Source organism: Arthrobacter sp. TJ-178 (assembly GCF_058269275.1).
Window position 1 is genome coordinate 510,918 of the sequence record NZ_JBZCNK010000002.1, and the last position, 55,323, is coordinate 566,240.

Annotated in this window: 53 protein-coding genes (2 of these 53 running past the window's edge); 24 read left to right on the top strand and 29 right to left on the bottom strand. The window is 65.2% G+C overall.

Annotation, left to right across the window (positions count from 1 at the left end; translation table 11 throughout):
- Both AC4D2Q_RS08610 and AC4D2Q_RS08615 read left to right on the top strand, forming a co-directional pair.
- Positions 1-100 carry the 3' end of a VOC family protein gene (locus AC4D2Q_RS08610; RefSeq protein ID WP_490946049.1) on the top strand. Its footprint begins 827 nt before the window's first position, so only the last 100 of its 927 coding nucleotides appear in the window; its start codon lies beyond the left edge, outside the window; its stop codon occupies positions 98-100.
- Between the two features lie 90 nt (positions 101-190).
- Complete coding sequence (locus AC4D2Q_RS08615; RefSeq protein WP_490946050.1) at positions 191-646, top strand: nuclear transport factor 2 family protein; 456 nt, start codon at positions 191-193, stop codon at positions 644-646.
- Between the two features lie 19 nt (positions 647-665).
- Here the strand turns inward: AC4D2Q_RS08615 and AC4D2Q_RS08620 are convergent, their stop codons facing one another.
- Positions 666-1,481 (bottom strand): IclR family transcriptional regulator, encoded by an 816-nt coding sequence (locus AC4D2Q_RS08620; protein WP_490926985.1) that lies wholly within the window; start codon positions 1,479-1,481, stop codon positions 666-668.
- A gap of 256 nt (positions 1,482-1,737) precedes the next feature.
- On the opposite strand from AC4D2Q_RS08620, the gene AC4D2Q_RS08625 reads away from it, so the two are divergent.
- Genes AC4D2Q_RS08625 through AC4D2Q_RS08640 form a run of 4 tightly spaced genes read left to right on the top strand, consistent with a single transcriptional unit; the run spans position 1,738 to position 5,771 of the window.
- Positions 1,738-2,553, top strand: a complete 816-nt coding sequence (locus tag AC4D2Q_RS08625) for a 2-keto-4-pentenoate hydratase (protein WP_490946051.1) — start codon at positions 1,738-1,740, stop codon at positions 2,551-2,553.
- Positions 2,553-3,527: an acetaldehyde dehydrogenase (acetylating) gene (locus AC4D2Q_RS08630; protein WP_490946052.1), complete on the top strand. Its 975-nt coding sequence runs from the start codon at positions 2,553-2,555 to the stop codon at positions 3,525-3,527. The genes AC4D2Q_RS08625 and AC4D2Q_RS08630 overlap by 1 nt, the downstream gene beginning before the upstream one ends.
- Before the next feature lie 2 nt (positions 3,528-3,529).
- On the top strand, positions 3,530-4,537 hold the full coding sequence (gene dmpG, locus AC4D2Q_RS08635) for a 4-hydroxy-2-oxovalerate aldolase (protein ID WP_490926982.1): 1,008 nt from the start codon (positions 3,530-3,532) through the stop codon (positions 4,535-4,537).
- 31 nt (positions 4,538-4,568) lie between these two features.
- Positions 4,569-5,771: a flavin reductase gene (locus AC4D2Q_RS08640; protein WP_490946053.1), complete on the top strand. Its 1,203-nt coding sequence runs from the start codon at positions 4,569-4,571 to the stop codon at positions 5,769-5,771.
- Here the strand turns inward: AC4D2Q_RS08640 and AC4D2Q_RS08645 are convergent.
- The 3 genes from AC4D2Q_RS08645 to AC4D2Q_RS08655 all read right to left on the bottom strand — a co-directional run bounded on the left by AC4D2Q_RS08645 (position 5,768) and on the right by AC4D2Q_RS08655 (position 8,677).
- Positions 5,768-7,057 carry a TetR/AcrR family transcriptional regulator gene (locus AC4D2Q_RS08645; protein ID WP_490946054.1) on the bottom strand — a complete coding sequence of 430 codons (1,290 nt, stop codon included), beginning with the start codon at positions 7,055-7,057 and terminating at the stop codon, positions 5,768-5,770. The two genes, AC4D2Q_RS08640 and AC4D2Q_RS08645, sit on opposite strands and share 4 nt — an antisense overlap.
- Positions 7,058-7,194: 137 nt before the next feature.
- Positions 7,195-7,662, bottom strand: a complete 468-nt coding sequence (locus tag AC4D2Q_RS08650; RefSeq protein ID WP_400927133.1) for an acyl-CoA thioesterase — start codon at positions 7,660-7,662, stop codon at positions 7,195-7,197.
- Between the two features lie 25 nt (positions 7,663-7,687).
- Positions 7,688-8,677 carry an LLM class flavin-dependent oxidoreductase gene (locus tag AC4D2Q_RS08655; RefSeq protein ID WP_490946055.1) on the bottom strand — a complete coding sequence of 330 codons (990 nt, stop codon included), beginning with the start codon at positions 8,675-8,677 and terminating at the stop codon, positions 7,688-7,690.
- Positions 8,678-8,890: 213 nt separating this feature from the next.
- Here AC4D2Q_RS08655 and AC4D2Q_RS08660 point away from each other — a divergent pair, with 213 nt between their 5' ends.
- From AC4D2Q_RS08660 to putP, 3 genes are all read left to right on the top strand, one after another.
- Positions 8,891-9,205 (top strand): DUF3253 domain-containing protein, encoded by a 315-nt coding sequence (locus AC4D2Q_RS08660; protein ID WP_490946056.1) that lies wholly within the window; start codon positions 8,891-8,893, stop codon positions 9,203-9,205.
- Between the two features lie 228 nt (positions 9,206-9,433).
- The gene (locus AC4D2Q_RS08665) at positions 9,434-10,822 is read left to right on the top strand and encodes an aspartate aminotransferase family protein (protein WP_490946057.1); all 1,389 of its coding nucleotides are present in this window, start codon (positions 9,434-9,436) and stop codon (positions 10,820-10,822) included.
- Positions 10,823-10,996: 174 nt separating this feature from the next.
- Positions 10,997-12,508, top strand: a complete 1,512-nt coding sequence (putP, locus tag AC4D2Q_RS08670) for a sodium/proline symporter PutP (RefSeq protein ID WP_490946058.1) — start codon at positions 10,997-10,999, stop codon at positions 12,506-12,508.
- Positions 12,509-12,557: 49 nt separating this feature from the next.
- Here putP and AC4D2Q_RS08675 read toward each other — a convergent pair whose 3' ends face one another.
- Positions 12,558-13,520: an L-lactate dehydrogenase gene (locus AC4D2Q_RS08675; protein ID WP_490946059.1), complete on the bottom strand. Its 963-nt coding sequence runs from the start codon at positions 13,518-13,520 to the stop codon at positions 12,558-12,560.
- Between the two features lie 199 nt (positions 13,521-13,719).
- Here AC4D2Q_RS08675 and AC4D2Q_RS08680 point away from each other — a divergent pair, with 199 nt between their 5' ends.
- Both AC4D2Q_RS08680 and AC4D2Q_RS08685 read left to right on the top strand, forming a co-directional pair.
- Complete coding sequence (locus tag AC4D2Q_RS08680) at positions 13,720-14,157, top strand: hypothetical protein (RefSeq protein WP_490946060.1); 438 nt, start codon at positions 13,720-13,722, stop codon at positions 14,155-14,157.
- Positions 14,154-14,861, top strand: coding sequence for a hypothetical protein (locus AC4D2Q_RS08685; RefSeq protein WP_490946061.1), 708 nt, complete (start codon positions 14,154-14,156; stop codon positions 14,859-14,861). The genes AC4D2Q_RS08680 and AC4D2Q_RS08685 overlap by 4 nt, the downstream gene beginning before the upstream one ends.
- Positions 14,862-14,909: 48 nt before the next feature.
- On the opposite strand, the gene AC4D2Q_RS08690 is transcribed toward AC4D2Q_RS08685, so the two are convergent.
- From AC4D2Q_RS08690 to AC4D2Q_RS08715, 6 genes are read right to left on the bottom strand one after another with little or no spacing between them, the layout of a single operon-like run.
- Positions 14,910-15,626 (bottom strand): GntR family transcriptional regulator, encoded by a 717-nt coding sequence (locus tag AC4D2Q_RS08690; RefSeq protein ID WP_490946062.1) that lies wholly within the window; start codon positions 15,624-15,626, stop codon positions 14,910-14,912.
- Complete coding sequence (locus AC4D2Q_RS08695; protein WP_490946063.1) at positions 15,616-17,271, bottom strand: dipeptide ABC transporter ATP-binding protein; 1,656 nt, start codon at positions 17,269-17,271, stop codon at positions 15,616-15,618. The genes AC4D2Q_RS08690 and AC4D2Q_RS08695 overlap by 11 nt, the downstream gene beginning before the upstream one ends.
- Positions 17,255-19,063 carry a gamma-glutamyltransferase family protein gene (locus AC4D2Q_RS08700; RefSeq protein WP_490946064.1) on the bottom strand — a complete coding sequence of 603 codons (1,809 nt, stop codon included), beginning with the start codon at positions 19,061-19,063 and terminating at the stop codon, positions 17,255-17,257. Before AC4D2Q_RS08700 ends, AC4D2Q_RS08695 begins: the two co-directional genes overlap by 17 nt.
- A 10-nt stretch (positions 19,064-19,073) precedes the next feature.
- Positions 19,074-19,976: an ABC transporter permease gene (locus AC4D2Q_RS08705; protein WP_490946065.1), complete on the bottom strand. Its 903-nt coding sequence runs from the start codon at positions 19,974-19,976 to the stop codon at positions 19,074-19,076.
- Positions 19,976-20,929, bottom strand: a complete 954-nt coding sequence (locus tag AC4D2Q_RS08710; RefSeq protein WP_490946066.1) for an ABC transporter permease — start codon at positions 20,927-20,929, stop codon at positions 19,976-19,978. Before AC4D2Q_RS08710 ends, AC4D2Q_RS08705 begins: the two co-directional genes overlap by 1 nt.
- 2 nt (positions 20,930-20,931) lie before the next feature.
- On the bottom strand, positions 20,932-22,518 hold the full coding sequence (locus AC4D2Q_RS08715; protein WP_490946067.1) for an ABC transporter substrate-binding protein: 1,587 nt from the start codon (positions 22,516-22,518) through the stop codon (positions 20,932-20,934).
- A 199-nt stretch (positions 22,519-22,717) separates the two neighbouring features.
- Here AC4D2Q_RS08715 and AC4D2Q_RS08720 point away from each other — a divergent pair, with 199 nt between their 5' ends.
- The 4 genes from AC4D2Q_RS08720 to AC4D2Q_RS08735 all read left to right on the top strand — a co-directional run bounded on the left by AC4D2Q_RS08720 (position 22,718) and on the right by AC4D2Q_RS08735 (position 27,070).
- Positions 22,718-23,422, top strand: a complete 705-nt coding sequence (locus tag AC4D2Q_RS08720) for a YoaK family protein (RefSeq protein WP_490946068.1) — start codon at positions 22,718-22,720, stop codon at positions 23,420-23,422.
- Positions 23,423-23,475: 53 nt separating this feature from the next.
- On the top strand, positions 23,476-24,033 hold the full coding sequence (locus AC4D2Q_RS08725; RefSeq protein ID WP_490946069.1) for a GNAT family N-acetyltransferase: 558 nt from the start codon (positions 23,476-23,478) through the stop codon (positions 24,031-24,033).
- A gap of 229 nt (positions 24,034-24,262) precedes the next feature.
- Positions 24,263-25,996, top strand: coding sequence for an L-lactate permease (locus AC4D2Q_RS08730; RefSeq protein ID WP_490946070.1), 1,734 nt, complete (start codon positions 24,263-24,265; stop codon positions 25,994-25,996).
- Positions 25,997-26,044: 48 nt separating this feature from the next.
- Positions 26,045-27,070: an alpha/beta hydrolase gene (locus tag AC4D2Q_RS08735; RefSeq protein ID WP_490946071.1), complete on the top strand. Its 1,026-nt coding sequence runs from the start codon at positions 26,045-26,047 to the stop codon at positions 27,068-27,070.
- A 20-nt stretch (positions 27,071-27,090) separates the two neighbouring features.
- On the opposite strand, the gene AC4D2Q_RS08740 is transcribed toward AC4D2Q_RS08735, so the two are convergent.
- The 3 genes from AC4D2Q_RS08740 to AC4D2Q_RS08750 all read right to left on the bottom strand — a co-directional run bounded on the left by AC4D2Q_RS08740 (position 27,091) and on the right by AC4D2Q_RS08750 (position 29,164).
- Complete coding sequence (locus AC4D2Q_RS08740) at positions 27,091-28,083, bottom strand: glycosyltransferase family 2 protein (RefSeq protein WP_490946072.1); 993 nt, start codon at positions 28,081-28,083, stop codon at positions 27,091-27,093.
- A 68-nt stretch (positions 28,084-28,151) separates the two neighbouring features.
- Positions 28,152-28,283 carry a hypothetical protein gene (locus AC4D2Q_RS08745; protein WP_490946073.1) on the bottom strand — a complete coding sequence of 44 codons (132 nt, stop codon included), beginning with the start codon at positions 28,281-28,283 and terminating at the stop codon, positions 28,152-28,154.
- A 164-nt stretch (positions 28,284-28,447) separates the two neighbouring features.
- On the bottom strand, positions 28,448-29,164 hold the full coding sequence (locus AC4D2Q_RS08750) for a TetR/AcrR family transcriptional regulator C-terminal domain-containing protein (protein WP_490946074.1): 717 nt from the start codon (positions 29,162-29,164) through the stop codon (positions 28,448-28,450).
- Positions 29,165-29,309: 145 nt separating this feature from the next.
- Here AC4D2Q_RS08750 and AC4D2Q_RS08755 point away from each other — a divergent pair, with 145 nt between their 5' ends.
- A complete protein-coding gene (locus AC4D2Q_RS08755; protein WP_490946075.1) occupies positions 29,310-29,621 on the top strand; it encodes a primase-like DNA-binding domain-containing protein in 312 nt (103 codons plus the stop codon).
- 146 nt (positions 29,622-29,767) lie between these two features.
- Complete coding sequence (locus tag AC4D2Q_RS08760) at positions 29,768-30,871, top strand: alpha/beta hydrolase (protein ID WP_490946076.1); 1,104 nt, start codon at positions 29,768-29,770, stop codon at positions 30,869-30,871.
- 24 nt (positions 30,872-30,895) lie between these two features.
- On the opposite strand, the gene AC4D2Q_RS08765 is transcribed toward AC4D2Q_RS08760, so the two are convergent.
- The 3 genes from AC4D2Q_RS08765 to AC4D2Q_RS08775 are packed head-to-tail and all read right to left on the bottom strand — an operon-like array spanning position 30,896 to position 33,827.
- Entirely contained in the window at positions 30,896-31,531 is a 636-nt protein-coding gene (locus AC4D2Q_RS08765; protein ID WP_490946077.1) for a LutC/YkgG family protein, read from the bottom strand.
- Entirely contained in the window at positions 31,528-33,030 is a 1,503-nt protein-coding gene (locus tag AC4D2Q_RS08770; protein WP_490946078.1) for a LutB/LldF family L-lactate oxidation iron-sulfur protein, read from the bottom strand. Before AC4D2Q_RS08770 ends, AC4D2Q_RS08765 begins: the two co-directional genes overlap by 4 nt.
- Positions 33,027-33,827 (bottom strand): (Fe-S)-binding protein, encoded by an 801-nt coding sequence (locus AC4D2Q_RS08775; RefSeq protein WP_490946079.1) that lies wholly within the window; start codon positions 33,825-33,827, stop codon positions 33,027-33,029. The genes AC4D2Q_RS08770 and AC4D2Q_RS08775 overlap by 4 nt, the downstream gene beginning before the upstream one ends.
- Before the next feature lie 192 nt (positions 33,828-34,019).
- On the opposite strand from AC4D2Q_RS08775, the gene AC4D2Q_RS08780 reads away from it, so the two are divergent.
- From AC4D2Q_RS08780 to AC4D2Q_RS08795, 4 genes are all read left to right on the top strand, one after another.
- On the top strand, positions 34,020-35,756 hold the full coding sequence (locus AC4D2Q_RS08780; RefSeq protein WP_490946080.1) for an L-lactate permease: 1,737 nt from the start codon (positions 34,020-34,022) through the stop codon (positions 35,754-35,756).
- 167 nt (positions 35,757-35,923) lie between these two features.
- Positions 35,924-36,670 carry a FadR/GntR family transcriptional regulator gene (locus tag AC4D2Q_RS08785; RefSeq protein WP_490946081.1) on the top strand — a complete coding sequence of 249 codons (747 nt, stop codon included), beginning with the start codon at positions 35,924-35,926 and terminating at the stop codon, positions 36,668-36,670.
- Between the two features lie 94 nt (positions 36,671-36,764).
- Positions 36,765-39,584, top strand: coding sequence for an FAD-binding and (Fe-S)-binding domain-containing protein (locus AC4D2Q_RS08790; RefSeq protein ID WP_490946082.1), 2,820 nt, complete (start codon positions 36,765-36,767; stop codon positions 39,582-39,584).
- Positions 39,585-39,664: 80 nt separating this feature from the next.
- The gene (locus AC4D2Q_RS08795) at positions 39,665-40,630 is read left to right on the top strand and encodes an aldo/keto reductase (protein WP_490946083.1); all 966 of its coding nucleotides are present in this window, start codon (positions 39,665-39,667) and stop codon (positions 40,628-40,630) included.
- A gap of 30 nt (positions 40,631-40,660) precedes the next feature.
- On the opposite strand, the gene AC4D2Q_RS08800 is transcribed toward AC4D2Q_RS08795, so the two are convergent.
- Positions 40,661-41,050: a VOC family protein gene (locus AC4D2Q_RS08800; RefSeq protein WP_490926955.1), complete on the bottom strand. Its 390-nt coding sequence runs from the start codon at positions 41,048-41,050 to the stop codon at positions 40,661-40,663.
- 147 nt (positions 41,051-41,197) lie between these two features.
- On the opposite strand from AC4D2Q_RS08800, the gene AC4D2Q_RS08805 reads away from it, so the two are divergent.
- From AC4D2Q_RS08805 to AC4D2Q_RS08815, 3 genes are all read left to right on the top strand, one after another.
- A complete protein-coding gene (locus AC4D2Q_RS08805) occupies positions 41,198-42,064 on the top strand; it encodes an aldo/keto reductase (protein WP_490946222.1) in 867 nt (288 codons plus the stop codon).
- 76 nt (positions 42,065-42,140) lie between these two features.
- A complete protein-coding gene (locus AC4D2Q_RS08810; protein WP_490926954.1) occupies positions 42,141-42,842 on the top strand; it encodes a type 1 glutamine amidotransferase domain-containing protein in 702 nt (233 codons plus the stop codon).
- 6 nt (positions 42,843-42,848) lie between these two features.
- Positions 42,849-43,703 carry an NAD-dependent epimerase/dehydratase family protein gene (locus AC4D2Q_RS08815; protein ID WP_490946084.1) on the top strand — a complete coding sequence of 285 codons (855 nt, stop codon included), beginning with the start codon at positions 42,849-42,851 and terminating at the stop codon, positions 43,701-43,703.
- A 35-nt stretch (positions 43,704-43,738) separates the two neighbouring features.
- Here the strand turns inward: AC4D2Q_RS08815 and AC4D2Q_RS08820 are convergent, their stop codons facing one another.
- From AC4D2Q_RS08820 to AC4D2Q_RS08870, 11 genes are all read right to left on the bottom strand, one after another.
- Positions 43,739-44,530, bottom strand: a complete 792-nt coding sequence (locus AC4D2Q_RS08820) for a glycerophosphodiester phosphodiesterase (protein ID WP_490946085.1) — start codon at positions 44,528-44,530, stop codon at positions 43,739-43,741.
- A 7-nt stretch (positions 44,531-44,537) separates the two neighbouring features.
- Complete coding sequence (locus AC4D2Q_RS08825) at positions 44,538-45,938, bottom strand: ABC transporter substrate-binding protein (protein ID WP_490946086.1); 1,401 nt, start codon at positions 45,936-45,938, stop codon at positions 44,538-44,540.
- A 74-nt stretch (positions 45,939-46,012) separates the two neighbouring features.
- The gene (locus AC4D2Q_RS08830; RefSeq protein WP_490946087.1) at positions 46,013-46,927 is read right to left on the bottom strand and encodes a carbohydrate ABC transporter permease; all 915 of its coding nucleotides are present in this window, start codon (positions 46,925-46,927) and stop codon (positions 46,013-46,015) included.
- The gene (locus AC4D2Q_RS08835) at positions 46,924-47,862 is read right to left on the bottom strand and encodes a carbohydrate ABC transporter permease (RefSeq protein WP_490946088.1); all 939 of its coding nucleotides are present in this window, start codon (positions 47,860-47,862) and stop codon (positions 46,924-46,926) included. The genes AC4D2Q_RS08830 and AC4D2Q_RS08835 overlap by 4 nt, the downstream gene beginning before the upstream one ends.
- Positions 47,863-48,137: 275 nt before the next feature.
- Positions 48,138-48,593, bottom strand: a complete 456-nt coding sequence (locus AC4D2Q_RS08840) for a DUF3817 domain-containing protein (protein ID WP_490926948.1) — start codon at positions 48,591-48,593, stop codon at positions 48,138-48,140.
- Positions 48,594-48,837: 244 nt separating this feature from the next.
- Positions 48,838-49,755, bottom strand: a complete 918-nt coding sequence (gene rbsK, locus AC4D2Q_RS08845) for a ribokinase (protein WP_490946089.1) — start codon at positions 49,753-49,755, stop codon at positions 48,838-48,840.
- A gap of 4 nt (positions 49,756-49,759) precedes the next feature.
- Positions 49,760-50,782, bottom strand: a complete 1,023-nt coding sequence (locus AC4D2Q_RS08850) for an aldose 1-epimerase family protein (protein WP_490946090.1) — start codon at positions 50,780-50,782, stop codon at positions 49,760-49,762.
- Entirely contained in the window at positions 50,769-52,115 is a 1,347-nt protein-coding gene (gene fucP / locus AC4D2Q_RS08855; RefSeq protein WP_490926945.1) for an L-fucose:H+ symporter permease, read from the bottom strand. The genes AC4D2Q_RS08850 and fucP overlap by 14 nt, the downstream gene beginning before the upstream one ends.
- The gene (gene deoC / locus AC4D2Q_RS08860) at positions 52,115-52,771 is read right to left on the bottom strand and encodes a deoxyribose-phosphate aldolase (protein ID WP_490926944.1); all 657 of its coding nucleotides are present in this window, start codon (positions 52,769-52,771) and stop codon (positions 52,115-52,117) included. The genes fucP and deoC overlap by 1 nt, the downstream gene beginning before the upstream one ends.
- A gap of 99 nt (positions 52,772-52,870) precedes the next feature.
- Positions 52,871-53,821 carry a sugar-binding transcriptional regulator gene (locus AC4D2Q_RS08865; RefSeq protein WP_490946091.1) on the bottom strand — a complete coding sequence of 317 codons (951 nt, stop codon included), beginning with the start codon at positions 53,819-53,821 and terminating at the stop codon, positions 52,871-52,873.
- Positions 53,822-53,942: 121 nt separating this feature from the next.
- On the bottom strand, positions 53,943-55,323 hold the 3' portion of the coding sequence (locus AC4D2Q_RS08870; RefSeq protein ID WP_490946092.1) for a tripartite tricarboxylate transporter permease. It continues 158 nt past the right edge of the window; 1,381 of the gene's 1,539 nt are visible here — the last part of the coding sequence; its start codon lies off the right edge, out of view; the stop codon is at positions 53,943-53,945.

Sequence of the window (55,323 nt, forward strand, 5' to 3'; positions counted from 1 at the left end):
GGCTGAGGAAATCACCTCCGAAAGCTATTGGGGCCATGACCATTCCGCCGGTGAGCCCCTGGCCGCCTTCACACCGCCGCAGGCAGTGGCCGCGCTCTAGGAACAGACCTGCAGATCAGGCCGGCGGCGGAGGAGCCCTCAGATGCACCTCCGCCGCCGGCCTCTGCTTCCCTTTCCCGGAAGGAACCCGATGGATACTCTCCCGGCGCAGCCAGCGGCAACCCGCACTGCGGCCACCGACGTCGAACAGCTCCAGAAGCTGATGCACCGGTATTCCGCATGCCTGGACAACGGACGGCTGGATGAGCTGGTCTCCCTGTTCGCGGACGACGGCGTGTGGGACGGCAGTGCATGGGGGCTCGCGGAGATTTCGGGCACGGCAGACCTGCGTGCGTTCTTCCACGCCACCATCAATGCCCACGCGGGTTCGGGCACAGTTCATCTGGTCTTCAACCACATTATTGACGTCGCTTCAGACACCGCCTCCGCCACCGCGTATTTTCAAGCCTTCGGCCTGAACCCGGACGGTACCCGGAAGGACTCCCTCGGCCTGTACACGGACCAGTTTGTGCGCATCGGTTCAGAATGGAAATTCAGCCGCAGATCCGTCCGGGCCGTGCTGAATCCCCCGGCATCCGGGGGCTAGCGCCGGCCGGTGACCGGGATCAGCAGGGGAACAGAGCGGCGGATATCTGGCGGGCGGCGTCGATCACCAGCGGAGCCATCCGCTCCAGAGGGTCCTCGCTGCGGCCCACCAGCGAAATGCTTGCCACGGGCTTACTGCGCCGGCCGCGGATCGCCGCTCCCACGCAGGCAATGCCTTCGTAGCTTTCGCCGGCCTCGTAGGCCAGACCGCCCCGCTGCCGGATGCGGTGAAGTTCGGCGTACAGGCTCTGGGGGTCGCTGATGGTCCGGCCGGTGTGGGGATGGAGCCCGTTCTTGAAGAGCTCATCAAGCTGCTCGGGGGTCATCCAGGCGAGCATGGACTTGCCCAGCGCGGTTGCATGCGCCGGAGCGCTGCCGCCCACGCGGGACGGAACCGCTGCCGCAGCGCGGCCGCCAACCTTGTCCAGGTAATGGATGCTGGGACCTTTAAGGACCGCGAGGTGCACCACCATTCCCGTACGCATGGCCAGGGTGTGCAGCAACGGCGCAGCTTCGGCGCGGATGCGGCTGTGGCCGTCGTCGAGGCCGCAGAACTGCAGCGACCGCCAGCCCATGCCGTACCCCTCCGGCGTGTGCTCAAGCCAGCCCAGCTGAACCAGCTGGTCCAGAATCCGGTGTGTGGTTGACCGGGGCAGGCTGGTCCGGGTGGCAATCTCGTCCAGCAGGAGCCGGACATCGCGCGCATCGAACGCTTCCATGATCAGCGTCATCCGACCCGCCATGGAGGGCGGCAGCCCGCCTTCGGGAACGGGCGCCAGGGTTCCGGCCGCGGAGGGCCAGGCCACGGTCCGCCGGGAACCTGTTGAAATACTCATCGGTCCTCCCCCGGAACCGGACCAGCTGAAAGCGTGTGGGGCATCTGTCGGAACGGATACATGGCTGAGCGACCTCCTTGGCACAACAACCTAAAACGGAACAATGTGGGCTAAACCACATCGCGTGGCTTCACTGTACACATCACTACAGGACTGCGGCAATAGCGGCCGCCGCTCCGTTCCATCCCGCTCTGCGGGACTGTCCGGCCCGGCCTGCAGCCTCCGCGCAATACTGAAGCCTCATTTGGGAGGACTAATGGCTTCACCTATCACCACAGCACCCGCTTCCGCGGGGACGATTGCAGAACTGGGCGCACGCCTGCGCCGCGCCGAATGCGACGGCGTCGCAGTTGACCCGATCAGGGAAGCACTGGAAGACGGCGGAATTGCTGCCGCCTATGCAGTGCAGCGCGCCAATGAAGACGTCTGGATTGCCTCCGGCCGCCGCGTCGTCGGACGCAAGATCGGCCTCACCTCCAAGGCGGTGCAAGCCCAGATGGGTGTCGACCAGCCGGATTTCGGGGTCCTCTTCGCTGACATGTGCCTCGCGGACGGCGAAACCCTGGGAGCCGGGGACGTTCTGCAGCCCCGGGTGGAGGCCGAGGTGGCGCTGGTCCTGAAGAAGGACCTGCCCGAACCGGACACCACCCTGCCCGAACTCATCGCAGCCGTGGATTATCTGCTGCCCGCCATCGAAATTGTCGGCTCCAGGATCCGGGACTGGAACATCTCCATCCTGGACACCATCGCGGACAACGCCTCCAGCGGAAAAATCGTCACCGGAACACGCCCCGTGTCCCCCGCGGCCCTGGATCTGGCGGCCGCCGGCATGGTCATGGAAGTCAACGGAGCGGTGGCCTCCGTGGGCTCCGGCGCCGCGTGCCTGGGCCATCCGTACCGGGCGGCACTGTGGCTGGTTCGGCGCATGGCCGAACTGGAAAGACCCCTGCACGACGGCGACATTCTGATGACCGGAGCCCTTGGGCCCATGGTGAATTTCGGTCCGGGCTCCCACGCAGTTGCACACATCCAGGGACTCGGACAGGTCCGCATCACACATGAGGAGAAATAGTGGAATCCAACAGACGCTGGCCAGTGGCAATCATCGGCTCCGGAAACATCGGCACGGATCTCATGATCAAGGTGCTGCGCGGATCCGGACGGCTGGAAATGGGCGCCATGGTTGGCATTGATCCGGAGTCCGACGGGCTTCGGAGGGCCGCGGGCATGGGCATCCCCACCACCTCCGACGGCATCCAGGGCCTGCTCAACCTGCCGAACTTCAAGGACATCAGGGTGGTGTTTGATGCCACCAGCGCCTCGGCGCACCTGAGCAACTGGGAGCTGCTCAAGGACACCGGCGTCCGGGTCCTGGACCTGACGCCGGCCTCCGTCGGTCCCTACTGCGTGCCGGTGGTCAACCTTGAGGAGCACCTTGAGGAACCCAACCTGAACATGGTCACCTGCGGCGGGCAGGCCACCGTTCCCATGGTGGCCGCCGTCTCGCGGGTGGCGCCGGTACGCTACGCCGAGATCGTGTCCTCCGTGGCCTCACGCTCCGCAGGACCCGGCACCCGGGCGAACATCGACGAGTTCACCGAAACCACATCCCGGGCACTGGTGGAGGTGGGCGGCGCCGCGACAGGCAAAGCCATCATCATCATGAACCCGGCCGAACCGCCGATGCTGATGCGCAACACGGTGTACGCCCTGGTGGAGGGCTCCCCGGACCACGCCGCCATCGAGTCATCCGTCCTGTCCATGGCGGAGCAGGTGCAGAAGTACGTTCCCGGCTACAAGCTCAAGCAGGACGTGCAGTTTGAAACCTTCGGTCCGGAGAACGCACTTCACATCCCCGGCACCGGCCGCTTTGAAGGCACCCGCGTCACGGTGATGCTGGAAGTGACCGGCGCCGCGCACTACCTCCCGGCCTATGCAGGGAACCTGGACATCATGACCTCCGCAGCCATGGCCGTTGCCGACCGCTGGGCAGAACGCGCAGGGTTCCCCGAACAGCCCGTCGCCGCGGCGATGCAGGAGGCATAACCATGAGCAGGCTCTACATTTCCGACGTCACGCTTCGTGACGGCATGCATGCGATCAAGCACCAGTACACCGTGGACCAGGCGGTGGCGATCGCCACCGCCCTGGACGACGCCGGCGTCGCCTCCATCGAGGTTGCGCACGGAGACGGCATCAACGGGTCCTCCTGTGTTTACGGCTTCGGCGCCCATACCGACCTCGAGTGGATTTCCGCCGTGGCCGGCGTGGTGAAGCAGGCGAAGGTTGCCACCCTGGCGCTGCCCGGCATCGCCACCATCCACCATCTCAAGGACGCCCACAGTGCAGGCGCTTCGGTGGTCCGCGTGGCAACGCACTGCACCGAAGCGGACGTTTCAGCGCAGCACATTGGCGCGGCGCGGGAACTGGGCATGGACACCGTGGGCTTCCTGATGATGTCCCACATGAGTCCGGCAGCCGAGCTGGCGCAGCAGGCCAAGCTGATGGAAAGCTACGGGGCCACCTGCGTCTACGTGGTTGATTCCGGCGGCGCACTGACCATGCCGGGTGTGGCTGAGCGGGTGGATGCATTCCGGCAGGTGCTGGATCCCGCCACGGAGATTGGCATCCATGCCCATGAGAACCTGTCGCTGAGCGTCGCCAACTCGCTGACCGCGGTGGAGCACGGCGCCAACCGGGTGGATGCTTCGCTGGCCGGCATGGGTGCCGGAGCAGGCAATGCTCCGTTGGAGGCCTTCATCGCCGCTGCGGACAAGTTCGGAATGGATCACGGCTGCAACCTTCCGGCCCTGATGGATGCCGCCGATGACCTGGTCCGCCCGATCCAGGACCGCCCGGTCCGGGTGGACCGGGAAACCCTCTCCCTCGGCTATGCCGGGGTCTACTCCAGCTTCCTGCGCCATGCCGAAACGGCCAGCAGCCGGTACGGAATCCCCACCACGGACATCCTGATGGAGCTGGGCAAGCGCCGCATGGTCGGCGGCCAGGAAGACATGATCGTGGACGTGGCCCTGGACCTGCTGGCCAGTAAGTAGCCGGACAAACGGCGGATGAAAGGCATAGACGATGAGCGAAATCAGTAACGGTGAACAGCGCACCGCGATCAGCGATCCGCTGGTATTCCGCAACGTGCTGGGCCACTTCCCCACCGGGGTGGTCCTGATCACCGGCATAGCCGACGACGGCGAGCCGGTGGGCATGATCGTGGGTTCCTTCACCTCGGTGTCCCTGGATCCGCCGCTGGTGGCGTTCCTTCCCACCGTCGCCTCGCAGACCTTCAAGCGCCTGCGGACGGCCGGTTCGTTCTGCGTCAATGTGCTGGCGGCGGACCAGGAAGACGTATGCCGGCGGTTTGCGGGGCGGACTGCCAACAAGTTCGACGGCGTCTCCTGGCATCCGTCCCCGCTCGGCGCCCCGGTGCTGGATTCAGTGGTGGCCTACATCGACTGCACCTTTGAGTCCATCAGCGACGCCGGCGATCACCTGATTGTGCTGGGTGCCGTCCAGGAACTGCAGGTGTGCAGTCCGGTGGCTCCGCTGCTGTTCTTCCAGGGCGGCTACGGACGGTTTGCGCCGCTTTCACTCAGCGCACCCTTCGAAGCGGACCTCATCACCGGGGTGCGGCTGGCCGAACGGGGCCGGGAGGAAATGGACCGGCTTGCGGAGCGCTTTGACGCAGAGTGCACTGCAATGGCCGTGATCAGCGATCAGATGGCGGTCAACGTTGCTGTTGCCGGAACGGGTCCCGGGACGGCAGACCGCCTCGGGGAACGAATTCCGCTCATGCCTCCCCTGGGTGAGCTGTGCCTGGCCTGGGAGGATGCGGACACCGTGGACCGGTGGCTGTCCAGGGCCCTGCCCAGCGACGAGTGCACCCCCGAGGAATACCGCGGCCGCCTCGAAGCAGTGCGCAGCCGCGGCTGGTCCATGACGATGCGCGGAGAGTACAAGGACGAGCAAATCTACGAAGCCCTGCGCGAGTACTCCTCCGGGGTTTATACGCCGGCACAGGAACGCGAGATCCGGCAGATCATTTCCCGCACCTCCAGCAGCTATGCTCCGGTGGTCCTGGAACAGGGCCGGCTGTACGACGTCGACTCCCTGCTGGCGCCGGTATTTGATTCAGAGGGCAAGGTCCGCCTGGTCCTGCGCATCGCCAACCTTCCCCGGCAGGCGGATTCTGCCGCCATTCAGGGCTGGGCGGATGAGCTCCAGCGGGCGGCCCGGAAAGTGGGCGCGGACGCTGACATGGTGAAGGTGGATGCCTAGGCGCTGAACGCCGGCGTGTTGCCGTCCTGCATCAGGGCGGCAACACGGTGCAGTGCCGTGCTCGTCAGATCGGCCAGCAGCTCCGGATCCCAGGGCCCCTCATCAATCTGCCTGCTCAGCATCAGGCCGTCCAGGATCCGGAAGAGGCATTCGGACAGGTAGGCGGCCAGCTGGAAGCGCTCTTCCTGCTCCAGCTCCGGAGCCAGCACGCTGCGGAACCATTCATCGGTCATGCTTTGCATGCTTTGCAGCACGGGCTCCAGACGCTGGGTGCCGGCATCGGAACCGCTAACCGTCCGCAGCAACAGCAACAGCCCCAACCTGCGGATCCGGGTCCGGGCCGTAAACCCCTCAAGCGTATTCAGGAGCAGTCCCTTGAGGACAACGGACCAGTCACCGTCGGAAGGGCGCGGCTGCATTTGGGGCTTTGCGTTGTCCCACCCGCGGCAGGCGTTGTCCACCACTGTGGCCATCAATTCGTCTTTGTCCTTGAAGGACCAGTACAGCGAACTGGCCGGCAGGGCTGCCTTTTCGCATACCCGGGCCACCGTGACGCCGTCGTAGCCGAACTCCACAATGGTGTCCTCGGCGGCCCGCAGGAATACATCCCGGGTGCTCTCTTCGCCGTCCTGGGCCGGCGGGGCGGGAGCAGGAGCCTGCCGGTCTGAATCCAGGGGCCGGGCGGAGGCCAGTTCGACGGCCCGGTCCGCTGCAGCATCCAGGCACGCAGCAATCATCCAGGTGACGCGGTCGTCGTCGAGCTCCTGTGTGCCGTGCCGCTGGATGAATTCACTGTCGCGGATAGCAATGGTCAGCCGCCCCAGCAGCAGCGCAGCCGCCCTTCTCTGCTCCAAGCCCGCGGGCAGGGTGCGTTCCCACCACTTCGCCAGCCACTGCGTGCTTTCGCGGCGGATCTGCAGGAATCGGGCCCGTGCGGGCGAATCAACCCGGGGGCGGACCACGGAAATGGAGAGGCCGAAACGCCAGTAGGCCATGGTGTCGTCAATCCGGGGAAACTGCAGGATGTTGCTGTACAAATCAGCTGTCCGGGACTGCCCCGGCGGCGAGTCCAGCCAGTTGGGAATGGACTGCGACTGCACCTCAAAGGCACGTTCCAGCGCGGCGGCGAACAGCTGGTCCTTGTCAGAGAAGTGCCAGTAGATGGAGCTGGCCGAGAGACCTGTGGACTTCCGGATCATGGACAGCTTGGTGCCCTCGTATCCGTGGCGGGCGGCCAAAAGCATGGCTTCCTCAAGAATCCGCGTACGGGTCTGAGCCCCCTGCATATTCTTTCGGTCTGTCTTGCGCTGCGTCACGAACCCACCTGTTGATCTCTGCAGAAGCGTTGTGCGCTCCTGTTGGCCTCCACCCTAGCCAACACGGCGCGGGCGGACTCCGCCAGTCCCGCTGGGCAGGAGAACGGTTAGAAGACGGACGGGCCCAGATACGGGACCATGAGCTGCTTTTGTTCCGGGGAGACCCGCAGCAGCCTGCCGGTTCCGCCGTCGACAAAGGCCAGTGTTGTTTCGGCCTTGGCGCACGGTTCCGCCGTCACCGGATCGCGGATGACGTAGGCAATTGTCAGGCTGGCAGCCTTCAGCGCACTGATCCACACGGCTATGTCAGCGGGAATGTTGCGGTAGGTGAGCGGAGACAGATACTTCACGCGGTGCTCGGCCACCAGCGCCTGGGTGCCTTCAGGCACGTTATTGAAGAGTGCGACGACGGGTTCCCGCCCCGGCCCGCCCGTACCACCGGGCGGGCCGAAGGCGTGGATCCGTGCTTCTTCCAGAATTCGCAGGATCTCCACGTTATTCACGTGGCCGTAGGCGTCCATGTCCCCCCAGCGCATGCCGACGGAACACTGGATGACCTGCGGAGTTTCAATCATGCTTCGTTTCTAGCACAGGCCCGCGTTATGCCCCGGCAAGCTCCGTCACGCCGGCCAGCAGCTCGAACGAGTGCAGCCGTGATTCAAGGGTCGGAGTCTGGGTGGCAACAATCAGTTCATCGGCGTCGGCATGGGTGGCGAACCAGTCCAGGTATTCGCGGACCTCGGCGGGCGTGCCCACCGCCGAGTAACGACCCATCTGCTTGACCTGCTGCCCGCCCGGGGACTCCAGGATGAGGTCGGCTTCCTCGGGGGTGAACGTGCGGTCCCGGCCGAAGAGCTGGGTAACCCGCCGGCGCTGCCCGTCCTCGAACATCTGCCGGGCCTCTTCGGAGGTGTCCGCGGCGATGACGTTGACGCCGGCAATAACGTACGGCTCGGCCAGCTGTTCGGAGGGACGGAAGTCCCGGCGGTAGATGGCCACGGCATCCTGAAGCGCCTGCGGAGCAAAGTGCGAAGCGAAGGAGTACGGCAGTCCGAGGGCGGCCGCGAGCTTCGCACCGAACAGGGAGGAGCCAAGAATGTACAGCGGCACATTAGTGCCCTTGCCCGGCGTCGCGTCGATGCCGGAAATGAGGGTGTTGCCGGTCAGGTAGCCCTGCAGCTCCTGCACATCCTGCGGGAAGCTGTCCGAGGACATGGGATCACGGCGCAGGGCGCGCATGGTCTTCTGGTCACTGCCCGGTGCGCGGCCCAGTCCGAGGTCGATCCGACCCGGGAAAAGTGTTTCCAGGGTGCCGAACTGCTCGGCGATGGTCAGCGGCGCGTGGTTGGGCAACATGACTCCCCCGGCTCCGAGCCGGATGGTTTCAGTGTGCGCGGCGATATACCCAATGAGCACGCTGGTCGCCGAGGAGGCGATGGTGGGCATGTTGTGGTGCTCGGCGTACCAGATACGCCGATAGCCCAGCTTTTCGGCGTGCTGCGCCAGGGCGAGGCTGGAGGCGAAGGAATCGCGCGCGGTTTCGCCCTCGTCAATGATGGCCAGATCGAGGATCGAAAGCGGAACAGTCATGGGTTTTCGGCCTTTCGTTGCACGTTGCGCCCTGTGGCTGTTTACCCGGGCACGGTAGGTGCAACGGCGAAGGACCCTGTGTTATTTCACGCTGCCGCTGTGACGCGGCCAGATAACGGGTGAGCCGGCGGACGAAGGAGTCACTCCTGCGTCATAAGCACCCGGTCCCGCGGCTGGTTCCGGGGCGCCGGTTTCCGCGGCACAATGGCCTGCATGGACAACAGCGCTGCGAACAGCGGCACGGGAACGGATACGGGCGCAGGTGCGGGCGCCCGTCAGGACGACGTCGGCCGGCGCCTGGAAGAAACCATCCTGGCCCTGCTCGCGGCGCGGGCGGACACCTCCACCATCTGCCCCTCCGATGCGGCTCGGGCGGTGGCCCCCGACGACTGGCGCCCGTTAATGGACGGTGCCCGGCAGGCAGCCGCCCGGCTGGTGGAACGCGGCGCCGTGGAAATCACGCAGCATGGTGAAGTGGTGGACCTCGCCGAGGCTAAGGGGCCAATCCGTATCCGCGTCAGGCGGTAACCCAAGGCCTTGCCCCGATGCCTTCCGCAAAGGACCGCCGCGGATTATCGTCTCCCGATATTGTCGATAAACGATATCAGTCTGGACCATGGGAGCCTGCGGCACCGTGCTGGCTATCAGCCCGGCGACGGCGACTCGCACACGCACCGAGGCCCACATTTCCTTCCCCGTGGCAAAGTGGTTCCCACATAACGCTTAGACCCGGACCGGCAAAAGGAGAACAGCACCATGAGCACAGCCACTGAACCCGGCACCACGGACGCCACGGTATCCCCCGAAGAACTGGCCGCAGGCCGCCGCGCTTATGAGCTGGACCGCAAGCACGTCTTCCACTCCTGGTCCGCGCAGAAGCAGATCACTCCCATGACCGTCACCCGTGCAGAAGGCTCCTATGTGTGGGACGGCGAAGGGCGGAAGCTGCTGGATTTCTCCTCGCAGCTGGTCAACACCAACATCGGCCACCAGCACCCGAAGGTGGTGGCCGCCATCCAGGAACAGGCCGCCAAACTCTGCACCGTCGCACCCCAGTACGTCAACGACGCCCGGTCCGAAGCAGCCCGGCTGGTCTCCGAACTGACTCCGGGAAACCTGGACACGGTGTTCTTCACCAACGGCGGCGCAGACGCCATTGAACACGCCGTCCGCATGGCCCGCCTGCACACCGGACGCTACAAGGTCCTCTCCGCCTACCGGTCCTATCACGGCGGCACCGCGCTGGCGGTCAACATCACCGGCGACCCGCGCCGGATCCCGAACGACTACGGCACCGCCGGAACCGTGCACTTCCACGCCCCGTTCCTCTACCGGTCCCAGTTCCACGCCAGCACGGAACAGGAAGAATGCCGGCGGGCCCTGGAGCACCTGGAATCCATCATCCAGCTGGAAGGACCCGCGTCCTTTGCCGCCGTCGTGCTGGAGTCCATTCCCGGCACCGCTGGAATCATGGTCCCGCCGCCGGGCTACCTCGCCGGCGTCCGCGAACTGACCCGCCGCTACGGCATCATGTTCATTGCCGACGAGGTCATGGCCGGCTTCGGCCGCTCCGGCAAGTGGTTCGCCGTCGAACACGGCGGGGACGTGGTTCCGGACCTGATCACCTTCGCCAAGGGCATCAACTCCGGCTACGTGCCCCTGGGCGGTGTGGCGATCTCCGATGAAATTGCCGCCACCTTTGCCGACACGGCCTACCCCGGCGGCCTGACCTATTCCGGACATCCGCTGGCCTGCGCCGCAGCCGTGGCGACCATCGGCGCCATGCGCGAGGAAGGCATGGTGGAGAATGCCGCCCGGCTCGGCGAAAACGTGTTCGGACCCGGGCTGGCGGAACTGGCTGCACGGCACCCCAGCATCGGCGAGGTCCGCGGAACCGGTGTCTTCTGGGCCATCGAGCTCGTCAAGGACCGGGAAACCCGGGAGCCGCTTGCCCCGTACGGCGGCTCCAGCCCGGAGATGAACACGCTGATTGCCGCGTGCAAGGACCGCGGGCTGCTGCCCTTCGCCAACTTCAACCGCCTCCACGTGGTGCCGCCGCTGAACATCACCGATGTCCAGGCCCGCGCGGGACTGGACATCCTGGACGAGGTGCTGGCCATCGCGGACGGCTTCGTCAGCGCCTAGCTGCCGCGTCCGGATCATCCCGGCTGGATGATCCGGACCGGCCCGCGGCCTGCCTTGCCCATCCGGGTCCGGGCAGGGACGCCAATTTCCCGCTCACTGTGACGCTTGGCATACTTGGACGGGCTTCCGGGCCCTGACCGAGATACGTAACCAGAGTGAACGGCTAAAAAAACCATGACTGACCAGACGTACAAGTTAATCGCCATGGCGATTTACATGCTCGCCATGCTCGCGATCGGCTGGTGGGCCTACCGGCGCACCACCGATCTTGACGACTACATGCTGGCCGGCCGGGACCTGAAGCCAGGTGTCGCCGCCCTCAGCGCCGGAGCGTCGGACATGTCCGGCTGGCTGCTGATGGGCCTGCCGGGCGCCATCTACGTTTCCGGACTGGTGGAAGGCTGGATCGCCGTCGGCCTTACCGCCGGCGCCTGGCTGAACTGGAAGTTCGTGGCGCCCCGCCTGCGCTCCTACACCCAGGTTTCCAACAACTCCATCACGGTCCCCAGCTTCCTGGAGAACCGGCTCAAGGACCGCTCCCGGGTTCTGCGGGTGGTTTCGGGCCTCATCATCCTGGTGTTCTTCACCTTCTATGTTTCCTCCGGCATGGTGGCCGGCGGCGTCTTCTTTGAAAGCTCCTTCGGCTCCAGCTACCTGGCCGGGATGCTGATCGTGGCCGGCGTGACCATCGCCTACACCCTTTTCGGCGGCTTCCTCGCCGCCAGCTACACCGACGTCGTCCAGGGCCTGATGATGCTCGCCGCCCTGATCCTCGTTCCGGCGGTCGGGCTGACCCAGGTGGGCGGCCTCGGCGGCATGACCGACTCGCTGCGCGAGATCAACCCGGACATGCTGGACCCCATCGCCGGCGGCACCGCCGTCGGCATCGTCTCTGCGCTGGCCTGGGGCCTGGGCTACTTTGGGCAGCCGCACATCATTGTCCGCTTCATGGCTCTGCGCTCACCCCGGGACGCCGTGGCCGGACGCCGGATCGGCGTGGGCTGGATGCTCCTGACCGTCATCGGCGCCCTGATGACCGCCCTGATCGGGGCGGCATACTTCCAGCAGAACAACCTCACCCTGGCTGATCCCGAGGCCGTGTTCCTGGAGCTCTCGCAGATCTTCTTCCATCCGCTGGTGGCCGGCTTCGTCCTGGCGGCCGTCCTGGCCGCGATCATGAGCACCATTTCCTCACAGCTGATCGTCACGTCCTCGGCCCTGGTGGAGGACCTGTACCGGATTGTACTCAAGCGGAACGCGTCGCCGCGTTCCATGGTGATGCTGGGACGGCTGGCCGTGCTGCTGGTCTCCGTGGTCTCCATCCTGATTGCACTGGACCGCAACGCGAGCATCCTGGACCTGGTCGGCTTTGCCTGGGCGGGCTTCGGTTCAGCCTTTGGCCCCACCATCATCCTGGCCCTCTTCTGGCGCCGGCTCAGCACCGCCGGTGCACTGGCCGGCATGATCGGCGGTGCGGTGACCGCCTATGTCTGGGGAACCGTCGAGCTGCCCGGCATCCTGGGCGACGTGTATGAAATCATCCCGGGCTTCCTCGTCAATCTGGTCCTGACCGTGCTGGTCAGCCGTTTCACTTTCAAGCCCTCAGCTGAGATCGACGCCGAATTCGACGACGCCGTGCGAATTTCCAAGGACGGCGCCGAACCGGCAGTGCCCGTCCGCGCCTAGGTCCGCGCGGCCCGGCCGCCGGGCACACTGTTCCGAACACCCTCACCGGCTACACACCAAGTTTGGTGAGGGTGTTCTGCAGCGTCTCTGCGGAAGCCTGCAGGTGCCGTGTTTCGAGGTCGTCCAAGGGCATCTCCAGCATCCGGTAGACGCCGTTGATCCCCACGATCGACGGAAGGGACAGGGCCACACCGTCAATTCCGTAGGCTCCGTGCATGATCGCCGATACCGGCAGCACCGCATTTTGCGCCTGCATGATGGCCTCCACAATCCGCACGCCGGCCAGGCCGATCGCATAGTTCGTGGCACCCTTTCCTTCGATCACCTTGTACGCCGCGGTCACCACATCCTGCGTGACGGCGTCGAGGTATTCCTGCGTAAACACCTGCCGACCGCTGAGCATCCATTCCCGGATCGGTACCGGTCCAATGGAAGCACTGGACCAGACGGGAAATTCCGAGTCCCCGTGCTCGCCAATGATTGTGGCGTGCACGCTGGTCATCAGCACATGCGCTTCGCGCGCCAGCAGCAGCCGCAGCCGGGACGTATCCAGCACGGTGCCCGAGGAGAAGACCCGGTTCCATGGCAGGCCCGAGGCCTTTTGGGCAGCCACGGTCAGGACATCGCAGGGGTTGGTCACGATCACGTACACCGCGTCCGGCGCCTGCTCCATCAGCTGCGTCATGAGGTTCTGGATAATTCCTACGTTGACCCCCGCCAGTTCCAGCCGCGACTGGCCGGGCTTCTGCCGTGCACCGGCGGTGATAACGATGACGTCCGAGCCCGCGAGTGCCTCAATCCGGCCGCCGCCGGTCACAGTGTTGGCGCCGGTGAACTGCGTGCCGTGGGCCAGATCCAGTCCCTCCGCTTCGGCTCTGGCGGCATCAATGTCATAGATGGCGATTTCGCGGGCGGCGTCACGGATGATGGCTGCGTAGGCGAGGGATGTTCCCACGCTCCCCGCGCCCACGATTCCCAGTTTGGTGACCGGTCGAGTGGTGATGTTGGCCATGGCAGAGCCTCGCTCACATAGGATGAATCCCGCTTTCAGCCCATCGTAGGCGAGGGCCTGCAACCTGTGAACGGGCCGGGACTGGCGGAACGGGTTGGACGGGTAACTGACCCCGCTCACACCGACCGGGCACAGACCGTTTCAAAAAGTTGTCACCAGGGGGTAGACAGGACTTTGGACCGCGCGCACACTCGGAAACATGTTCAGTCACCCCGGGGATGACATCCCCGAACCATCGTGGGACAGGGTCCTGACCCACCGGCCTCCGGCAGAACGGGCAGGCGTTGCCGCCCGCTTCGAGGCTGCAGGGTTGTCAGCACTGGAGGTCCAAGCCGTCCTGGCCGACGGCGGGGACCGGCTGTATGCGGCAGCCCTGGCCGGAGCACCCGGCTGGGCGGACCCCTTTGGCGGCATGCTTGCCGCCGCACTGCTCGCCGGAGAAGTTGGGGCCCTGGCGGCCCAGCTGGGCCGCAGGGCTTCCGGTATCCGATCACTCGCCGCGGCGGATTTGCTGGAGGACTTCAGCGCCGTCACGGTTGCTGAAGAGCTGGGCGTGTCCCGGCAGAAAATCTATGACATCGCCCGGGGCGGCCTGCGCGGCCCGCACCTGGACACGGTCCCCTGGAGGTTTCCGTGAAACAGATCAATGAACGCGTCCAGCTTCCCGACGCCAATGACCAGTATCTGGTCCACCCGCTGGATCTGGCAGCCGCCCGCCGGCCTTTCCTGGTTTCGTGGCTGCTGGGCATCATCGGGTCGCCGCAGGTATTCGCGGCCGTCGCCGCCCTCATGTGGGTGCTGAGCAACAACTTCGTGACGCCGTTCATCGCGGCCGGATCAACCCTGCTTTTCGCCAACCTCGCATCGGCGTGGTTCCGGCGCGAAGCCTGGTCCAACATCCCGGGCAAGCGCCGGGATGCTGAGCGGCGTCTGCTGGGACTAAACCTGCTTGCCGCCGTCGTGCAGGCGCTGGCACTGGCAGCCGCGGTGATGATCCTGATCCTGTGGTTCGCCAACCGCGACGTCTCGCCGGAGGTGGTGGCCTTCGCCACCGGTACGGTGACCGCCTTGACCGTCCTGATGGCAGTTGACGTGGTGGTGACAGCCGTCCGGACCCGCAGCGGAGCGGCAGCCCTGGCGCCGGCCGTGAACCTGCTGGCTGTGGCCGCCGTTTCCTGGTGGGGATTCCTGATCATCGCGGGTCGGACCGGACCGCTGGATATCTCCACTTTCATCATGGGAGCCGTGGTGCTGCTTCTCGTGTGGGGCGCGTGGCTGGCGTGGACCTTCTGGCAGCGCCGGCGCACCGCCGGCGGCGGCACAGCGGTGCCGGCTGCTTAACCGGCCTCCCCGAATAGAAGCTGCTGCTCCCCGCCGGAGCGGCAGCTTCTATTGTGGCGGGGTCGCCGGAGCGAAACGGCTCAGATACCCGGCACGGGACTGCTCCACATGGGAGTACATCAATTCCTGGGCCCGGGCGGCATCTCCGGAGTCCACGGCGGACATGAGTTCACGGTGTTCGCTCCAGGAATCCTTGCCCCGGTTGTCTACGTCGGCGGCGTAGAGCCATTCAATCTTGCCAGCCAGCTGACGCAGCAGCGCCGTCAATGAACGGCTGTCCGCCAGTTCGGCTACCGCCAGATGGAAGCGCACGTTGAGCTCCGGCAGTTTCTCCAGGGCGCCCTCGGTCACGGCGGTATCACCGGCGGCCAGGATCTCGGCGATCCGGCCGCGAACCGTCCACCAGTGCTCATCGGGGGTTCCGGCAGCCAGCTGCCTGCCGGCGCGCGTCGCAGCCCGGCGGGCGGTGGCGGTCTCCACCACTGCCCTGACCGCGAAGAGATCATCAGCCTCGTCCACCGGAATGTTGGCCACGGTGGAACCGGCATACGGTTTGGACTCTACGAATCCTTCCGCTTCCAGGGTGCGCAGCGCCTCCCGGACCGGCACCCTGGACAGGCCGTATTTGCGAGCCAGTGACGCTTCCGTGATCCGGACTCCGGGCGTCAGGACACCGAAGATAATGTCACGGCGGATTTCATCTTCAATGCGTTCCTTGGGGGCGGCGGACTCGGGAGGCCCGGCAGACGCTGATTCAGCCGGCAAATGCTGCTCCCGGAATCGCACTCAGCAACTCCGAAGTGTATTGCTCCTGCGGGGCAAGGAAGACCTGGTCCGTGGTCCCTCGCTCAATGACTTCTCCGGATTTCATGACTACTACATTATGTGCAATCTGCCGGACGACTGCGAGATCATGCGTGATGAACAGATAGGTGAGCCCCAGCCTGTCCTGCAAATCCGCCAGCAGCGACAGGATCTGGTCCTGCACCAGCACATCCAGCGCTGACACCGCTTCGTCGCAAATCAGGAGTTCCGGCTCCGGAGCCAGCGCACGCGCGATGGCTACCCGCTGGCGCTGTCCCCCGGAAAGCTCATTCGGCCGGCGCTGGGCGATGCTGCGGGGCAGCGCCACCTGGTCCAGCAGCTCCGCCACGCGGCTGCGGCGGCTTTTACGGTCGCCGATGCCGAAGATGCGCAGCGGTTCGTCGATCAGCCGCTCAATACTAAAGGTTGGGTCCAGGGAGCCGTAAGGGTCCTGAAACACGGGCTGGACCATACGCCGGAGCCGCCTTCGTTCCGGCCCGCGGCTGGCAGAGATAGATTGGCCACCCACCAGCGCTTCCCCACCGCTGGGCGTCTCCAATCCCAGCAGAATACGGGCCACTGTTGTCTTGCCGGATCCGGATTCTCCCACCACAGCCGTAGTGGTTCCCCTGGTAACGGTGAAGGACACGTCATTCAATGCCCGCACAACCTGCCCCCGCTGGCCCCGGAGCTTGAATTCCTTCACCAGCCGGTGAACCTGGACCACCGGCTCCGGAACACCGCCTCCCGGAGCCGCTGCCGCAGAAGAATCCTCAGGTGAAAGCGCAGCGGAGACCGACGGCGCCGCTGCCACCAGTGATTTTGTGTAGTCCTGCCGGGGATCCAACAGGATCTGCTGCGGAGTTCCTTCCTCCACGATCCGTCCATCCGCCATGACAATAATCCGGTCGGTCCGGTCGGCAGCCAGCCCCAGATCATGCGTAATGAACAGCAGTGTGGTGCCCCGCGCCTCCACCAGCTTCTGCAGGTGATTCAAGATCTGGCGTTGGACCGTAACGTCCAGGGCAGAGGTGGGTTCATCGGCAATCAGCAGTTCCGGATCACCCGCCAGGGCAATGGCGATGAGCACGCGTTGGCGCATGCCGCCGGAAAACTCGTGCGGATATTGGCCGTAACGGCGCTCAGCATCAGGGATACCGGCCTCCGTCATCAGCTCCACCGCGCGTCGTTTCACGCCTTCCCTGTTGTTCTCCGTAACCCCGGGCCTGCCGTTGCTGATCAGAGCGTCAGCAATCTGCGCTCCCACCTTCATGGCCGGATTGAGATTGGACATGGGGTCTTGGGGCACCAGCCCGATCTGCCGGCCTCGAATCCCGCGCATCCGGGCTTCCGGTGCGACGGCGAGATCTTGGCCGTCGAGGTCAATGGATCCTCCAGTGATCCGTCCGCTGCCGGGGAGCAGCCGCAGGATTGCCGCGACGGTGGTGGACTTACCCGATCCGGATTGCCCCACAATGGCCACTCGTTCGCCGCGGCGAAGATTAAGGCTGATGCGGTGCAGGACGGGTGTGCCGCCGAAGCTGACTTCCAGGTCCCGGACGGCGAGCAGCGTGGCCAGATCAGCCGGCTTAGCGTCCTGCTGCATATCCCTGCGCTCCCCTCGGGTTGGCGGCGGCCTTGAGCAGCCCGGTGGCCGGATCGCTGACCACGGAGGACAGGCGGCCCAGGGCCCAGTCCCCGGCCCGGGTCACCACGTGGCCGCGGGCCTCTAGACCTTCGATGACGGCGTCGCCCAGACGGTCCTCCACCACGGCCCCGCCGGGTGTCCAGGTCCGCGGATAGAAGGATCCCGGAATGGAGGTGGTGTGCAGGGCGGGGGCGTCCACAGCCTGCTGCGGCGAGTATCCGCCCACGAGCGTACGCAGCAGGTACAGCAGTTGCCACTGGTCCTGCTGGTCGCCGCCGGGCGAGCCCAGGGCCGTGACCGGTTTGCCGTCCTTGAGCACCAGGGTGGGTGTCAGTGTGGTCCGCGGCCTTTTGCCTGAGGCGAGGGTGGACGGCGCCCCCTCCTCCAGCCAGGTCATCTGCAGCCGTGAACCCAGGCAGAAGCCGAGCTCCGGAATGGTGGGCGATGACTGCAGCCAGCCGCCCGACGGTGTCGCCGAGACCATGTTCCCCCACTGGTCCACCACGTCCACATGGCAGGTATCGCCGCGGGTCTCCCCCGTGGGCATAACGGTGGGTTCCCCCACGCCGGCGAAGGCATGCTGCCCGGCCAGTGCCGGCGCGAAGTACTCGGTGCGCAGCGGCGGAAGAAACGGAGTGTGCCCGGGCACCGTGCCGGGGCGGAACTCGTGTGAGGCCTTTTCCGTGATCAGCGCGCGGCGGGAGGCGGCGTATTCCTCGCTGAGCAGGTAGTCCATCGGCACATTGGCGTCGCCGTAGTAGGCCTCGCGATCGGCGATGGCCAGCTTCTGCGCCTCCAGGATCGTGTGCGCGCCAAGTTCGGTGGAGGGATCCAGATACTCGTCCTCGTAGCCGGCCAGAATGGCCAGAGTCTGCAGCAGCGCCGGCCCCTGCCCCCAGGGACCGGTCTTGGCGATGGTGTGGCCGCGGAACTCATACGTCAGTGCCGGTTCGTAGGAAGCACTGCCTGAGGCGAAGTCTTCCATCGTCATCACCCCGGCATGGTCTGCGCCGGAGGAATGGCGGTGCGGCACGGACAGGAAATCCACGGCAGCGCGCGCCACGAAGCCTTCGCGCCATTCGCGGCGGGCGGCGTCGATCCGTTCTTCACGGCTGCCTGCGGAACTGCCCGCGTCCACCAGCCGGTCCAGGACCGCCGCATACGCCTCGTTGCGGATCATGTCCCCGTCCGCCGGAATCTTCCCTTCGGGCATCCACTGGGCGGCCGAGGTGGGCCAGTGCTCAGTAAAGAGATCCGCTACGGAGGCGATGGTGCTGCCGACCCGCCCCACCACCGGATGGCCGTTGCGCGCATACCTCGCCGCGAAAGCGAGCACGTCACCAAGTTCCCAGGTGCCGTGATCCCGCAGCAGCATCAGCCAGGCGTCGACGGCGGCGGGAACGGCTGCGGCCAGGGCACCGGCCCCGGGCACCAGTTCCAGGCCCTCGGAAAGATAATGCTCCCGGGTGGCAGCCGCCGGCGCGGCTCCCTGGCCCATCAGCACCACCGGTTCCGACGGATTGTCGGCGGTCACGAAGACCCCGGTCATATCTCCGCCGGGACCGTTGAGGTGCGGCTCCACCACGTGCAGGACGAAGGCTGCGGCGACGGCCGCGTCAAAGGCATTGCCGCCGCGTTCCAGCACGGCCTGGGAAGAAGCGGTGGCCAGCCAGTGGGTGGAAGCGCTCATGCCGAAGGTGCCTTGGAGCGTGGGGCGGGTGGTGAAGGAATCGGGTGCTGTGTAGGTCATAGTCTCGATGTCACTTTCGGCTGGTGTTGGTCGGATCCAGGGCGTCGCGCAGGGCGTCCCCAAAGAGGTTGAAGGAGAGGCAGATTGCTGCGATGGCCAAGCCCGGGAAAATGGCGGCGGTGGGCGAACGGAAGATGTACTGCTGGGCATCGGAAAGCATGATGCCCAGGCTGGGGGTTGGCGGCTGGATGCCCAAGCCCAGGAAGGACAGCAGTGCCTCTCCGATCACCGCCACGGGCATGATCACCGTTGCCTGCACAATGACGGCCGAGGCGGCGTTGGGCAGGACGTGGCTGAAGATGATCCGCAAGCCCGAGGCGTCCATGGTCTTGGCGCCGAGCACGAAATCGCTCTCCTTAATCCGCAGGGTCTCACCCCGGACCACCCGGATCATCGTGGGCACCTGGGCGATACCCAGGGCAATGGCGGCATTCGTGAGACTGGGGCCGCTGATGGCCGCCAGTGCCACGGCAATGATCAGGAAAGGGAAGGCGAGAGTTACATCGGTGAGCCTGGAAATGATGCCGTCGAGCCACCGCCAGTATCCGGCCAACAACCCAAGGGGGGTGCCGATCACCACTGCCAGCGCCACGGACAGCGCTCCAACCTTCAGGGAGGCCTGGATTCCGTAGAGCAGACGGGAAAAGATGTCCCGGCCCAGGTCGTCGGTCCCCAGCAGGAAACCCACCGTGCCCGGTTTCTGGAACGGCGTCTCGAAGTGAACCTGGGTAGGGCTGTAGGGGGCAAGCAGCGGGGCAAGGAGTCCGGCCAGAACAACGAGTGCCAGCAGGATCCCGCCGGTCAATCCGAGCGGGTTGTGCAGGAGGGATTTCAGCACCCTGCCGCGCCCGGATCCCAGTCCCTGATCAGATCCGGGAGGGATGGGGGGAAGAACGGTCTCGGTAACAGCCATTAGTTGCTTCCTCCGACTCGGATACGCGGATTGATCAGGGAGTACAGAATGTCCACGGCCAGGTTGATCAGGATGTAGGAGACGGTGATGATCAGAACCACGGCTTGGATGACCGGATAGTCGCGGGTAAATACTGCGTCCAACGTGAGCTTGCCGAAACCGGGGAGGGCGAAGATTCGCTCCGTCACCACGGCCCCGGAGATCAGTCCGCCCAGTTGCAGGCCCACGATGGTGACGACCACGATCAGGGAATTGCGCAGTCCGTACCGCATAAGGACCCTGCCGCGGCCCAGGCCTTTGGCCCGTGCCGTCCGGACGTAGTCGGTGTTCATGGTCTCGATCATGGAGGCCCTGGTTTGGCGCATGATCACGGCTGCAAGTCCGGTGCCCAGGATGAGCGCCGGCAGGGTCAGGTAGTAGATCCCGCGCACCGGATCCTCGGTGATGTCTACGTACCCGGAGGCCGGGAACCAGCCCAGCGTCACGGCCAGGTAGAGGATGGCCAGAATGCCCAGCCAGAAGTTGGGCACGGACAGTCCGATCAGGGCAAAGCCGTTGGCCGCCCATTCCGGCCACCGGCCGCGGAAGCGTTCGGCGATGACGCCGAACAGGATGCCCACGATCACGGCCACGGCAATGGCATAGGCCGAGAGCCACAGCGTGACCGGAAGCGTGGTGGCAATCAGGTCGGTAACGGCCGTGCCGGTGCGGGTGGAGGTTCCAAAATCACCTCGGAACATGTTGCCGATAAATTTCCCGTATTGGGTAATAACTGACTCATTGAGGCCCAGCTGCTCCCGAACTGCTTCAACCTGCTCGGGAGTGGCTTCCTCCCCGGCCATTGCAAGCGCCGGATCGCCGGGCAGCTGACGGACGCCAAAGAAGATGACCAGCGAGGCCAGCACCAGCGTGAGCGCAGACTGCCACAGCCGCGTACCAAGATAGCGGAGCATGCTCAGTCCTCCTTTTCCACGAACGCTGCGGTACCCAGCCGGACCACGCCGTCGGGATAGGTCGCCACACCGGCTACCTCTTTGGTGTAGCCGGTAAGGCTGCGCACCCGGTAGAGATACAGAATGGGATTGTCGATCTGCACCTGCTTGACCACCTGTCCGTAGAGTTCAGCCCGGACGGCGGGATCAGTCGATTGTGCGGCCTCCGTCAGCAGGCGGTCCACGTCCGGGTTCGAGTAGCCGGAATAGTTGTTGCCCCCGCCGGTTTTCAGGAAGTTGGACATGTTTCCGTGCGGATCAATGCGGCCCGACCAGCCAAGCTGCAGGGCTTCGAAATCGCCGCGGGTCTGGACGTCCAGCAAAGTGGAATACTCCACCGGGCGTATCGTCAGGTCAAAACCGCCCTCCGACACAGCTGCCTGGAGTGCCTGTGCGTAACGCAGGGTGTCCGGAGAATTGGTGACCTGCATGGTGATGGGAAAGGGCACCGGCGCACCGGTGGATTCCAGCAGGGCGCGTGCCGCCCGGGGGTCATAGTCAACACAGTCTTCGCTCAGCTCCGAGGCGTACGGGCTGTCCGGAGATACGGGTGAGCAGGCCGGCTCGTACCAGCTGTTGAAGACGGTGTTGACCAGTGCCTCACGGTCAACGGACATGGACAGTGCACGGCGGATGTCGGCCTGCTGTGCCAAAGGCGTGCCGACGTCACCCGGCGGCTCTCCTGTCCCGTCGACGTTCCCGATATTGATCGTCATGGCCTGGTAACCCAGAGATCCGATCTGCAGGACACCCAGTCCTTCTTCCTGGACCAATGCATCCACATCCTGGGGCGAAATGGTATCGGCCACCTGAACGTCCCCGGACCTGAGGTTGGCAGCACGGATGTTGGCATCCGTCATGATGCGGTACGTGATGGTGTCCAGATGGACGGCACCGGCGTCGTAATACAGCGGATCCCGTTCCACCGAAATGGACGTTTGGGGAACCCGGTTTTTGAACTTGAACGGCCCCACGCACACGGGATGGTCACCGAAGGCGGCGCCTGCCTGCTCCAAGGCAGCGGGTGAGAGCATCATGCCTGCACGGTCGGCCAAAGCCGCGGTCAACGGTGCAAAGGGCGTTCCATAAGCAATTTCCAGCTCGAACTCGCCAACGGCCTCGATGCTGGTGATGGGCCCCAGCTCGCCTTTGCGGGTGGATCCTTCAAGCGTCAAATGCCGCTCCAAAGTCGTCTTCGCCGCTTCTGCGTTGAAGGGAGTTCCGTCCGCAAAAACAGCATCCGTCCGCAGCGGGATGGTGACAGTTAGTCCATCCGCGGAGATGTCGGGAAGTTCGGTTGCCAGCTGCGGAGCCAGCTGGCCTTCTGCGTCAATGTCGTAGAGCTTCTGGCACATGGTCTGCATGACGTAGCGCGTATACAGAGAGGAAGAGGTGGTGGGGTCCAACCGGTCCGGTTCAGCGGAGAGTGCCATTACCAGGTCTCCGCCTTCAACAACGGTTTTGCCGTCCAGCTCCGCAGCAGGGACATCCTGGCGCTCGGGAGCCGGTTCAAGGGCTTGGATCGGAACGCATGAGGCCAGGAGCAGCATTGCTGCACCGCTGGCTGCAACTGCCCGAATTCCAGTCAGAACCCGCCCTGGAGATCGGTGTGCAGTTCGAAAAGGTGCCATGGGGATCCTTGAATCTCGGGGGTCCGCTTTGAATACAATCGAAGCTACACCCATAACTTCGTATACAGTTACCTGCATCACACTTTATTAAGCAACAAGTTTTGAGGAGTTTCCCGGCGTGAAGCGTTTGAATGCGGTGCCCACCGAAAGGGTTCACCTGTGGCTGATGCTGTTGCTGACCTTCTCCACCGGAGTGGTGGACGCCGTCGGCTATCTGGGCCTGGACCGGGTGTTCACCGGCAACATGACGGGAAATGTTGTCCTTCTGGGCATGGCCTTCGCAGGCGGCGCTGACCTGCCGATCCTGCGGCCCGCGTTGGCCCTGGTCTTCTTCATGCTCGGCGCCGCTCTGGCCGGACGGCTGCTGCGCAAGGGCCCGGAAGGCTGGTCCTGGCGCACCTCCGTTGCCCTGACCGTCGTGGCTGCTGGCCTGAGTGCGCTCGCCGTGTTCGTGGCCGTGGCGGATGTGCAGGGCAACGAGGCCCTGGGCAGCCTCACCACCTCCTCCATGGCCACGGTCATGGGTGTGCAGGCAGCAACGGCTAAGCGCCTGAAGGTAGCTGAAATCACCACCGTAGTGGTCACCTCCACCATCACCGGGCTGGCCTCGGACTCCAGGCTGGCCGGCGGCAACAGTCAGTTTTGGCAGCGCCGGGCTCTGGCCATAGCGCTGATCCTGCTGGGCGCCCTTGTCGGTGCTGCGGCTTTGAAGGTGGATCTGTGGCTGGGCTTGGCGGTCTCGGCCGCCATTTCCATCGCCGTGGCCGTGATGGGCTATGTTCGCCACCACCGTGAGATTCAGGCCGGCGGCGAACGCGGCTGAACAGCAATTAGGGCCGGCGCCCCGGCCCGCCGGCGTGCCCTAGAGTAGGGTCCATGCCCTCACAGGATGTAGCTGACTGGACTCCGGTGCACACGGATCGGCTGATACTGCGGCGTCCCGTTGGAGGCGATGAGAGCGCGGCCCTGGACCTGCACACCGATCCCCGGACCAACGTTCACCACCCCACTCCGCACACTGTCACCCGGGCCTCCTCCGCGCGGATTTTCCATGAAATTGGACTGCACTGGTACCGCCATGGCTTCGGGGTGTGGGCGGTGTGCACCCAGGACGAGCCGCAGGCGCTGATCGGATTCACCGGCCTGTCCCACCGGCTGGTCCACGCCCGGCCGGCGCTGAACCTCTACTACCGCTACCTTCCTGAGGTCTGGGGTCAGGGATACGCAGCCGAAGGCGCCCGTGAGGCCGTGCGGCTCGCGGAAAAGCTCCTTCCCGGTCTGCCGGTGGTTGCCTACACCACGCCGGACAACATCGGATCCCAGCGGACGGCGCTCGCCGCCGGACTGACGCGCCGGGAGGACCTCGACGTGGACCGCGGCACCTATCAGGACGTTTATCTTGCCCGCGGCTGGTACACCGAACCGCCCCGTTAAGGGACCCCGGCAGTCCAGCCCTTCCCCCGCAAAACGACTCCCGTTCCATACGCCCCGTCAACCCTGCGGCCCTACCCGTGGACATTTCTCCGGCACTCGGCAGTAAAGGTTCTTCTCGGCCTTAACCTTTTGATGGGCATTCCCCGTGCTTGTCGCAGCCCGCATTCGGCGGCACGGCCCGGCCGTGTTTTCCGTTGGCGCCGCCGTCCGGCGCGACCCGGAGGTATCCATGGAACATTTCACCCCCGCCACTGACGCCGTCGCCAACAGCATCACTTGGTCCGCACTCCTGGCACTGATCCCCCTGCTTGTTTTCTTCCTCCTGCTGGCCTTCGCCAAAACCAAGGCTTACGTTGCCGGCGCCTGGGCCCTGCTGACGGCATTGATCATTGCCGTCCTGGGCTTCCACATGCCGGTTGGGCTCGCTCTGCTGTCCGTCACCCAGGGCGCCGCCTTTGGCCTGTTCCCGGTGGTGTGGATCATCATCATGGCCGTATGGCTCTACCAGGTCACGGTCCTCAGCGGCCGGTTCGAGGACCTGCGCCGCGTGTTCGACGCCGTGGGCGGCGGGGATCTGCGCGTGCAGGCCATCCTCGTGGCCTTCTGCTTCGGCGGATTGCTGGAAGCACTGGCCGGATTCGGGGCCCCGGTGGCCATCACCGTCACCATGCTGCTGGCCCTGGGCATCGCGCCCATCCGCGCGGCCACCGCCGTCCTGGTGGCCAACACCGCCCCCGTGGCCTTCGGCGCACTCGCCATCCCCATCACGACGGCGGCCAACCTCACCAACTATCCGGGCGAGGAAATCGGGGCCGTGGTGGGACGCCAAACCCCGCTGCTGGCCTTTTTTATCCCGCTGGTGCTGCTGTTCATCCTGGACGGGCGCCGGGGACTGCGGGACTGCTGGCCGGTGGCGCTGCTGACCGGCGTCGTCTTCTCCATTGTGCAGTTCCTGTGCTCCAACTACTTCTCCTACGAACTCACGGACATTGTTGCCTCGCTGGTGGCCATGGTGGCCGCCGTCGGATTCCTGCGGATCTGGCATCCGCGCAACGGAGAAGAGGCCGACGCGCGGATGACCAAGGAGCTGGCCGAAGCGCGCGCCTCCGGCTGGACGCCCTCCGGCGGATCCGCCCACGTCGGCACAGCGGCCAGCGACACTGCAGCGGACCGGCTCACACCCGGCCGCGCCTGGATGGCACTGTTTCCGTACGTTCTGGTGATCGTCGTTTTTGGGATCGTAAACCTCTGGACCTGGGGCGTGAACATCCCCGAAGCACTGGAAAAAACGATCATCAAGATTCCTTGGCCCGTCCTGCATGATGCCCTTGTGGACGCCAACGGGCAGCCGCAGTCCTCCACGATCTTCAGCTTCGAATGGCTGATCAGCCCCGGGACCCTGCTGCTGATCAGCGGCCTGATTGTTGCGCTGGTCTATTCCCGGTTCAACGACGGCGGCCGGTACCGGCTCGAGATGGGCGACGCGGTCAAGGAAATCGGCCGAACTGCCGTCCGGATGCGCTCGGCTGCGCTGACCATCCTGGCGGTGCTGGCCCTGGCCTACGTCATGAATTTCTCCGGCCAGACCATTTCCATTGGTACCTGGCTGGCGGGCACGGGCGCGTTCTTTGCCTTCCTCTCCCCCGTGCTGGGCTGGATCGGCACCGCCGTCACCGGTTCCGACACCTCGGCCAACGCCCTGTTCGCCAAGCTCCAGCAGACAGCAGGCATCCAGGCCGGCATCGATCCGCAGCTCATGGTGGCGGCGAACACCGGAGGCGGAGTAATGGGCAAGCTGATCAGTCCGCAGAACCTGGCCATCGGTGCCGCTGCGGTCAATATGAGCGGGCAGGAGTCCGTCCTGTTCCGCAAGGTGCTGGGCTGGAGCGTGGCACTGCTCCTGGCCCTGTGCTGCATCGTGTTCCTGCAGTCCACTCCGGTGCTGGACTGGATGCTGCCTTAATCCTCCCCCGCTTTGGGACAACGCAACCACATGGGTAACACTCGACTCATGGCTACAACCCGTCTTCTCCCCGCCGCGGCCGCGGTCATGGCTGCCGCAGCCGGCCTCCGGCTCAGCCCGTGGCCCGCTGCGCTTCTGATCCGCGCTGTGTTTTACCGGGGTGCCCGGCGGCTCGCGGCTGTCATGCGCCGCTACGCTCCTGCCGCCGGCGTCATCCCGTTCCGGGGCCTGCGCTTTGAAGCGGGCGGCCGCAGCGGGACGCTGGACCTGTTCGTGCCGGCGGAGGCGGCGGGTCCGGCGCCCCTGGTGGTGTGGATCCACGGCGGCGCCTGGCTTTCGGGCAGCCGGAACGACGTCGAACCCTACCTGCGCCTGCTTGCTGCTTCCGGTTATGCCGCCGCAGGACTGACGTACACCGTGTCGCCGCGGGGCGTTTATCCCCGGGCGGTGGAGGAGCTGTCTGCGGCACTGACGTTCCTATCGGACCACGGTGCAGACTTTGGCGTGGATACCCGCAGGATCGTTTTGGCGGGGGATTCTGCCGGCGCGCAGTTGGCAGCGCAGCTGGCCGTGCTGGCCACGAACCCGGATTATGCCCGCCGGACCGGGCTTTCCTCGCCATTGAAGGCCGACCGCCTTCGCGGGGTCATCCTGCACTGCGGGGTGTACGACGTCGCCGCCCTGGCGTCGCTGCGGGGCATCCTGGGTTGGGGCTTCAAAACGGCTTTGTGGGCCTACTCCGGTCAGCGGGACTGGTCCCGGACCGCAGCCGGCCGGGAGATGTCCGTGCTTAACGACGTCGGCGCCGGATTCCCGCCCGCGTTCATTACCGGCGGCAACGGCGACAGTCTCACCGCCACCCAGTCGGTACCCCTGGCGGCCCGGCTCACGGCGCTGGATACGGAAGTGCGCACCCGGTTCTGGCCGGCGGACTACCGCCCCGCCCTGCCCCACGAGTACCAGTTCCATTTGGACCGAACGGAAGCGCAGCAAACCCTGGCGGACACGCTGGATTTCCTGCAGGCGGTGTGCGGGCCCGGGCCGGTGCCGAGAGCAGCCGACGCCAAAAGCTGAGCCGCCCCTCCCCTGTCTGCTTAGGCCAGATCTGCCGACGTTCGCTCCTGCAATGTCCGGCGCAGCCGCCGCATCGAATGGCCGGCGATGCTGAGCCGGGTCCCGGCGTAGGGAACGCCGCCGCGGAACCGGCACCCCACCGCAGCCCAAATACAGACCGCCCGCTCAAGGACCCACACCGGTGCCCACAGCGGGGCTTGCACCCGGAAGACTTCCCGGCCGGAAGCACGCCGTCGGCCGGCCTCAGCCGCCAGGACGCTCAGCCCAGCCAGCGCCGCCAGTCCTGCGGGTTTCCGCGCCAACAGCAGCAGCAGCGGCAGCAGCGCCGCTTCAAGGAGGAACCGGCCGGGCTGGGCAAAATCGTCGTAGGCCTGGCGCACCCGCTGCCGCCGGAAGTGCGCAACCGAACAAGGGACCCGAGCCACGAACAGGTCATCGGCCCGGACTTCGCGGCCTCCCCCTGCCCGGACGGTTCGGAGAAGTTCCAGGTTTTCGAACAGTACGTCGCCGCTGTAACCGCCTGCCTTGAGCAGGGTTGACCGGCGCAGGCCCAGTGTTCCGGGGTAATCGGAACCGAAGGCCCGGTTGATCAGCATCCGCGCCGTATCCCACTGGGCATGCCACGGAAGCGGATTCGGAAAGTAGTTTTGGGGCCGCACAATGTCTGCACCGGCGAGCAGATCCACCACGTGCTGCAGGGTTTGGCGGGTGTACCGTACGTCGTCGTCGGCAATCACCAGGCGTTCAAAGGTGCTGAGCCGAACTCCGGTCAGGACACCTTCCACTTTGCCGTTGGAACAGCCCAGATTGAATGGCCGGCAGTGCTGGACCATTTCCGGAAAGGCTTTGGCGTGGGCGGAATAGAAGGGTTCCTCAGATCCGTCCACCACCATGACCGGGATCCATCCGGACAGTTCTTCCAGATACGCGCACAGAGATTCCAGACCGGAATCATCGGTCCATTTCAGCGGCAGGACATATCCGGCATCAATGAGTGCTGGCCCTGTGCTCACCGGCGCCTCCTCCTGTCCTGCGGAAGCAGGCACCGCCCCGTCCGGAGCGGCGCCTGCCGGGGTTGGCCTTATTCCTTGTGCAGCTTGTCCTGAATGCTGCCGGTGACCTTTTCCACCACGTTCGGGAGGTCGGTGGTTCCGTAATAGCGGGCGTCCACGCCCGTCGCCTTGAATTGAAGTTCCTGCTTATGGAAAAACATGCATACCTCCACTTACGTTTCGGGCATTACATTCCTGACAGCATCCCCTCCGGAAAGGCTGTGGACGGTCGATCCGGGTGGCTTGCCCAAAACTTATCAGCAGGCTTACTGCTTTGGCGAGACCTGACAGCGTGACGGAGCATCGCACCCTCGCCTGGTGTAGGTCATGCCCGCCGGCCGGGCCGATTATTGGTATTGCCGAGCTGGTCGGCGAGGCCCGAAAGCAGAATAGTCAGCCCCTGATCCAGCTCACGCGCACCGTCATACTCTGCAAGAACCGGCGCCAACGCCCTGAGGTTGGGGAATTCCTTCGGAGGCAGCCGGTGCAGTCCAAGGCGCAGAATGGCTTCGTGTTCTTCAGGGTCCACAACCAGCTCCTGAAGCTCATTCAGGATGTGACCGTAAAGGAACCCGTAGAAGGCGCGGTAAACGTGCAGGGCGCCCTCCGGGGAGAAACCTGCTTCTACCAGCAGTGCCAGGATTTGCTCCAGTGGCCGCAGTGTCCCCAGCGGACGCAGCCCCAGCGGCGTGGACAGCGGCCGCGTTACCAGCAGCGGGACCGCCTTGGGGTGGCGCAGTGCCAACACCCGAATGTCGTGGGCAATGCGGCGCAGTTGAGTCTGCCAGTCCTCGTCCCCGGCAACGATGGTCAGTTCATCGAAGACCCGCTCGCTGACGCCGTCGAGCAGGGCCGCGCGGTTCTTTGCGTACCGGTAGAGGCTCATGGGATCGCAGTGAAGTTGCTGCGCCAGACGCCGCATGCTCAGAGCTTCGAGTCCTTCAGCGTCCACCATGGCAAGCGCGGTCGCCAGGACCAGATCCCTGCTCAGGCGGGGCTTCCGGGGGGCTGTCCGGGTAGCCGGTTCGTGGGCTTCTGCCATGGAGTCTTCCATCCTTGATGGTTGCGGGGGCGAAATGCCAGTCTATATCTCCCCTTGCTAATGCGTAGGTCTACACCTAGAGTCTACAGTGTAGATACACCGTCGGCACCGTTACCCGCGCTCGAAACCCGGAAGGGAAAACCCAATGGAAACCGAAGACCGGATCCCTCAATTCCTCGCTGACTGCACCATACGAGGCCTCGATGACAGCGACATCCTGCCGGTTGCCGATCTGTACGGCATGTACATCATTTGGTGCGAACAGCACGGGACTGACCCGCTGGCCGGCCAGCTCTTCTCGCAGGCAATGCGGAAGGAAGGACTCCCAGCCGGAATCTCGCGCAAGGAACGGGTGGTCAAAGGCGTGATGGCCACCGGCCCGATTCCGATCCAGTACATCCTTGAGACCGATAAGGCTCCCGGCCCGAACAGCCCGTTGGGAATGCTTCCGGGCTGATCCCGCCCCGACACCCCACTCCCACCCACTCGTGAGTAGCGCCGGCCACTGGCGACCGTGAATTTCCTCGCAGCAGACGGCTGGTAGCCGCTTGGCGGCGGGGAATGCGCCGAAGGGCACCCAGCCCCGTTTCCTAACTTAAAAGTATGAAGATCTCTCCGCTCGCCGTGGCCGGGCTGGCAGCCGGAGCGGCCGCCGTTGCAGGATTGTCCGCCGCTGCATCGCTGCACTGGGATCGCCGTGTATCGGCACTGCTCATTCGCGGAGTGTTTTCCGGTGCCGGCATGTTTCAGAAGAAGGACCGGCCCTCCATTGCCGGCTTCAAGGTCACCAGGCACCGCGAACTGCAATACCTCGGCTCCGAGGGCCAGCCGTGCCTGGATCTGTTCCTTCCGGACACGGTCCGGAAACCACTTCCCGTGGTGATGTGGATTCACGGCGGTGCGTGGATTTCCGGTTCAAAGGAAGATGTGGCGCCGTATCTGAAGGTTCTTGCCGGGTACGGTTACGCCGTGGCGGGTGTTGGATATTCGATCGCACCGAAGGCGGTCTATCCCACCGCCATCAAACAGCTCAATGCGGCGCTGGGGTTTATCCGTGAACACGCGGACAGCTACGGACTGGACCCGAACCGCATCGTCCTTGCCGGTGACTCCGCCGGAGCTCAGCTCGCCGCACAGCTGGCGCTGGCCATCACCAACCCGGAGTACGCCCGCGAGACCGGAGTTGTCCCGGCTGCCGCGCCTCACCAGCTGCGCGGAATCCTGCTGAACTGCGGCGTCTTCGACTTTCCTTCCATCGCCCGGCTGGCCGGACCCATAGGCTGGGGCCTGCGAAAGGCTCTCTGGTCCTACACCGGGTCCCGGAACTGGGCCTCCACCGCTGCCGCGGAGCACATGTCCATCCTGCAGCAGGTGGATCACCGCTTTCCGCCCACGTACATTTCCAGCGGAAACGGTGACGACCTGACCCTCACCCAGTCCATCCCGCTGGCCGACCGGCTGGAGGAGCTTGGGGTCCCCGTGGTCCGCCGGTTCTGGCCGAAAGAGTACAAACCTGCCCTCGGACATGAATATCAGTTCCAGCTGCACCGCCCCGAGGCCATGGAATCGCTGCACGCGACCGTTGCGTTCCTGGCGGACGTCACCGGTGTGTCGGCTCTGCCCGGGGTACCGCCGGAGAAAGTTGCGACCGTACATGAGGAACTCGGCGAGGACCTGCACCGTCTGGAAGACCGGCTCGCCGCCTAGTCCGCTGCACGAACCTGCAAGGTCTCAGCTCCGGACGATAATCACGTCCAGGTTCCGCGGACCGTGCACGCCCTCCACCCGTTCCAGTTCAATGTCGGAAGTGGCGCTGGGTCCGCTGATCCAGGTCAGGGGACGCGTTCCGTCCAGCCGGCGCAGGGCTTCGGGCAGGATGCCGGCCACATCCCCTTCGCGGACCACGCAGATGTGATGGTCGGGAACCAGAGTGATGGCCCGCCGGCCCTGGTTGGGGCTGGCATCCAGGATGATCGTGCCGGTTTCCGCCACCGACACGGCACTGCCGGTGACGACGGCGTCCACTGCATCAAGCTCCGCCACACTCAGCGGCGCTTCGGCGGCATCAGTCCGGCGCCGTCCGGGAGCCAGGGTTTCAGCGTCGGCCAGCCAGGCGTCGTCGAGCCCGGCCGGAACCACATAGCTGGCCGCGTCCAGGAGCAGCTCGGCAATCCGCGGCGCCAATCCCGCTTCATCCACCACGGTGACGCCCGCTTTGTAATCGACCAGCCGGTCCACGAGCATGTCGATGCGCTCGTCGGCGTTCATGCCGGAGTCCCCGCGGTAGGTGCGCGGGATTTCCGGTGCCTCCGGGTGATCCCGCAGGGCCGAGCGCAGCCGGTCCAGGATGTCTTCGCGCGCGCTCATGCCTGTTCTCCTGTGGTGGTGGAATCCTTGTGGTCCTTCGCCCACCAGTCCCGGAAGGATTCCGCGGGCGGAGCCGGAATATCCCGGCTCTGTGTCCAGCCGCCGACAAGGCCGGGCAGCTTGGTGATCTTTTTCTTGCGCCCGGCCGCAATCCGGCCCAGCGGCAGCCCCTTTTCCAGCAGTCCAAGGTGCTTGCCCGAAGAGAAGGCCCAGGCGGCGCCCTTCATCATCAGGTCCATTTGGGAGGGCAGCTTCTTCTTGCCCCGCTTGCTGTCCACGTCCTCCGCGCGCAGGTGCACCAGGATTTCGGGAATGTTGATCTTCACCGGGCACGCGTCGTAGCAGGCGCCGCACAGCGAGGAGGCGTACGGCAGCGAGTTGTTTTCCTCGGACGTAATCCCGGTCATCAGCGGTGAAAGGATTGCGCCGATCGGCCCCGGATACGTGGACCCGTAGGCATGTCCGCCGGTGCGCTCATAGACCGGGCACACGTTCATGCAGGCCGAGCAGCGGATGCAGTGCAGCGCCGAACGCCCCATCTCATCAGCCAGCGCGGCGCTGCGGCCGTTGTCCAGCAGCACCAGGTGCACGTTTTGCGGGCCGTCGCCTTCGGTTACGCCGGTCCACAGCGAGGTGTAGGGGTTCATCCGCTCCCCCGTGGAGGAGCGCGGCAGCAGCTGCATGAACACTTCAAGGTCCTGCCAGGACGGCAGGAGCTTCTCCACACCCATGACGGTGATCAGGGTTTCCGGCAGGGTCAGGCACATGCGCCCGTTGCCTTCGGACTCGACGACGGCGAGGGTCCCGGCGTCCGCGATCGCGAAGTTGGCGCCGGAGATGGCCACCTTCGCGGAGAGGAACTTCCGGCGCAGGTGCGCCCGCGCGGCCTCGGCGAGCTTCGCCGGGTTGTCGGTGAGCGCGGGATCGACGTCGGGCATTTCCCGCAGGAAGATGTCCCGGACCTGGGTGCGGTTCTTGTGGATGGCCGGAACCAGAATATGGCTGGGCTTGTCATGGTCCAGCTGGACAATGAGCTCGGCCAGGTCGGTTTCAAATGCGGCGATGCCCTGTTCTTCCAGGTACTCGTTCAGGCCGATTTCCTGCGTGGCCATGGATTTGACCTTGACCACCTCGTCCGCGCCCTGTTCGCGGATCAGGTCACGGACGATCTCATTGGCTTCGGCGGCATCCCGGGCCCAGTGGATAACGCCGCCGCGGGCGGTGAAGTTGCGTTCGAACTGTTCCAGGAGCTCGGGAAGCCGGGCCATGACGGCCTGCTTGGTGGCACTGCCGGCGTCGCGCAGGTCCTCCCAGTCCGGCAGTTCGCTGACCACGCGCAGGCGCTTGTCGCGGATCGTGTGCGTGGCGTGGCCCAGATTGGCACGCAGCTGGCTGTTGCCCAGTTCCCGCTTGGCGGCCGACGGGAAGGACTCGGTGGCGTTGAGGTTGCCCTGTCCGAAGACGGGCAGCGTTGGCATGCCCAGGTACGTGGTGCTCATCGGGAAGCCTTTCCGCTCACCAGGACGTCTCCGGTGACGGATACCGGATTCTCCCGGGTGCTGGCGAGGATGTCCGCGAGGTGCAGGGTGGTCACGGCGCTGCCTTCCCGGGAGAGCCCGCCGCCGATGTGCAGCAGGCAGGATGCGTCGCCGCCGGCGCACAGCTCGGCTCCGGTGGATCTGATGTTTGCTGTTTTGTCCTCCAGCATGGCCGTGGACACATCCGCATTCTTCATGGAGAAGGTTCCGCCGAAGCCGCAGCACTGGTCCGCCTGGGGCAGCGGATGCACGGTGATCCCGCCAACGCTCTGGAGCAGGTTCAGCTGACGGTCCCCCAGCCGCAGCAGGCGCATGCCGTGGCAGCTGGGGTGGTAGGTGACGTTGTGCGGGAACCAGGAACCCAGCTGTTCGGCGGCGTTGGTCACGCCCAGCACATCGGTCAGGAGTGCGGACAGCTCATAGGTTTTGGCGCCCACCGCTTCGGCGCGGGCTTCCAGCCCGGCATCGCCGCAGGACCGGGCCACCATCGGGTGCTGATGCTTCACGGAGGCGACACAGGAACCGGAAGGCGCGACGGCGACGTCGTACTCCTGCGATTCAAAGGCTTCAATGTGGTTGCGGACCACGGGAACGGCTTCGGGCAGGTAGCCGGAGTTCACGTGCATCTGGCCGCAGCAAGCCTGGCCGGCCGGGAACACCACTTCATGGCCCAGCCGTTCGAGGATGGCCACCGTTGCCCGGGCGGTGCGCGGATACATCGCATCCACGATGCAGGTGGCGAATAAAGCAATTCTCATGGCTTGCCTTTCAGCGGGGCAGCACCCCGAACGTGTGGTCTGACCATAGTAGAGCATGTAGGGCACGTCACGTCCAAGCCCCGATGTTCTGGTGACTACCATCACAGAAACCAAGAACTTGCGCTAGTATCAGTGTTGGTCAGACCACAGTGGTCTGACCAACTTCTTGTCCGAACCTATGCGGAGGACCCCGTGGAGTCGTTCATACCCAGCACCGATCCAGTGCTCAACAGTGTTGCCGTCTCGGCGCTGGTGGCCGTGGTGCCGCTGCTGACCTTCTTTGTGCTTCTGGCCTATGTGAAGGTCAAGGCCCACGTCGCGGGCGCAATTGCCCTGCTGGTCGCCCTTGCCGTGGCTGTCTTCGCCTTCCAGATGCCTGCGGGCCTGGCAGTGCTCTCAGCCACCCAGGGCGCTGTGTTCGGCGCCTTCCCGGTGCTGTGGATTGTCATCATGGCCATCTGGCTTTACCAGATCACCGTGCTCAGCGGCCGGTTCGAGGACCTGCGCCGGGTGTTCGACGTGATCGGCGGCGGGGACGTGCGGGTGCAGGCCATCCTCGTGGCCTTCTGCTTTGGCGGACTGCTGGAAGCACTGGCCGGCTTCGGTGCACCGGTAGCCATCACCGCCACCATGCTCGTGGCACTGGGGATCAAGCCGCTCAAGGCAGCCGCGGCCGTGCTGGTAGCCAACACCGCTCCGGTCGCCTTCGGCGCCATGGCCATTCCGATCACCACGGCCGCCTCTCTCACCGGCCTGGATGCCGGGCACATCGGCATGGTGGTCGGCCGCCAGGCACCGCTGCTGGCGGTCTTCGTCCCGCTGATCCTGGTCTTCATCCTCGACGGACGCCGCGGCGTCAAGGACACCTGGCCCGCCGCCGTCATCACCGGTGTTGCCTTTGCCCTCGCCCAGGTCCTGTGCTCCACCTTCTTCTCCTACGAGCTCACCGACATTGTGGCAGCGCTGGCCGGCCTGGGTGCCGCCGTCGTCTTCCTGAAGGTCTGGCAGCCCAAGGGCCTGGAGTCCGCCCGCGAGCGCATGGGCCTGCCGGCCCTGGCAGCCGCCGGCTCCGGTTCCACCAACGCCGGCTCTGCCGGCACACGCGGACGCAGCACCGCAGCAGTAAAGGACGGGGACTCGCTGACCCGCTCCCGCACCCTGCTGGCCCTCTTCCCCTATTTCCTGGTGATCCTGATCTTCGGCATCGCCAAGCTGTGGAAATGGGGTGCGGACATCCCCGCGCTGCTCGCCTCCACCGATATCAAGGTCCCCTGGCCCTGGCTGCACGACCGCCTGCTCAGCGAAGCCGGTGAACCCGTGTCCTCCACCATCTACACCTTCAACTGGCTCTCCAGCCCCGGCACGCTGCTGCTGATTACCGGACTGATTGTGTGCGCGGTTTACGCCAAATACGACGACGGCGGCCGGTATGCGATGACGGTCGGCAACGGTGTGGCAGACATCTTCCGGACGGTCTGGAACATGCGCTGGGCCGGCGCGACCATCCTCTCCGTACTGTCCCTGGCCTACGTCATGAACTTCTCCGGGCAGACCGTGGCCATCGGAACCTGGCTGGCCGGAACCGGCGCGTTCTTCGCCTTCCTCTCCCCCGTGCTGGGCTGGATCGGCACCGCCGTCACGGGTTCGGACACCTCAGCCAACGCACTCTTTGCCCGGCTGCAGCAGACGGCCGGCATTGAAGCGGGCATTGATCCGAACCTGCTGGTGGCCGCAAACACCACCGGCGGCGTGGTGGGCAAGCTGATCAGCCCGCAGAACCTCGCCATTGCCGTAACCGCCGTGAAGCTGGACGGCCAGGAATCGGTGCTGCTGCGCAAGGTCGTGGGCTGGAGCGTCGGCCTGCTGCTGGTGCTGTGCACCCTGGTGTACCTGCAGTCCACGCCGATCCTGGGCTGGATGCTGCCGTAACTGTTCAGCAGGGCAATGAAAATGCGGGGCCGGAGTTATCCGGCCCCGCATTTTTTCGTTAATCGGGTTTGTCGCAAGACGATGACCGCAACCCGTGGGCTTGGCAACGTCGCGGATAGCCGCTGGATCTGCCGCCTCCGGCAACCGGCACATGGCAGGATGGAGCGGTGACAGACCAACCGCGCCGCAGCTATGACCTGCTGCTGGAAAACATCGAAGCAGACCTCCGCTCCGGGGTCATCTCACTGGGCGACCAGCTGCCCGGAGAGCGGACGCTGGCCGAAACCTACGGCATTTCCCGGGCCTCGGTCCGGGAAGGCATCCGCATCCTGGACGCCATGGGAGTACTGCGCTCCTCCTCCGGATCGGGCCCCAAGTCCGGAGCCATCATCATTTCCGAGCCGTCTGCGGGGCTTTCCTCCGCCCTGCGCCTGCATATGGCCAGCAGCCGCCTGCCGGTGGCGGACATTGTCCAGACCCGGGTGCTGCTGGAAACCTGGGCAGCCGCCGCTGCCGCAGCCCGCCCGCCGTCGGACTCCGCGGAGGAAGCCCTGGCACGCGCCGCAGCACTGCTGGAAGCAATGGATGCCCCGAACATTGAGCGCGAGGCCTTCCACCTCCTGGACGCCCAGTTCCACGTGCAGCTCAGCTCCATGGCCGGCAATGCGGTCATTGAAACCATGATGGCCTCCCTGAGCGGAGCCATCAGCGGGTACGTGAAGAACGCCGTGGACGTCATGGAAGACTGGCCCGCGGTGATGAAACACCTGCAGGCCCAGCACCACGGGATTTATGACGCCGTTGCCTCCGGCCGGGGCAATGACGCCGCCCGCCTGCTGCGCGAACACATCGAATGGTTTTACGCGCAGATCCCGGACGCGGAGCACACCGGCAGCTCCGCGGCGGAGAAATAGCCAACATGTGGTCTGACCAACTTTCGCCCAGCCGTGATCAGGCCTACATTTAGAGGCGGAGCACCGCGGCTCCCAGGATCGGTTGGAACAAAAAATGAGCCTTCACACGGAAGCCCCCGCCCCTTCAGCGGCCTCGGTAGCTGACCTCGGCACCGAGAACATCAGCACCCGGGACATCGACCGGCGCAAAATGGCCCACGATGCCTCCCACTACCTGATGATCCCCGAGGCGGTGGCCACCCCGCGCTCTGCCGAGGATGTGGCCGCCCTGCTGCGCCGAAGCCGAGAACTGCGGATTCCGGCAACATTCCGTTCCGGTGGAACTTCGCTGTCCGGCCAAAGCCAGAGCGACAGCCTCCTGATCAACACCCGCCAGCATTTCCGCGGCATCGAAGTGCTCGACGGCGGTGCCCGGGTCCGCGTGCAGCCCGGCGCCACCGTCCGCGCCGTGAACTCCCGGCTCGCCGCACACGGGCGGAAGCTCGGCCCCGACCCCGCCTCCGAAATCGCCTGCACCATTGGCGGCGTGGTAGCCAACAACTCGTCCGGCATGGCCTGCGGCACTGAATTCAACACGTACCAGACCATCGACTCCATGGTGCTGATCCTCGCGTCCGGAACCCTGATTGACACCGCAGCCCCTGATGCGGAAACAAAACTGCGCACCCTGGAACCCGAACTGTTTGAGGGTCTGCTGCGGCTTCGCGGACGCATCGTCGCCAACCCCCAGTCCGTAGCCACCATCGAGCGGCTGTTTTCCATGAAGAACACCATGGGCTACGGGCTCAATGCTTTCCTGGACTACGAAAGTCCGGTGGACATCCTGTCCCACCTGATGGTGGGCAGTGAAGGCACCCTGGGTTTCGTGGCCGAAGCTACGTTCCGGACCGTGCCGGCCCTGCCCAAGGTGGCCACCGGCCTGATGTTCTTCGACTCGCTGGACCGCGCCGCCACCGCCCTTCCGGAGCTGGTGGCGTCCGGCCTTGCCACCATTGAACTGATGGATTCCACCTCCCTGCGTGTGGCCGCTGCTGATCCCACCGCCCCGCCGGAACTGCGCGGACTGGACATCGTTTCCCACGCCGCCCTGCTCGTGGAGCACCAGGGCCGCACGGCCGAGGAACTGGCCGAGAAGCGCGAAGGCTCCCGGGCCCTCTTTGAATCACTCGCCCTGGCCGTCCCCTTTGCGATGACCGACAATGCCAAGGACCGCGCTGCCATGTGGCACCTGCGCAAGGGCCTGTACACCACGGTTGCCGGCGCCCGCCCTTCCGGAACCAATGCCCTCCTGGAAGACATTGTGGTTCCCGTGCCAACCCTGGCTTCCACCTGTGCGGAACTGTCCCGTCTCTTCACCGAACACCGCTACCAGGACTCGGTGATATTTGGCCACGCCAAGGACGGCAACATTCACTTCATGCTCAACGAGCGCTTCGACGACCCCGTGGAGCTGGCCCGCTACCAGGCATTCACCGAGGACATGGTGGACCTGGTGCTCGGCAACGGCGGCTCACTGAAGGCCGAACACGGCACCGGCCGAATCATGGCGCCCTTTGTCCGCCGGCAGTACGGCGACGAACTCTACGAGGTGATGTGCCAGCTGAAGGCACTGGTGGATCCGCCGAACCTGCTCAACCCCGGCGTCATCATCAACGATGATCCGGCGTCATACATTGCGGATCTGAAGGTGGCGCCCACCGTGGAGGCGGAGGTGGACCGCTGCGTCGAGTGCGGTTACTGCGAACCCGTCTGCCCCAGCAAGGATCTGACCACCACGCCCCGCCAGCGCATTGTGCTGCGCCGCGAGATTGCCGCCGCCGAGGCCCGCGGCGATGCCGCCCTGGCCAAGGAACTGCGCAAGGACTACGAGTACGACGGCGTCCAGACGTGCGCGGCCGACGGCATGTGCGTCACGGCCTGCCCGGTTCTCATCAACACCGGGGACCTGGTGCGCCGGCTGCGCAAGGAAAATGCGAACGCGGTAGCCGACACCGGCTGGAAGACCGCCGCCGAGCACTGGTCAACGGTGACTGTGGCCGGCGGCAAGGCCCTCAGCCTGGCCAACGCCATGCCGGCGCTGCTGCCCAAGGCGGCCACCGCCGTCGCCCGCGCCGTGGCCGGTACCGAAAATGTTCCCGCCTATGAAACCGTGCTGCCCGCCGGGGGTTCCAAGCGGAGGCCGCGGGAGGATCCCAATGCCGTTGCCGTCTATTTCCCGGCCTGCATCGGCACGATGTTCGGCCCGGCCGGCGGCGGCGAAGGCGTCTCAGCGGCCTTCCTGGAGCTGTGCGGCCGGGCAAACATCGGCGTGCGCATTCCCTCGGGCATCGGGGACCTGTGCTGCGGCACGCCGTGGAAGTCCAAGGGCTTCGCCAAGGGATATGCGGCAATGACTGAACGCGTGCTGGCCAACCTGTGGAATGCCACCGGCGGCGGCGCACTGCCCGTGATCTGCGACGCCGCGTCCTGCACCGAGGGCCTGGAAACCATGAAGCGGCTGGCCGGCGAGAGCCCGGACTATCCCGGGCTGCAGTTCATTGACTCGGTGGACTTTGTGCGGGACGAAGTCCTGCCGCAGCTGACCGTAACCCGGAAACTGCCGTCCATGGCACTGCACCCCACCTGCTCCTCCACGCAGCTTGGCGCCAATGACGCCCTGCAGATGATTGCCCGGGCCACGGCGGATGAAGTGTTCGTGCCGCCGAGCTGGGGCTGCTGCGCCTTCGCCGGTGACCGCGGGCTGCTGCATCCGGAGCTGACGGCCTCGGCCACGGACACCCAGGCGGCAGAGATCAACGAACGTGAGTTCGCCGCCTACGCCTCGGTGAACCGGACCTGTGAAATCGGCATGTCCAAGGCCACCGGCCACACGTACCGGCATGTGCTGGAGTACCTGGCGGAGGCCACTCGATAAGCGCGGGCGTCCGCGACCGGATGACGAGGCCGCGGCACGGGGAAACGCCGAACGGATGTACCGGAAAGAAGGAACCGCACATGCATGAGAACCAGACAGTGGACCGGTTGCGCAGCGAGGGGTCCCTCGGCTTTGGTACGGCACCAATCGGCAATCTGTACCGCGCTGTTTACGACGACGTGGCCCGCGCCGCGGTGGAAGCGGCCTGGGAGTACGGCATCCGGTATTACGACACCGCGCCGCACTACGGTCTCGGCGCGGCGGAGCGCCGGCTCGGGGACGTACTGTCCGGCCAGCCGCGGGACAGCTATCTGCTCTCCTCAAAAGTGGGTCGGTTGCTGCGTCCCAACCCGGCGCCGCAGGGGCGGGACCCGGAGGGCTTTGACATGCCTGATGATCTGACCAGGGTCTATGACTATTCCCGGGACGGTGTGCTTCGTTCCATCGAGGAAAGCCTGGACCGGCTGGGCACCGACCGGCTGGACGTGGTGTACATCCATGATCCGGACGAGTACTGGGAAGAAGCCATCTCCGGTGCCGTCCCGGCCCTTGCGGAACTGCGGGACCAAGGTGTCATCGGGGCCTACGGTGCCGGCATGAACCAGTCCGCGATGCTCGAACGCTTTGTGCGGGAAGCGGATCTGGACCTGGTGATGCTGGCCGGCCGGTACACCCTGCTGGAACAGTCGGATTCGCGCAGTCTGATCGAAGCCTGCCGCGAGCGCGGTGTGGGCATCGTGGACGTGGGCGTGTTCAATTCCGGCCTGCTTTCCAAGGCCCGGCCGGCTTCCGATGCCATGTACAACTATGCACCGGCCCCTGTTGCCATGCTGGACCGCGCCAATGCCCTGGCCGACCTTGCCGAGAAACACGGAACCACTCTTCCGGCCGTTGCCATGGCCTTCCCCTACCGGGAACCGGCGGTGGTGTCGGTGGTCCTGGGCATGCGCACGGCCGAGCAGGTGATGCAGAACGTCCAGCTCCACCGTGAACCTGTCCCCGACGACTTTTGGCAGGAAGCAGCGGCGCTCGGCTACATCAGCTGAAGACACCCCTGCGGCTCGCACCGACTGCGGTCAGGACTCCGAGGGCAGCGTGGGCGGAAGCTCGGGCAGCTCCTGAAGCGACCACTGGTTGCCGTCGGGATCACTGAAGTAGACAAACGTTCCCCACTCCAGCGGAGTGATCTCGCTTGCCGCCACCCCGTGGTCCACCAAATGCTGCCGGGCATCGACCGCACTCGGGACCACCACCTGGATGCGCTGGGTTCCCGGCTCCATGTCAGTGGTCCCCGGACCGATCACCACGGAGCAGGCGGACCCGGGCGGCGTGAGCTGCACGAAACGCAGCTCTGGATTCACCCGCTCGTCGAAGTCCGCGTTGAACCCCACTTGGTCCACATAGAAGGTTTTGGCGGCGTCGACGTCGGACACCGGTACCGGCACGAGCTCAATTTTCCAGTCCATGCCTCGACACTAGAAGCCGTTCCTGGCCCACAGAATGTCCTTGCGGTCAGCTCCGGTCCGTGGCCCCGCCGAGATGAGGGAGGGAACGAGGGACGGAAGAAGGAGGTGCTGCGGAATAAGCCCCGCCCCACCCGCGTTGCCGCCTATATGACAGAGCAGAACGTAACCCCCGTCCCCCCGACCATTGATCTGTTGGACCTGGGCACGGTCCGCCGTCTGGGCTTCGGCGCCATGCGCATTGTCGGCCCCGGCGTCTGGGGCGAACCCGAAAGCCGCGGCACCGCCGTCGACGTCGTCCGCCGGGCCGTCGAGCTGGGCGTCGATTTCATTGACACCGCAGATTCCTACGGCCCGACCGTCAGCGAAGAAATCATTGCTGAAGCGCTGTACCCCTACCCTGACGGCGTACGTATTGCCACCAAGGCCGGCTTTGTCCGCACCGGCCCCGACGTCTGGGTGCCGCTGGGCCGTCCCGAGTACCTGCGCCAGCAGGTGGAGCTGAGCCTGCGCCGCCTGAAGGTCGATTCCCTGGACCTGTTCCAGCTGCACCGCATTGATCCCACCGTTCCGGCCAATGACCAGTTCGCCGTGCTGCGCGACCTGCAGCAGGAGGGCAAGGTGAAGGCCCTGGGCCTGTCCCAGGTCTCGGTGGAAGAGCTGAAGGCTGCCAGCGAATACTTCACGGTCTCCACCGTGCAGAACCGCTACAACCTCACTGACCGCTCGTCCGAAGACGTGCTGGAATACGCCGAGGCCAACGGTATCGGCTTCATTCCGTGGGCTCCGATTTCCGCCGGCGAGCTGGCCCTGCCGGGCGGACCCGTAGCTGCAGCCGCCGAGCGCCTGAACGCCACAGAGTCCCAGGTGGCCCTGGCCTGGCTGCTGCGCCGCTCCCCCGTCATGATGCCCATCCCGGGCACCGGCTCCATCAAGCACCTCGAGGAAAACCTCGCTGCTGCTGATCTGGTGCTGGATGACGCAACCTATGAAGAGCTCAACGCCGCCAGCAAGTAACGCTGCGGCAAGCTCCCCGTCCGTCCGCGGACACCAAACTTCCCCACCCTTTCGCAATTAAAAGGAGAACTTATCCATGGCTAATATCCTCATGGTCGTTTCAGCAGCCGATTCCCTCACGATGAAGGACGGCAGCGAGCATCCCACCGGCTTCTGGGCCGAGGAACTCGTTGAGTCGCACCGCGTCCTGCGCGAGGCCGGGCACACCGTGCGCATCGCCACCCCCAACGGCACCAAGCCCACCGTGGACAAGGTCAGCCTGGATCCGTCGCAGGCCGGCGGAGAAGAGCGGGCCACCGCCTTCACCAACTACCTCTCCTACATCGACGCCGAGCTCTCCTCGCCGCTGGTGCTCGCCGACGCGGACATCACGGAGTACGACGCCGTTGTCATGCCGGGCGGGCACGGCCCCATGGCGGACCTGGCCTTCGACAAGGACCTGGGACGGATTCTCATTGCAGCCGACAACGACGGAAAGATCATCGCTCCGTTCTGTCACGGCCCGGCAGGTTTGCTGAGCGCCGAGACCGAAAACGGCGACTTCGTCTTTGCCGGCCGCAAGCTGACCGTTTTCACGGATGAAGAGGAACTCAATGGCGGCACCGGGGAAAACACTCCCTGGTTCTGCGAGGATGTCCTGCGCAACAAGGGTGCCATCGTGGAATCCGGCCCCGCCTGGACCAGCTTTGTGGTCCGCGACCGGAACCTGATTTCCGGCCAGAACCCGCAGTCCAGCGAAGACGTGGCCAATGCCGTGCTCTCCGCCCTGGGCGAGTAAAGCACCATGACCGTCCTGATTGCCGGCTGCGGCGATCTGGGCACGGAAGCCGGCCTGCGGTTCGCCGCGGCCGGCTTTCCCGTGCTCGGATGGCGCCGCTCCCCCGAGAACATTCCCGCCCCGCTGACCGGGCAGGCCGCGGACCTCACCGGCCGCAGCGGTGAGTTGCCGCGCATTCCGGCGGACACCGACGTCGTCGTCATTGCCGTGGCTGCCGGACAGCGCAGCGAGGAGGCCTACCGGGCCGCGTATGTGGACGGCACGGCGAATGTCCTGGACGCGCTGGACCGCGACGGCGTGCATCCGCACGGGATCCTGTTTGTTTCCTCCACGGCGGTGTACGGCGACGCCGACGGGCAGGAGGTGGACGAGGAAACTGAGCCTGCGCCCGCCTCCGCAACCGGCGCGGTCATCCTCGAAGCCGAGGAACTGCTGCATTCGCGGCGGCCGGACGCCGTGGTGCTCCGGCTGTCAGGAATCTACGGGCCGGGACGCACCCGCCTGATTGATTCCGTCACGGCCGGCGCCGCCGCGGTTCCCGCCTCCCCGCAGCTGACCAACCGGATTCACCGCGACGACGCCGCGGCCGCCATTGTGCATCTGATGACACAGGTGCCGGAGCCGGAACCGCTTTATGTAGGCGTTGACGACGAACCCGTCGACCTCGCCGAGGTGCTGAGGTTCCTGGCCGCCGAGCTGGACCGGGAACTGCCGGCCCCGCAGGAGACCGACAGCAGCCGCGGCGGGAACCGCAGGCTGAGCAACCGGCGGCTGCGGGGCACCGGCTTCGAGTTTGCGTATCCCACGTTCCGGGAAGGATACCGCGCGGTGCTCGCCGGGACCGGCGTCCGCCACCCCTGACGGACCGGGCATTTCAGCGGCTGGCCTCCGGTCTGTCAGGCCAGCCGGGCAATGAGGGTGTCGGGGAAATCGGTAATCACCGCGTCCACCCCCAAAGCCAGGACGCCGTCCATGTCAGCGGGGGAATTCACGGTATAGACCCACAGGCCCAGTCCCGCTGCCCGCACGGCGGCTGCGCCGGCCGGCGTCAGGCCCACATGGGATGCCACTATGCCCTGCACATATCCGGCGCCTTGAGCCAGCAGGTCCGCGTCCGGAATCTCCTCCACCAGCTGCCAGGCCGGCACCTGCGGAGAAATCCCCGCGAAGGTCCGCACTGCGGCAGGATCGAATGAGCTCACCGTGACCGGGTGGTGTTCCCTCAGCCGGGTCCACTCGGGACCGGCCAGCGCCGCAGCGACGGCCGATTCCACCCCGGGGGAATCGGCCGGGGCTTTCAGCTCCAGGTTGACTCCCAGGCCGGAGCCGACGGCGTCGGGCAGTTCGTTGAGGAACACGATGGGCTCCCCCTTGAACTCCTCGCCGAAATAGCCGCCGGCGTCCAACCGGCGGAGTTCCGCCGCCGTGAAGGACGTGATCGGATCATCGGCGCGGTCCGGGAAAACCTGCGCAATATTGGTGGTCCGGGCGCCGGTGCCGTCATGGAAGAGGAATAATTCTCCGTCCGCGCTGAGGCGGACATCGGTCTCAACCATGTCGGCACCGGATGCCCGGGCCCGGGCAAAGGCGACAGCTGTGTTCTCAGGGGCTGATCCGCTGTTCCCCCGATGTCCAACTACCAATGGCCTGCTGGAAGCTGCCGTTCCGCTACGTGCCCTGTTTTTCATATGTTAATTACTTCACCGAGTTGTTGTAGTTCTCAACCTCGGCCTTGAGTTCGTTCACTGAATCCGTCAGCTCGGTCTTGCTGTCCCCGCCGAGGAGGGCTCCCTCCAGGGCATCTTCGGCGGCCTTCCGTGCCTGGGGCATGGAGCCTGCGGAGCAGCCCTGGGTGGCGGCGGTCAGCTCGGTGTCCTCAAGCTGCTGCACGGCCACATCAAACTGGGGGTACTGCTCACGCCAGGCCACGTCCTTGGGGTCGTCCAGGGCGCTCTTGGAGATCGGGAAATATCCCGTTCCGGTGTGCCAGGTGGCCTGGTTGGCCGGCTCGGCCAGGAACTGCATGAACTGCCAGGTGGCTTCCTTCTCGGCGTCGGAGTGCCCGTCACCGGAAACCCACAGCGAAGCCCCGCCGATGATCGGCCCGGACTCGTTCTCCTTGATCTTCGGGTAGTAGCCGACGCCGAGCTCAAATCCCTGCTCGTCCGCTGCCTTCTGCATTCCCCGCAGCGCACCGGTGGATTCCAGCGTGATGCCGATGGTGCCGCTCTTGAAAGCGTTCTGCGCGTCGGGCAGGGCGCGGCCGGTATTGCCTGCCACTCCGGTGTCCACCAGGGACTTCCACCAGTCGGCAAACTGCACTGCGGTGTCGTTGTTGAACGAGTACTCGTCCACCCGCTCACCGCTGCGGCCGTTGTCCGGGCTGCAGTACAGCTCACCGTTGGCGGCGACTTCCTGTTCCAGCAGCCAGCCGTAAATGGCTGCATTGAAGCCGAATTCCGCGGGCCCGCCGTTCGTCTTGGACAGCTTGTTGGCTGCCTCCGTGATGGCATCCAGCGTGGCCGGCGGCGTCTCGGGATCCAGGCCCGCCTGCTCGAACAGCGTCTTGTTGTAATACAGGACGGGCATGGACGTGTTGAAGGGCATCGACCAGAGGTCATCGTCGATCGAGTAGTAGCCGGCGATGTTGGGCTGCAGATCGGAGACGTCGTATTCGTCCCGGTCAATGAAGGCCTGTGTGGGCAGCACGGCGCCCGAATCGATCATGAACTGGGTGCCGATGTCATAGATCTGCACCATGCTGGGCGTGCTGTTGGACTGAACCGCGGCCTTGTACTTGGTGATGGTGGTGTCGTAGTCGCCCTGAAAAACACCCTTGACCTCAATCTTGCCCTCATTGGCAGTGTTGAAGTCGGTGATCAGCTGGTTCAGGGTCTCACCGTTGGTGCCGTCCATCGAATGCCAGAAATTGACCTCGGTGACGCCGTCGGCCTTCTCCAGCGCGTCGGCGGCCGGGGCTTCCCCTGCCGCTCCCGCGTCACCGCCGCTGCTGCCGCATGCGGACAGCGTCAGAGCCAGTGCAGCGGCGCCGGCAGCCATCATTGGCAGGCAGCGCCCTCGACGTGTGGTTCGCATTGATTTTCCCTTCAAAGGTTTGTTCCGAAGCGGATGCTCGGGATGGTTCCACAGGCGCAGTGGCCTATGGGTGCTTATTTGATGGATCCCGCGGTGAGGCCGCGGACAATGAAGCGCTGGCCGAAGATCACCAGCAGCAGGGTGGGAATGATGGCCAGCACCGTGCCGGCGAGGACCAGGCCGGCGTTGAAGTTGTCCGCCGACCGGAGCTGGGTGATGCCGATCTGGACGGTCTGCATTTCCGGGGTCTGGGTCACCAGCAGCGGCCAGAAATACATGTTCCACGCCGAGAGGAAGGACCAGATTCCCAGTGCCGCCAGGGTGGGCTTGGACAGCGGAACCAGCACGGACCAGAGGAACCGGAAATGTCCGGCGCCGTCGATGCGGCTGGCTTCCCAAAGCTCCACCGGGAAGGACATAAACGCCTGGCGCAGCAGGAAGATGCCGAATCCGTGGGCCAGGAACGGGAGCACCAGTGCCGGCACCGTGTTGATCAGTCCGGCCGAGGACATGGTCAGGTAGTTCGGGATGATGATCGCTTCGGCGGGCACCATCATGCTGCACAGGAACAGGCCAAACCAGAATGCCTTCCAGCGCACCTTCAGGAACACCAGGGCGTAGGCGGCCAGCAGTGAGGTAATCAGTTGTCCGGCGGTGATCAGCCCCGCCATGACCACGGAGTTCAGGTACTGGCGGGCAAGCGGAATGTTGTCCAGGGCTCCGGTGAAGTTTTCGAACTGGAATCCGTGCAGCGGCCACAGGGATGCCGGATAGGCGTTGATGTCCGCCGGGCCCATGAAGGAGCCAACAAATCCGAAGTAGACCGGAAAGAGAACGACGACGGCGCCCAGGGACAGGGCGGCGTAGGACAGGACACGGCCCAGCGTGAGCGGGCGCCGCTGCCGCTTCAGCGGTGCAGCGGCACGGCGTTCGGAGCTCCGGGCACCGGTCGTCCGGGGTGCGGCTGCGGAGACGGTTGCGCGGCTCATCGGTAGAACACCTTTCGTTCCAGGACGCCGAATTGGACCGCGGACACCGCAACCACGATGATCAGCAGCACGACGGCCTGGGCGGAGGCATAGCCGAAGTTTGAATTATTGTTCGCGAAAGCCTGCTCGTAGATGGAGTACACGAGCGTGGTGGTGCTGTCCTGCGGGCCGCCCTTGGTGAGGATGTGAATCTGCCCGAAGCTCTGCAGGGCGTGGATGGTTCCGGTCACCAGCAGGAAGAACAGCTGCGGGGTCAGCAGCGGCATGATGATGGAACGCTGCATCCGCCATCCGTGGGCCCCGTCCAGCCGGGCCGCCTCCACCACGTCCTCCGACACGGCGCCGAGTCCCGCGGAGAGGACCAGGAGGTTGTAGCCCAGCTGCATCCAGACCGTGGCCAGTGAAACGGAAACCAGTGCCCAGGCGGGATCCGTGAGCCATCCCACGCGGTCCAGTCCGAAGAAGCCCAGCATCCCGTTGAGCACTCCCGTGGCCTGGTTGAACATCACTCCGAAAATTACGGATGCGGTGGCCACCGAATAGGCGAAAGGCAGCGCAAAGGCCGTACGGAAGAACCGGACGCCTTTGATTTTCTGGTGCAGCAGCAGGGCGAGGCCCAGTGCAATTGCAATGGAGGGGATCACCGTCAGCAGCGTAAAACCGAGGGTTACTCCCATGACGGTCCAAAAACCGGAATCGGTAAAGAGCCGGGTGTACTGGTCGAAACCGACAAAACCCGAAGGCCTGCCAAAGAGGTCGCTGCCCTGGAAAGAGAGGAAAACCGACCGGCCCAGCGGGTAGAAAAGGAAGAGTGCAAAAACCAGCAGGGCGGGAACCAGATACCACATGGCCCTGATGCTGCCGCGGTCGGCCGCAAGCCGCGGCGCTGCGGGTGAAGGCGGTGTTTCCAGGGCTGGCTTGCTGATGGAACTCATGCTTCGGTGCCCGGGAAAGCGGGCTTTAATGCGGTGCGTGGACAGCGGACGGTCCCACCCGGATGCAGTAATTCACTGCATGATATTTTCATTGCTTTTCCGTCCATGATCATCCGGCCTAAATCAGGGCCGGCACATTAGTGTTGCCTGAGTCACAGTACCTAATCTTTGAAGATAGGCAAGGAAACTCAGGGCCAATAATCAGTGAACATGGCCGGAGACAAAACCAGGCATATGCAATTTTCATTGCACATGCCTGGACAGGTAATTCGGGGCTAACTTACGGAAACCGGCGGGCCCATGACCAGCAGGGCGATGAAGACGACGGCGATGACCACCAGCGCCGCCGCTGCCGACAGGGCCGGACGGCGCAGCACCACGGCCTGGACCTTCTCGGCGGGACCCGCGGGGGCCTCGCCGCCGGGAGCCAGGCGCCACCCGCCGTCGAGCTTTCCGCGCCGGTCCATGGTGCGTTCAAACGGAATGGTGGTGTACGGAATGACGGCAGTGACCAGTCCCAGGAAGATGGTCGGCACGGACCATTTCTGGTTTACTCCCACAAAGACCGTGCTGGCGGCGTAGGAGAGGAACACGAATCCGTGCACTCCCCCGGCGATCGGCATGAAGGTTTCATTGTCCAGGACGTATTTGGTGAACATGGCGGCCAACAGCAGGGTCCAGGTGACGGCCTCGGCGAAGGCCAGGCTGCGGAACAAAGTACGGGGAGTCATCGGGCTCTCTCGGTCGGGGCGTGGAGCTTGCGGTAACGCGAAGTTACCAACGAGTTGTCAGTATCGTACCGCGGCAGGCGCTCCCGGCCGGTCTGCAGAGGAGGCAATGCGAGGAAGATCAACCCTTTGATTGACCCCGGTGGGACCCTGTTTACGTTGCCGTCCAACGGCAAAGGGCGCCGCCTGCCGCTTTTGCAAGCGGAAAGGGACGCCCTTTTCCGGGTAAGGATCAGTAGCGGGAGAATCAGCCGCGGGCGGCCAAAACCTCATCAAACTCAGCGCGGGTGGCGTAGGACGTCTGCGTGCCGCGCTTCGTCACCGAATCAGCGGCGTAGTCGTTGGCTGTTACCAGCGAGGCCCGGACATCCCCGGTCTCCACCAGGCAGTGGCTGAAGCAGCCGATGAACGCGTCGCCGGCACCCGTGGTGTCCAGGGCCGGAACGGTGCGTCCCTCCAGCAGGACGGATCCAGCTGCGGAGAGCCAGAGGACACCGCGGGACCCCATGGTCACAATGACGTTCTTGACGCCGTGGTCCAGGATGGTCTGCGCTGCGGCCTGCACCTCTTCGAGGGTCTGCACCGGCATGCCGGTGAGCAGAGCCAATTCGGTTTCATTGGGCACGAAGTAGTCGCAGCGGGCCACCTGAGCAAAGTTCAGGTCCGCAGTGGCCGGAGCCGGGTTGAGCAGCACCGGGATGCCGTGCCGGTTGCCGAAGTCGATGGCCGCGTACACGGTCTCGAGGTTCACTTCCAACTGCAGCACGATCAGTGAGCACTGGGCGATGGCGTCCGCCGCGTCTTCGATGTCCGACGGCGTGAGCAGGGCATTGGCGCCCTTGGCGATGACAATGGAGTTGCGCGAGTTGTCGTCCACGAAGATCGGCGCCACGCCGCTGGTTGCCTCGGATTCCAGCACGTACGTGGTGTCGATGCCGTTGGCTTCGAAGTTGCGGCGGGTGGTTTCGGCAAAGGCGTCGTTTCCGACGCGGGTGAGCATCAGCACCGCGGAACCCATGCGCGCGGCGGCCATTGCCTGGTTGGCGCCCTTGCCGCCGCAGCCCATCTGGAAATCCCAGGCTTCGACGGTTTCGCCCTCGTCCGGCATCCGGCTGAGGTAGGAGACCAGGTCCACCATGTTGGAACCGATTACTGCAATATCCATGAAACTAAGCCTTCTCTTTGATACCGGTGCTGACGGAGAAGGAGCGGGATGCTCCCGGCGCCAGTTCAATCAACGTTCCCGCTGCTTTTGCGGCGAGGGATCCTTCCGGCCGGGATGTCCCCGGCAGCACAAAGGCGGCCACGCGCTGGTCCCCGTTGTGCAGCAGCCACCGGGTGGCCACCGGGAAGTCCGCGCCGGAGAACCGGATGGCGAAGGTGACGCCGTCGGTCCGCTCGAGGAGGAACTCCAGCTTCCCGCCGAAGGAATCCAGCCCATCGACGAAAAAGACAATTTCCGGGTCATACCCCGCGGCAGCATCCAGAATGTCCGGATTGACCTGCCCGCTGCGGATGGCCTCGTTCAGGGCCGTCCACTGCGGGGTGGGCGTGACATGCGCCGGAACGCTGTCCCTCAGTACAAAAGCACCCTCGGGCAGGGACTGCGTCATCCGCGCCCCGTCCGCGAAGGCGTAGTTCATGTGGCACATGTACTGCAGCGGCATGGTGCGTGCAGCGGACAGATTGGTCACCGTCAGGTCGATGTCGAACATCGCCGAACCGGCATGCAGCCGGACGGCGGGAACGGCGTCGTAATGGTCCCCGAAGCCCTTCACATATTCGTAGCGCCCGGAGACCGCCACCGAGTCGGCGTCGATTTCCAGCCAGGCTTCGTCGAAGTCCGCGCAGGGGAACTCGCCATGCAGCGGATGCGTATCCTCCGGGGAGGGGCAGCCGGCGGAGAGCAGGCCCGAGTGGAAGGCGAAGCAGCCGTAGGTGTCCTCGATCAGCTGGGCCGGCCGGGGCTGGCGGAAGGTGGAATCCATCCGCAGGCTCACGCCGTCGAACTCCGCATCCCAGATCATCTGGCCCAGGAACGGCAGGACTTCCACCCGGCCGCGGGAGTTGCGGACGGTCACGGATTCGACGCCGCTGGGGTAACGGACGGCGGTGACGGTGAATTCCGAGGATTCCACCAGGGTGGTTTCAGCGGCGGAGAAGGAGCCGCGCGCCAGATTAATGCGATACATGGTCTGCGGTCCTTTCCAGGCCGGCGGCCCGTCCCTCGCTGCGGCGCAGGTGGCGGAAGTGCAGGAAGACCGCCAGGAAGCAGACCAGGGAGACCGCGAAGGAGAGCTGCAGGGAGCCGGTCAGGTCCGAGGCCAGGCCCTGGACCACGGGGATCACTGCACCGCCGACAATGGCCATGACCAGCACCGCGCCGCCGGTTTCCGTGTGGCGCTTATCCTCAATGGTGTCCAGGGTGCGGCCGAAGATGGTGGCCCAGCAGGGTCCGAAGAGCCCGGAGACCAGGATCGCGGCCCAGACTGCGGTGATGTTCGGTACCAGCATGACGTAGACCAGGGCCAGGCTGCCGAGCACGGCGAAGCCCATCAGGACTGCGTTGACGTTGAACCGGGTGATCAGGAAGTTTGCTGCCATCTTGCCCAGGAAGAAAGCCACAAAGGCGAAGAACATGTAGTTGGTGGCGTTGCGCTCGTTGAGCGAGTCATCCAAGTTCAGGGCCAGCCGGATGGTGAAGGACCATACGGCGGTCTGCATGCCCACGTACATGAACTGGGCGAAGATGCCGCGCAGGAATTCCTTGTTGCGTGCCAGGTAGGCCAGGGTTTCCCCGATCCGGGCGGTGGCCTCGTGGGTCTTGTCCCGCAGCGGCTTGCAGTGCGGGAACCGGGTCAGTGCCACCACGATGAAGACAACCACGAGGATCATGATGATGTATTTGTACGGCATCAGGGTTCGCTGCAGCATGTCGGCGCTGAAGGCAACCTTTTCCTCCGCCGACATGGTGGACATCTGGCTTTCCAGTGTGTCGCCGTCGGTGAAGACCAGGTACTTGCCCAGCAGGATGCCCAGGATGGAGCCGATGGGCGTGAAGGTCTGGGAAACGTTCAGGCGCCAGGTGGAAGTGGGCTTGGGGCCCAGCAGCGTGGAGTAGGTGTTGCAGGCGGTCTCCAGGAAGCTGAGGCCGATCGCAATGGCGAACAGTGCCACCAGGAACATGCTGTAGGTGGCCATGTGTGAGGCCGGGAAGAATGCGGCACAGCCAAGGATGTACACGCCCAGGCCAATCAGGATGCCGGTTTTGTACGTGAACCGGCGGATGATGCGCGAGGCCGGAATGGCGATGACGAAGTAGCCGCCGTAGAAGGCGGACTGTACAAACGCAGTGGCCAGGTCCGAGAGCGTGAACACGGACTTGAACTGGGTGATGAGGATGTCATTCAGGCTGGCAGCGGCGCCCCACATCGGGAAGCAGAGCGAAATCAGCAGGAACTGGAACCACGGAATACGGCTGAGGTAGCCGTCCGGCTGCTGGACGGCGGAAGTCTTGAAGAGCATTAGAGGGTGCTGCCTGCGAGGATGCTTGCTCCCGCGGAAGCGCCGATCCGGGTGGCGCCGGCCTCGACCATGCGGGCCAGATCCTCGGCGGTGCGGACGCCGCCGGAGGCCTTGACGCCCAGGTCCGGGCCAACGGTTTCGCGCATGATCTGCACGGCTTCCACCGTGGCGCCGTGCTTGGAGAAGCCGGTGGAGGTCTTGACGAAGTCGGCACCCGCGGCGACGCTGCAGCGGGAGGCTTCGGCGATCTGCTCGTCATCGAGCAGGCAGGTTTCCAGGATGACCTTAACCAGCGCCTTGCCCCCGGCGGCCTCGACGACGGCGCGGATTTCCGCTTCGACGTCGTCCCAGGCTCCGGCGAGTGCCCAGCCGATGTTGATGACCATATCCACTTCATCCGCACCGTTGGCCAGCGCGTCTTTGGTTTCAAAAACCTTGACGGCGGTGGTGGAGGCGCCCAGCGGGAACCCGACGACGGTGCAGACGCCAACCGGCGTGCCTGCAGCGGCACGGCTGGCCAGGGCCACCCAGGCCGGGTTGACGCAGACCGTTTTGAACTCGTGTTCAACGGCTTCTTGGACAAGGGTTTCGATCTGCGTGGCTGTTGCCGTCGGGGCAAGCAGTGTGTGATCGATGAGCTGCGAAATCTTCGACATGTGAGCCTCCTCATTGAGGGTTTTCACTCACTGTAGAAGTGGCTTGGAACACATGTCAAATTGCTGTTTTACATGTGTGCCTGCCTGCGGCACGCCGTGTTAGGACGCTGCCCGCCGCCGTGCAGCGTTCAGCACGCGCTGCGCCGTATCGGAGTCGATCACGAGGTGCGTCGCGTAGCCTGCCCGCAGGGCGGCCTCGATGGCCGTGACCTTTTCTTCCCCGCCGGCGACGAGGAGCCGGGTGCGGATTCCGCGCAGGTCTGCCAGCGTGATGCCGACCGTCCGCTCGTCCAGCTGGGGCACGCAGGCGTTGCCGTCGTCGTCGATAAAGCGGGAGCAGATGTCGCCGACGGCGCGGGCGGAGATGCCGGCCTTTTCGGTTTCGCTGAGGTAGCCGAGGTTGAACAGCATGGCATCGGGGCGGATCGCGCCGACGGTGAAGACGGCGACGTCGGCCTCCCGGCCCATCTCGATCACCTTGCGGATGTGCTTTTCCTCCTCCACGAGCCGCTTGACCTCCACACTGTCAAAAATGACAGGCAGCGGAAGGGTGCGGGCAAACGCGCCGAAGGCATTGCAGAACAGGGTGATGGTTTCGAAGTCGTTGGTGGCGCGGGTTGTGTAGGAAACCCCGCCCTTGAGCTGGATGATTTCCACGCCGTGGCGTTCCTGCCGGGACAGGCTCCGGGCCACCGAGTACATGGTGGAACCCCAGGTGACACCCACAAGATCCCCGTCGCGGACGTTCTCGGCGAGCACGCCGGCTCCCACCTTGCCGAGTTCGCCCAGCAGGTGCGGGGCATCCGGAACGACGGCGAGCCGGACATCCGCGAGGCCGAAAGCTTCGCGCAGCTCCGCTGCCAGGGTGGATCCCTGTTCCCGGGGGTCGTGGATGGCGATCGTGACGTAGCCCCGGTCCTTGCCGTACTGAATGAGCTTGGAAACCGTGGGACGCGACAAACCGAGGCGCTGTGCCACTTCGCCCTGGGACAGTCCGGCCTCGTAATACAGCTTGACCGCGTCCAGCGCCTGGTTCTCGCGCGCATCCATTGGAACTCCTTTGTCCGCCCCTCACCGTGAGGTTGCCCACAGTGATTCTTCCATCTTCCGGCGCACAAAACGGCCGGCCGCGGTTAACCGCGGCCGGCCCTTAGGTTTTCGTGACGGGACGTTACACCGTTTCAAGCTCCGGTGCAGCTGCCGCCCGGCGGTCCTCGCGGCGGTGCCGCAGGTGCTGCAGGGCACTGACCACCAGGGCAACCACGAGCACCAGGTAGAGGGTGACGGTGATGGGGCTGCCCACCAGGATGCCCAGGTCCCCTTCGGACACGGCGAGGGCGCGGCGCAGTTCAGTCTCCGCCATCGGACCCAGGATCACCGCGATCAATACCGGGGCCAGCGGAATGCTGTAGCGGCGCATCATGAAGCCCAGCAGGCCGATGGCGATGAGCAGCCACAGGTCAATGAGCGAGGAGCTCACCGCGTACACGCCCAGCACCGAGAACACCGTGATGCCGGCGTAGAGGTAGTGCCGGGGAATGGTCAGCAGTTTCGCCCAGACGCTGGCGAACGGCAGGTTGATGATCAGCAGCATGACCAGGCCGATGAACAGCGAGGCCAGCAGCGCCCAGACCAGATCGCCGCTGCGTTCAAAGAGCAGCGGACCCGGCTGCATGCCGTACTGCTGGAATGCGGCAAGCATGATGGCCGCCGTCGCCGACGTCGGCAGGCCAAGGGCCAGCAGCGCACCCATGGCGGTTCCCGCCGTCGCGTTGGCTGCCGCTTCCGGCGCCGCGAGGCCCTTGATGGAGCCGGTGGTGCCGAACTCCGGGTCCTTGCGCCGCTTGGCCAGCGTCTTTTCCGTGCCGTAGGCCAGGAAGGTGGGAACCTCGGCGCCGCCGGCGGGAATCAGGCCAAACGGGGCACCGAAGGCGGTGCCGCGCAGCCAGGCCGGCAGGGCCTTGCGGAAGTCCTTGAAGTTGATGCGCGCGTTGCCGCGGGTTTCCAGCCGGGTGGCCACCGGGTCGCGGTGGATGCGGGAGGCTACATGGAACACTTCGCCCAGTGCCAGCAGGCCCACGGTGATGACGATGACGGAGATGCCGTCAAAGAGCTGTGGCAGGCCGAGGGTGAAGCGGGCGGTGCCGCTGGGCCCGTCGATGCCCACCAGCGCCAGGGCCAGGCCGATTCCCAGGGCGGCAATGCCCCGGATTACCGATTCGGACACGACGGCGGAGATGGCCAGGAAGGCGAAGACGGCCAGGGCGAAGTACTCGGCCGGGCCGAAGACCGTGGCCAGGCGCACCAGCGTGGGAGCGAAGAACACCACCAGCGTGGTGGCGATGAGCCCGCCGATGAAGGCGCCGATGGCCGCCGTGGCCAGCGCCTTGGCGGCGTGGCCGTTTTTGGCCATGCGGTGGCCCTCAAAGGTGGAGGCAATGGCGGAGGAGTTGCCGGGGGTGTTCAGCAGGATTCCCGCGGTGGAGTCACCGAAGAGCCCGCCGAAGTAGATTCCGGCGAACATGATGAACGCGGCCGTGGGTTCCAGCGAG

Excerpts from the sequence above, each read along its gene's own strand:
- AC4D2Q_RS08615 (WP_490946050.1), top strand. The coding sequence starts at position 191 with ATGGATACTCTCCCGGCGCAGCCAGCGGCAACCCGCACTGCGGCCACC.
- AC4D2Q_RS08620 (WP_490926985.1), bottom strand. The coding sequence starts at position 1,481 with ATGAGTATTTCAACAGGTTCCCGGCGGACCGTGGCCTGGCCCTCCGCG.
- AC4D2Q_RS08625 (WP_490946051.1), top strand. The coding sequence starts at position 1,738 with ATGGCTTCACCTATCACCACAGCACCCGCTTCCGCGGGGACGATTGCA.
- dmpG (WP_490926982.1), top strand. The coding sequence starts at position 3,530 with ATGAGCAGGCTCTACATTTCCGACGTCACGCTTCGTGACGGCATGCAT.
- AC4D2Q_RS08640 (WP_490946053.1), top strand. The coding sequence starts at position 4,569 with ATGAGCGAAATCAGTAACGGTGAACAGCGCACCGCGATCAGCGATCCG.
- AC4D2Q_RS08645 (WP_490946054.1), bottom strand. The coding sequence starts at position 7,057 with ATGCAGGGGGCTCAGACCCGTACGCGGATTCTTGAGGAAGCCATGCTT.
- AC4D2Q_RS08650 (WP_400927133.1), bottom strand. The coding sequence starts at position 7,662 with ATGATTGAAACTCCGCAGGTCATCCAGTGTTCCGTCGGCATGCGCTGG.
- AC4D2Q_RS08655 (WP_490946055.1), bottom strand. The coding sequence starts at position 8,677 with ATGACTGTTCCGCTTTCGATCCTCGATCTGGCCATCATTGACGAGGGC.
- AC4D2Q_RS08660 (WP_490946056.1), top strand. The coding sequence starts at position 8,891 with ATGGACAACAGCGCTGCGAACAGCGGCACGGGAACGGATACGGGCGCA.
- AC4D2Q_RS08665 (WP_490946057.1), top strand. The coding sequence starts at position 9,434 with ATGAGCACAGCCACTGAACCCGGCACCACGGACGCCACGGTATCCCCC.
- putP (WP_490946058.1), top strand. The coding sequence starts at position 10,997 with ATGACTGACCAGACGTACAAGTTAATCGCCATGGCGATTTACATGCTC.
- AC4D2Q_RS08675 (WP_490946059.1), bottom strand. The coding sequence starts at position 13,520 with ATGGCCAACATCACCACTCGACCGGTCACCAAACTGGGAATCGTGGGC.
- AC4D2Q_RS08680 (WP_490946060.1), top strand. The coding sequence starts at position 13,720 with ATGTTCAGTCACCCCGGGGATGACATCCCCGAACCATCGTGGGACAGG.
- AC4D2Q_RS08695 (WP_490946063.1), bottom strand. The coding sequence starts at position 17,271 with ATGCAGCAGGACGCTAAGCCGGCTGATCTGGCCACGCTGCTCGCCGTC.
- AC4D2Q_RS08700 (WP_490946064.1), bottom strand. The coding sequence starts at position 19,063 with ATGACCTACACAGCACCCGATTCCTTCACCACCCGCCCCACGCTCCAA.
- AC4D2Q_RS08705 (WP_490946065.1), bottom strand. The coding sequence starts at position 19,976 with ATGGCTGTTACCGAGACCGTTCTTCCCCCCATCCCTCCCGGATCTGAT.
- AC4D2Q_RS08710 (WP_490946066.1), bottom strand. The coding sequence starts at position 20,929 with ATGCTCCGCTATCTTGGTACGCGGCTGTGGCAGTCTGCGCTCACGCTG.
- AC4D2Q_RS08715 (WP_490946067.1), bottom strand. The coding sequence starts at position 22,518 with ATGCTGCTCCTGGCCTCATGCGTTCCGATCCAAGCCCTTGAACCGGCT.
- AC4D2Q_RS08725 (WP_490946069.1), top strand. The coding sequence starts at position 23,476 with ATGCCCTCACAGGATGTAGCTGACTGGACTCCGGTGCACACGGATCGG.
- AC4D2Q_RS08730 (WP_490946070.1), top strand. The coding sequence starts at position 24,263 with ATGGAACATTTCACCCCCGCCACTGACGCCGTCGCCAACAGCATCACT.
- AC4D2Q_RS08735 (WP_490946071.1), top strand. The coding sequence starts at position 26,045 with ATGGCTACAACCCGTCTTCTCCCCGCCGCGGCCGCGGTCATGGCTGCC.
- AC4D2Q_RS08745 (WP_490946073.1), bottom strand. The coding sequence starts at position 28,283 with ATGTTTTTCCATAAGCAGGAACTTCAATTCAAGGCGACGGGCGTGGAC.
- AC4D2Q_RS08750 (WP_490946074.1), bottom strand. The coding sequence starts at position 29,164 with ATGGCAGAAGCCCACGAACCGGCTACCCGGACAGCCCCCCGGAAGCCC.
- AC4D2Q_RS08755 (WP_490946075.1), top strand. The coding sequence starts at position 29,310 with ATGGAAACCGAAGACCGGATCCCTCAATTCCTCGCTGACTGCACCATA.
- AC4D2Q_RS08760 (WP_490946076.1), top strand. The coding sequence starts at position 29,768 with ATGAAGATCTCTCCGCTCGCCGTGGCCGGGCTGGCAGCCGGAGCGGCC.
- AC4D2Q_RS08765 (WP_490946077.1), bottom strand. The coding sequence starts at position 31,531 with ATGAGCGCGCGCGAAGACATCCTGGACCGGCTGCGCTCGGCCCTGCGG.
- AC4D2Q_RS08770 (WP_490946078.1), bottom strand. The coding sequence starts at position 33,030 with ATGAGCACCACGTACCTGGGCATGCCAACGCTGCCCGTCTTCGGACAG.
- AC4D2Q_RS08775 (WP_490946079.1), bottom strand. The coding sequence starts at position 33,827 with ATGAGAATTGCTTTATTCGCCACCTGCATCGTGGATGCGATGTATCCG.
- AC4D2Q_RS08790 (WP_490946082.1), top strand. The coding sequence starts at position 36,765 with ATGAGCCTTCACACGGAAGCCCCCGCCCCTTCAGCGGCCTCGGTAGCT.
- AC4D2Q_RS08795 (WP_490946083.1), top strand. The coding sequence starts at position 39,665 with ATGCATGAGAACCAGACAGTGGACCGGTTGCGCAGCGAGGGGTCCCTC.
- AC4D2Q_RS08800 (WP_490926955.1), bottom strand. The coding sequence starts at position 41,050 with ATGGACTGGAAAATTGAGCTCGTGCCGGTACCGGTGTCCGACGTCGAC.
- AC4D2Q_RS08805 (WP_490946222.1), top strand. The coding sequence starts at position 41,198 with ATGACAGAGCAGAACGTAACCCCCGTCCCCCCGACCATTGATCTGTTG.
- AC4D2Q_RS08810 (WP_490926954.1), top strand. The coding sequence starts at position 42,141 with ATGGCTAATATCCTCATGGTCGTTTCAGCAGCCGATTCCCTCACGATG.
- AC4D2Q_RS08815 (WP_490946084.1), top strand. The coding sequence starts at position 42,849 with ATGACCGTCCTGATTGCCGGCTGCGGCGATCTGGGCACGGAAGCCGGC.
- AC4D2Q_RS08820 (WP_490946085.1), bottom strand. The coding sequence starts at position 44,530 with ATGAAAAACAGGGCACGTAGCGGAACGGCAGCTTCCAGCAGGCCATTG.
- AC4D2Q_RS08825 (WP_490946086.1), bottom strand. The coding sequence starts at position 45,938 with ATGCGAACCACACGTCGAGGGCGCTGCCTGCCAATGATGGCTGCCGGC.
- AC4D2Q_RS08830 (WP_490946087.1), bottom strand. The coding sequence starts at position 46,927 with ATGAGCCGCGCAACCGTCTCCGCAGCCGCACCCCGGACGACCGGTGCC.
- AC4D2Q_RS08835 (WP_490946088.1), bottom strand. The coding sequence starts at position 47,862 with ATGAGTTCCATCAGCAAGCCAGCCCTGGAAACACCGCCTTCACCCGCA.
- AC4D2Q_RS08840 (WP_490926948.1), bottom strand. The coding sequence starts at position 48,593 with ATGACTCCCCGTACTTTGTTCCGCAGCCTGGCCTTCGCCGAGGCCGTC.
- rbsK (WP_490946089.1), bottom strand. The coding sequence starts at position 49,755 with ATGGATATTGCAGTAATCGGTTCCAACATGGTGGACCTGGTCTCCTAC.
- AC4D2Q_RS08850 (WP_490946090.1), bottom strand. The coding sequence starts at position 50,782 with ATGTATCGCATTAATCTGGCGCGCGGCTCCTTCTCCGCCGCTGAAACC.
- fucP (WP_490926945.1), bottom strand. The coding sequence starts at position 52,115 with ATGCTCTTCAAGACTTCCGCCGTCCAGCAGCCGGACGGCTACCTCAGC.
- deoC (WP_490926944.1), bottom strand. The coding sequence starts at position 52,771 with ATGTCGAAGATTTCGCAGCTCATCGATCACACACTGCTTGCCCCGACG.
- AC4D2Q_RS08865 (WP_490946091.1), bottom strand. The coding sequence starts at position 53,821 with ATGGATGCGCGCGAGAACCAGGCGCTGGACGCGGTCAAGCTGTATTAC.